The sequence below is a fragment of the Jannaschia rubra genome, from assembly GCF_001403735.1.
Lineage (GTDB): Bacteria > Pseudomonadota > Alphaproteobacteria > Rhodobacterales > Rhodobacteraceae > Jannaschia > Jannaschia rubra.
In genome coordinates, this window is record NZ_CXPG01000020.1 from 223,653 (window position 1) to 277,893 (window position 54,241).

Consider the following 54,241-nt stretch of genomic DNA (forward strand, 5'->3'; position numbering starts at 1 on the left):
AATGGACGTTCACGTCGGTGAACCGGCCGTAGTCCAGGTCCGCATGGGTGGTATCGACGAAATCCACCCGGTCCAGCGACTGCCCCCGGATCGTCTTGAAGTTGTTTCCGGTGACGGTCATCCCGTTGATCCAGTGATCCTTGCCGAAGGGCTTGATGTGCAACGGGCAATAGCTGCTGGGCACGTTGGACGAGAAGATGATGTTGCCGACGATCTGAAGCCCCCCGAAGGAAAACTCCGACAGGAAGTCCGGCGCGCCGTCATGCTCGTTCGTCCACTCCAGATAGCAGTTGTCGACATAGTTCGCGCTGAACACCGTCTTGGCCTGCGCCTCCGCGAACACGATGCCGGCGGTGCGCTGGCCCAGCGTGTCGTTGTCGCCCTGGAAGAAGTGGTTGCCCGTGATGATGTGGCCCGATCCACCCATCACCGCCCAGTGCTTGAACTTCACCGCACGGTTGTTGCGGATCTTCGTGTCGTTGGTGTTCACGTTGAACCCGATGGTGTGCCGCTCGGCCACGTCCTTCTGCTGCTCCGACGACAGGAACTGGCAGCGGTCGATCAGCATCCCCTGGCAGCCCGCCGCATGGCTGGTGATGCCCCGGTCCTTCGGTCCCGTGAAGTAGCAGTCCTTCACGTGGAAGATCAGGCCCGCCGGCGGCAGCAGGATGCCCGACGACCGGTCGGCCATCAGGAACTCGATGTCCTGCAGGGTGAACCGCAGCAACTGGTCGAACCCGCTGAAGTCGAGCGCGTATTTGAACCGGTCGAACGTATAGGTCTGCCGCGCCGGCGCCCCCCACAGCGCCACATTCAGCGTCAGCGTCTGGGTCGAGACGTTCTTCGCCGCCACATAGACCTCGCGCCCCACCCCCTTTGGGCCGCTGACGTGCGATCCCACCGCGATGCTCGCGATGTTGGCCACATTCGTCAGCTCGCGCGGGTTCGCCGGGTCGAAATCGCAGCTTCCCGTGACGCGGGTGGTGTCGAAGGCGGGCGTGTCGCGGATGTCGAGCTGGCCGTTCCGGATCGACCGCTGGTTGGCATAGGTGGTCTTGTCGTAGACCGCCGCCTGCACGTCGAGCGGCTCCGACAGCTCGACCCGGCGCCCCTTCAGGTCGAAGGTGTCGTGGTCGGTGAAGTTGAACAGCGCCTGGATGCCGCGCCGCAGCCCCTCCTCCTCGTTGCCGAAGGCCGCGGCATAGCTGTTGAGCTCGAAGTTCTTCACCAGGCTCAGACGCTTCGACCGCGGCATGACCACCCGGCCCTCGAAGCGCACCGGCGAATTGAAGGTGACGTGGTCGTCCAGCCGGAAGACCCCCTTCGATACCAGAACCGACCGTCCCTGCGCATCCGCGTCGGCCGCCGCAAAGGCCGCCGTGTCGTCGGTCGTCCCGTCGCCTTTGGCGCCATAGTCCCGCACGTCGACCCAGTCGAGCATGTCGCGCAGGAAGGCGCCGGTCACGTCCTCGACCTCGATGTCGTCGATGCGGACCACGCCGCCCTTCGGCCCCAGCAGGTCCAGACCCACGTGGGCATAGGCCGCCGACGCGTCCCAGGCCAGGTCCACGCCGCCCCGCTCCCCCGTCCCCAGGATCAGGCTGACCGTCTCGACCCGTCCATAGGCCGTAAGACCCGTCTCGGGCCCCGACGACCCCAGCCCGGAAATCACCGACCCGTCCGCGCGCACCGCTGTCGCCGCCGCCCGGACGCGCGGCAGGTTGCCCGACACCGCCTTGATCCGCACCGTCACGCGGTAATAGCAGCCGGGATAGATCGGCGTGTTGCCCATCCATCGGACCTTCTGCGTGCCGTCGGTCTTCGCCATCTCGACGCAGCTTCCGAAGTCCTGGTCCGCGGCCACGATGGCGGCGTTGCCCGATCCGGCGTAGGTGTCCGACCCGGCCAGACCGTCCTGTCGCGACCAGACGTTCAACCCGGCGGCGAACGCCGGGGGCGACAGGACCAGTCCTTCGGTGATTGCCTTGTTCATGTCTTGCCCTTCCGCAGTGTCCGAAACGAAAAGGACCGCCCCGCGGCGCTGGCCGGGACGGTCCTCGAAATGAAATCGCGAAGGTCATCCCTCGCTCATGGTCCCGACTCTCTGGTCGAGCAGTTAACGAATCGTAAATGGCGGAAAGGCGATCTTCAGGCTCCGAATTCGACCGCATCCAGCAGCCGGACACCCGCGATGCGCCAGCCGTCGGCCGTCTCGACCATCAGGTATTCCAGCCGGTGCAGGCGCCCCGCGGCGTCGGTGACGAGCACGTCCTGCCGCCAGTGCGGTCCCGCCTCGTCGGCGCCCAGGTACTCGACGCCCTCGGGCCGCCAGACCATCGGATAACCGCGCCGCACCATGGCGCCGAAGTCGTCGGACGTGCGGAACATCCGCCGGATGACCGGCGCGGCGAAGTCGAAGGCCGTCTCCACGTCGCCCGCCCGGAACGCCTCCATCTGTCCGCCGATCGCGCCCCGGATCGCGGCCGGATCGGCCCCCGCCGTCCCCGCCGCCATCATCGCCAGTGCCGCAAGCCAGCCCTTCATGCGCGTGCCTCCCTTGCGGGTCAGCTAGCGCGCCAGGAACGCCGATCAATCGGTGGCAAGATCTCCCGCCAGCGCCCGGTCGATCAGGTCGGCCGTCTCCTCCACGCCGTAGAGCGCGATGAACCCGCCGAAGCGCGGCCCCTGATCGGCGCCCAGCAGCACCTGGTAAAGCGCACGGAACCAGTCCCGCATCGGGTCGAACCGCTTGCGCCCCACGTCGTAGACCGCGCCCTGCAATGCCTCGTCGTCCGCCGGCCCCTCCCAGGCGCGCAGGCGGTCCCGCAGGTCCTCCAGGGCGTCGCGCTCGCCGGGTGTTGCCGAACGGTAAACCTTAACCGGTCTGACGAAATCTTCATAATACCGCACGGCCCCCTCCGCCGCGCGGTCCAGCTGCGGGTTTTCCTCGGGCGAAGCACCCGGCGCATAACGGTTGATGAACCCCCAGAGCTTGTCCTTGCTCTCCGCCCCCGACACCGAAGCGAGGTTCAGCAGCATGGAAAACGGCACCACCATGTCCGACGCCGGCACCTGCCCCGAATGGATGTGGAACACCGGGTTCGCCGCCTGCGCCGCCGCGTCCTGCTCGGGCCAGGCGCGCAACTGCTGGTGGTACTCGTCCACCGCCTTCGGGATCACGTCGAAATGCATCCGCTTGGCGGTCTTCGGCTTCTGATACATGAAATACGACAGCGATTCCGTCGCCGCATAGGTCAGCCATTCGTCGATCGACAGCCCGTTGCCCGACGACTTCGAGATCTTGTGCCCCTCCGCATCGAGGAACAGCTCATAGGTGAAATGCTCCGGCGGCCGCCTGCCCAGCACCTTGCAGATGCCGTCGTAGATCGGCGTGTTCGCCGCGTGGTCCTTGCCGTACATCTCGAAATCCACGCCCAACGCGGCCCAGCGGGCACCGAAGTCCGGCTTCCATTGCAGTTTCACCTGCCCGCCCGTCACCGGCAGGGTCCATTCCCGGCCGTCCGCATCGTCGAAGGTCACCGTGCCTTCGGCCGCATCCACATGCTTCATCGGCACGTAAAGGACGCGCCCCGTCTCCGGGTGGATCGGCAGGAAGATGGAATAGGTCTCGCGCCGCTCGTCGCGCAGCGATTTCAGCATGATCGCCATCAGGTCGTCATACCGCTCCGCCGCCAGCCGCAGCGTGTCGTCGAACCGGCCGGAGGCATAGAACTCGGTCGCCGAATAGAACTCGTACTCGAACCCGAAGGTATCGAGGAACCGCCGCAGCATCGCGTTGTTGTGCGCGCCGAAGCTCTCGTGCGTGCCGAAGGGATCGGGCACCGAGGTCAGCGGCTTTTGCAGATGCGCGCGCAGCCCCTCGGGGTCGGGCACGTTGTCGGGCACCTTCCGCATCCCGTCCAGATCGTCCGAGAAGCAGATCAGCCGCGTCGGTATGTCGCTGAGCACCTCGAACGCCCGCCGGATCATCGTCGTGCGCGCGACCTCGCCGAAGGTCCCGATGTGCGGCAGACCGCTCGGGCCATAGCCCGTTTCGAACAGGACATGGTCCTTGCCCTGTCCCTCCACCCGTTTCAGCAGGCGCCGGGCCTCCTCGAACGGCCAGGCCTTCGATGTCAGGGCGGCGTCGCGCAGGGTCGTCATGGCGGTGTCCTCGGGGGTTGAAGCGACCTTCCCCCTATTGCGGCGGCACCCCCCCGTCAATAAATCGGGCCCGACACAGGGGAGAGACGCATGACCGACGCCGCCTTCACCGCCCAGGACAGCCTCGTCGCCCTGATGATCACCGTCTCCGCCTCCGACGCGACCATCCGCACCTCCGAACTCCTGACGATCCAGGCAATCGTCAACCATCTGCCGATCTTCGCGGCCTTCGACCAGGACCGGCTGGAAGGCATCGCCCAGACCGTCTTCGACCTGCTGGAGGAGGAGGACGGCCTCGACGCCATCTTCGGCCTCGTCCGCGCCGCCCTTCCGGCCACGCACTACGAAACCGCCTATGCGCTCGCCTGCGACGTGGCCGCGGCCGACGGCAACGTGTTCCAGGCCGAACTCGAGCTTCTGCGCGAGATCCGCTACGAATTCGACATCGACCCCCTGCACGCCGCCGCCATCGAACGCGGCTCCCGCGCCCGTCACATGAAACTCTGACGCCCCCGGTTCCCGACGCCTGACCGCCGTGGCACTTTTGCTGCCGGCGCCATGGGGGTTCCGCACGCACCCGCCGCCGGGCAGCAACCGGAACCGCGTCGTCCTGCGCCGGTTGCCGCGGACCCACCCCAGCCTAGATCGACTGTTGGAACGGGGCCGGCGTCCGGGCCTCTGCCGCGGAAAGGTCCTGAATGCGCGTCTACCTTCACGGTCTCTCCACCGCGCTTCCCCCGCATATCCTCGACCAGTCCGACGTCCGCGCGCGGGCCGAGATGCTGTTCGGCGGCCGCTATCCGCAGTTCGACCGCCTTGCCCGGACGTTCGAGACGGCGGGCATCGTCAAACGCCACTCGGTCGTTCCCATCGACTGGTTCGCCCGGGATCACGGCTGGGCCGACCGCAACGCGGCCTTCCTCGACGGCGGCACGGCGCTTTTCATCGACGCCGCCCGGCGCGCGCTGGACGCTGCGGGCTGGACGGGCGCGGATGTGGATTGCGTCGTCACCGTCTGCTCCACCGGCATCGCCACCCCCTCGCTGGAGGCACGGGCCTTCACCGACATGGGGTTCCGCGACGACGTGATGCGCGTGCCCGTCTTCGGACTGGGCTGCGCCGGCGGCGTCTCGGGCCTGTCGCTCGCGCAGTCGCTGGCCGCGGCCCGGCCCGGCGCAAGGGTCCTCCTCGTGGTGGTCGAGACCTGCTCGCTGGCCTTCCGCACCGACCGGCTGCAAAAGGCCGACATCATTGCCACCGTCCTCTTCGGCGATGGCGCGGCGGCGGCCTGCCTGTCCACCGACCGGCCCGGCGGGAGCCCCGTGGTGACGCTCGGGCGGGGGCACCAGAAGATCTGGGCCGACACGCTCGACATCATGGGGTGGGAGGTGGACGGAACGGGTTTCGGCGTGATCTTCGACCGGGCCATCCCCGCCTTCGTCACCGCCGAATTCGCCGCCGCGACCGAAGGCGCGCTCAGGGCGGCGAACCTCGACCGGAACGAGGTCGCACGCTTCGTCTGTCACCCCGGTGGCGCCAAGGTGGTCGAGGCCATCGAATCCGCGCTGGACCTGACCGCCGGCGTGCTCGACGCCGAACGCGCGGTGCTGCGCGACGCGGGCAACATGTCGGCGCCCACGGTGATGTTCGTGATGAAGGCGGTGATCGACGCAGGCACCACGGGACAGATGGTCGGCTGCGCCCTCGGTCCGGGGTTCACTGCCGCCTTCCTGCCGTTCCACGTCGCGGCGGAGGCGCCGTGACCGCCGCTTTCCTTCTGTTCATCGTCCTGCAGCGTCTGGCCGAGCTTGCCCTCGCCCGTCGCAACACCGCCCGCCTTCTGGCCCGCGGTGCGCGGGAGGTGGGGGCCGCGCATTACCCCTTCATGGTGGCGATGCACGGCGCCTGGGTCGCCAGTCTCGTGATCTTCGGCCACGACGCCACAATCAGGCCCGGCTGGCTCGCCGTCTTCGCGCTGCTTCAGGTCCTGCGCGTCTGGATCATCGCCACCCTCGGCCCGCGCTGGACCACGCGCATCATCGTGGTGGATGAGCCGTTGGTCGTGCGCGGGCCCTTCCGCGTGGTGGCGCACCCGAACTATGCGCTGGTCGTGGCCGAGATCGCCGTCGCGCCGCTGGTCCTCGGGCTGACCTGGGTCGCGCTGGTGTTCTCGGCGCTCAACGCCGCGATGCTCTGGGTCCGCATCGGGGCGGAGAACGCGGCGCTGCGGCCGGGCGCGCGCTGAGGCACGTCGCTACCGCACCATGCCGACGATGTCGTAGGTCCGCTCCAGGATCGGCACGGTGATCTCCCGCGCCCGCTCGGCCCCGCGCGCCAGGATGCGGTCGATCTCGGCCGGGTCGCGCATCAGACGGGCCATCTCCGACGACACGGGCGACAGCTTCGCCACCGCGAGGTCGGCCAGATCCTGCTTGAAATGCCCGAACATCCGGCCCTCGTTCGCGGCCAGGACCTCGGCCACCGTGCGGTCCGACAGGCTGGCGCAGATGTTCACGAGGTTCCGCGCGTCCGGCCGCCCCTCCAGCCCCTCGGGCGTGCCGGGCAGGGGGTCGGGGTCGGTCTTGGCCTTGCGCAGCTTGCGCGCGATCGTGTCGGCGTCGTCGGTCAGGTTGATGCGCCCCGCGTCCACGGGGTCGGATTTCGACATCTTCCGCGTGCCGTCGCGCAGGCTCATCACCCGCGTCGCCGCGCCCTCGATCACCGGTTCGGTCATGGGGAAGAACTCCACGCCGTAGTCGTGGTTGAACTTGGCCGCGATGTCGCGCGTCAGTTCGATATGCTGCTTCTGGTCCTCGCCGACGGGCACATGCGTCGCGTGATAGATCAGGATGTCGGCGGCCATCAGGGCCGGATAGGCGAACAGGCCCAGCGACGCGCCCTCGGCATTGGCGCCCGACTTGTCCTTCCACTGCGTCATCCGCCCCATCCAGCCCATGCGCGCCACGCAGTTGAACACCCAGGCCAGTTGCGCGTGCTCCGGCACCTGGCTCTGGTTGATGAGGATGGATTTCTCCGGGTCGATCCCCGCGGCGATGAACCCCGCGCAAAGCTCCCGCGTGTTGCGGCGCAGGGCCGCCGGGTCCTGCGGCACGGTGATCGCGTGCAGGTCCACCATGCAGAACACCGTCTGATGCGTCCCCGCCTCCTGCATGTCGACGAAGCGGGTCATCGCGCCGAGATAGTTCCCCAGGTGCAGCCCCCCCGTCGGCTGGATGCCGGAAAACACGCGCGGGGCGAAGGCAGGCTGGGTCTGGGGCATCGGAAAGGCTCCGGCAGGGGTGGTCTTGGATCGGGCCATCGCTTAGCCACCGGGGCAATCCCCGTCAACGAGGCGCCCCATGATGGACCCCCGCAACCAGAGCCCCTTCAACACCCTGCCTCCCGTCGTGGTCTCGCTCGCCGTGGTCGTCATGGGGGTCGAGCTGATGTTCCAGGCCGGGTCCGCCGGCATCGTCGGGGGCGCGCAGGGCGTGGGCTGGCGTCTGACGGCGCTGCGCGACTGGGCGATCAGCGACGTGGTCTGGAACTGGATGGTCGCCAACCGGACGTTCCCGCCGATCGAAATGGCACGGTTCGTCGCCTATCCGCTGCTCCATGGCAGCATGACCCATGCGGTCTTCGTCGCGGTCTTCGTGCTGGCGCTGGGCAACGCCATCGCGCCGGTCTACCGCGGCGTGCGGGTGCTGGCGATCTTCTTCGGCGCGGCCGTCCTGGGCGCGCTCGGGTTCCTTCTGATGTTCGACACGCAGCAGCCGCTCTTCGGCGGCTATCCCGGCGCCTACGGCCTGATCGGGGCCTTCACCTACCTCACGCAGCGGGGGCTGACGCGTGCCGACCCGGCGCGGGCATTCCTCCTGATCGGGTTCCTGCTGGCGCTCCAGCCGATCTTCGCGGCGGCCACGCTGTTCGATCCGGGGCGGGGGTTCAGCCTTGCCTGGCTGCCCGACTGGATCGCCGACATGACGGGCGCGGCGGGCGGCTACGGCATCGCGGTGCTGCTGTTTCCGGGCATGATCGGCCACCTGCGCGACCGCCTGCGTCAGCGCTGACGCCGGACGGCCCCGCGGATCTCGGCCAGACGCACCGCGCCCAGCATCTGCGCCAGCCCGAAATAGACGGCCATCCCCGTCAGCACCAGGATCGCCAGCGCCAGCCCCCGCGACGGCCCGCCCAGCATCGGGCCCAGCACCTGTTCGGCCACCCACAGGACGCATCCCATCAGCACCGAGGCCACGGCGATGCGCCAGACACGGCCCCGCGCGCGGTCGTCGAGCAGCGCCACCTCACCCAGGCCGCGCACCCCGCGCGACAGAAGCCAGACCATCGCCCAGGCCGCCAGCGTCGTGCCGAGCGCCGCGGCAGGCCAGCCGATGAAGGGCGCAAGCCCCACCGCCGCGCCCGCGTTCACGATCAGCGACACCACCGCGTAGTTCAGCGGCCGGCGCGTATCCTCCCGCGCGAAATAGAGGGGTTGCAGCACCTTCTGCAGGACGAAGGCCGGCAGGCCCAGCGCATAGATCATCAGCGCCAGCGCCGTCGCCGCCGTGTCGTCGGCCTGAAAGGCGCCCCGCTGGAACAGCACCGACACCAGCGACTGCGGCACCGCCAGCAGCGCCACGGCCGACGGCAGCGTCAGGAGGAACGAGAACTCGAACGCGCGGGAATAGGCGTCGCGCTGGCCGGCGGTGTCGCCCGCGCGCACCCGGCGCGACAGGTCGGGCAGAAGCACCACGCCGATGGCGATGCCCACCACGCCCAGCGGCAGTTGATAGAGCCGGTCGGCATAGTTGAGCCAGCCGATCGCCCCCTCGAAATAGCTGGCGACCTGACGGCCCACCAGCAGGTTCACCTGCACCACGCCGCCGGCCAGCGCGGCAGGCGCCGCGATGACCAGCAGGCGCTTCAGGTCGGTCGTCATATGCGGCCGCCGCCGGGGCCAGAGCCTGTGCCCCGCCCGCGCCGCCGCCCACCAGACCAGCCCCAGCTGCGCCATGCCGCCCAGCGGCACCGACCAGACCAGCGCCCGCGCGACCGTCCGCGCCTCGGTCGGCGCGCCGAGCCAGTGCCAGAGGTCGGGACGCAGCCAGACCGCGACCATGCCGGTGATGAACACGATGTTGAGGAGCGCAGGCGCGGCGGCGGCGGCGAGGAAGCGGTGGTTGGAATTGAGCACCCCCGACACCAGTGCGGCCAGCGAGATGAGCAGGATGTAGGGAAAGGCGATGCGGCCGTAGATCACGGCAAGCCCGAACCGTTCGTCGTCCGCGAACCCGCTCGCCATGGCCAGCACGAGGCCGGGCATGAAGACGATGCCCGCCACGGTGAACAGGGTCAGGACAAGCACCATCCCCGCCACCGCATCGCGCGCGAAGGCGTCGGCCTCCTCCGCGTCGGCCTCCAGCTTTTTCGCGTAGAGCGGCACGAAGGCCATGTTGAACGCGCCTTCGGCGAAGAACCGGCGGAACATGTTGGGCAGCGAGAAGGCCACGAAGAACGCCTCCGCCGCCGCCCCGGTGCCGAGGAACCGCGCGATCAGGATGTCGCGCGCGAAACCCAGCACGCGCGACACCAGCGTCCAGCCACCGACGGTGAGAAAGCCCTTGATCAGACGAGGGGGCATGGGGCGTACCGATCTGGCAGAAGGAATGTCATTTCGTCTCGACGTCGGCGAGGTTGGTCGCGCGGTAGGACGGGAAGAACTTTACTCCCGCCTCTTTCAGCGCCGCGACAGAGGCGTCCGAGCCAAGACGGCTGCCTTCAAATCGAGCCTCCCGCCAGAAATGAATATCAGGGAAGAGGCGCTTGGTATCGACGACGACGTCTTTGGTGGTTGAGTTGACCCAGAACGAGCAGAGGGTGTCGGGAAAGTCATCGTTTGCGAGGACGCGCGACTTCTCGACGACGATGGAACTCTGCCGCACGGTCACGTTCACTATGAACCATGGCCCTTCGATCTCGACACCGCGCTTGGTGCGCAGAGGAACTTCGAAGAACTGATGAAGACCGGGGTCGAACCGCTCGATCACGTCCCTCGCGCGGCCGGAGACGACGAGGATGCCATGCCAGCCCGTGAACGCATCAGGCCAGGTCTTGCGCGGCTTGTCCGCGACGAGCACCTTGGGCAATTCCTCGGGTACCGATCTCCGAGCACCATCACGCCAGGCACTGACAGCCCGAACCCCCTCTTCGCCCCGGGCAGGGTTCATGAAGCGCTCGTTCCGTTCCGGCGTTTCGACCGGGATCTGCACCTTGCCAGGCTGCATGTCGAAGACGTGGACCATCGGACCCCTCACACTCCGGCCCGTTCCGCCGCGCGGGTGATCGCCGCGCGCAGCTTTTTCTCCAGCGCGTCCTGCTTGGCCTTGGACATCAGCTTCAGGCCGAACAGGTCCTTGACGTAGAAGCTGTCGACGACCTGCTCGCCGAAGGTCGCGATGACGGCCTGCGCGATCGAGATGTTGGATTGCGCCAGCGCCTGCGTCAGGTCGTAGAGCAGGCCGGGGCGGTCGCGGGTGTCGACCTCGATGATGGTGTAGATGTCCGACCCCTCGTTGTCGAAGCTGATGTTGGTGGGCACCTGGAACCGCCTCTCGCGCTTCTTGATCTCCTGGCCTTCCAGCGCGTCGTGGGTGGCGACCTCCCCGCGCAGGATGCGGTCGATCATCCGGCGCAGGCGCGGCAGGCGGTCGGGCGCATAGGGATGGCCCTCGGCGTCCTGCAGCCAGAAGGCGCTGGTCGCATGGCCGTCCTTGGTGGTGTAGGTCCGCGCGTCCACGATGTTGGCCCCCACCAGCGACAGCGCCCCCGCCAGCCGCGAGAAGATGCCCGGATGGTCCTGGCAGGTCATCAGCACGCGGGTGGCGTCGCGGTCGGGGTCGGCCTCCAGATCGACGCGGATCTCGCCTTCGGGCAGCCCTTCGAGCATCTGCGCGAACCGGACCTGCGCCGCCGTGGGGATGCCCTGCCAATAGGGGCCGTAGTGGCGCCCGATCTCGGCGCGCAGCCGCGCCTCGGGCCAGTCGGCCATGCGTTCGCGGAACAGCTTCTTGGCCTTGGCCTCGCGCGTCTCGCGGTTGACGTCCTCCAGCCCGTTCTCCAGCGCCGCGGCGGTGGCGCGGTGCAGGTCGCGCAGCAGTTGCGCCTTCCAGTTGTTCCACACGCCCGGCCCCACGCCGCGGATGTCGCAGACCGTCACCACCGTCAGCAGGTCGAGCCGTTCGCGCGTCTTCACCGCCTTGGCGAAATCGCGCACCGTGCGCGGGTCGGCGATGTCGCGCTTCTGCGCCATGTCGGACATCAGCAGGTGATGGCGCACCAGCCATTCCACCGTCTCGGCCTCGCGTGGCCTCAGCCCCAGGCGCGGCGCCACGGTGCGTGCGATGCGCGCCCCCAGGATCGAATGATCCTCCGGCCGGCCCTTGCCGATGTCATGGAGCAGCAGCGCCACATAGAGAACGCGCCGGTTCACCCCCTTCTGCAGGATGCCCGAACAGAGCGGCAGGCTCTCCTCCAGCTCCCCCCGCTCGATCTGGGCGAGGTTCGAGATCACCTGGATCGTGTGTTCGTCCACCGTGTAGGAATGATACATGTTGAACTGCATCATCGCGACGATCGGCCCGAATTCGGGGATGAAGGCCGACAGGACCTCCAGCTCGTTCATGCGGCGCAGCGCGCGCTCGGGGTTGCCGTATTTCAGCAGCAGGTTGAGAAACAGCTTCGCGGCCGCCGGATCCTCGCGCAGGTCGCGGTCGATCAGGTGCCTGTTGGCGGCCATCAGGCGCATCGCATGGGGGTGCAGGAACAGGCCCGTCCGCAGCGCCTCGCCGAAGATGCCGAGCTGGTTGATGGGCTGGGCGAGGAACGTCGCGTCGTCGGCCACGTCGAGCCTGCCCTGGCGCTCGACGTAGGGCGCGCGCACCCGACGCCGGCGCTTGAACAGGCCCAGGAGCGCGGGTTCCCGCTTGATGTTGTCGGCCTCCAGCGCGACCATCAGGATGCGCGTCAACTCGCCCACCCGCGTCGCGTGGCGGAAGTAGTCCTGCATGAAATGCTCGACCGCGCGCCGCCCGGCATGGTCGCGGTAGCCCATGGCGTTGGCCACATCGACCTGCATGTCGAAGGTCAGGTGATCGACGGCCCGCCCGGCGATCAGGTGCAGGTGGCAGCGCACGCACCAGAGGAACCGCTCCGCCGCCTCGAAGGCCTCGAACTCGGCACCGGTGAAGACGCCCAGCGGCACAAGCTCCGTGGTCTCCTGCACGCGGTAGCGGTACTTGGCGATCCAGTAGAGCGCCTGAAGGTCGCGCAGGCCGCCCTTGGCCTCCTTGACGTTGGGCTCCAGGATATAGCGCTGGCCGCCCTGCTTGATGTGCCGCTCGTCGCGCTCGGCCAGCTTGGCCTCGATGAAATCGGGCACGGTCTTGCGGAACAGGTCGGACCAGAGCCGGGTGTCGAGCGTTTCGGCAAGCCGCGCGTCGCCGCAGATGAGCCGCCGCTCCAGCAGCGCGGTGCGGATGGTGTAGTCCTCCGCCGCCAGCCGCAGGCAGTCCTTCACCGCGCGGGTCGAATGGCCCACCTTCAGCTTCAGGTCCCAGAGGATGTAGAGCATCGATTCGACGACCGACTCGACCCAGGGCGAGACCTTCCATGGCGTCAGGAACATCAGGTCGACGTCGGAGAACGGCGCCATCTCGCCCCGGCCATAGCCGCCGACGCCCATCACGGCCAGGTGCTCGGCCTCGGTGGGGATGGGGTTGGGGTGCAGCACCCGCGTCGCCACCAGCCAGGCGCATTGCACCAGACGGTCGGTCAGATGGGCATAGGAATGGGTGACGCGACGGGCGCGGGTGGGGTCGTCGGCGAAGCCCCGGCGGATCGCCTCGCGCCCCTGGGTGCGCGCCTCCGACAGGATCGCGACGGCGGCCCGCCGCCGGTCGGCCGGATCGGAGGTGGCGCAGGCCGTCGACAGCGCGGCCAGCACGGCCGCATCGTCGAAGATCGCGCCCGGGGGCGCGATCAGCGGATCGGCCGTCGCGGCCGGGAGGTCCTGTATCTGGAAGGTCGGGGCCGGCGTCTTACGACCCGGCGCCGCCGAAGCTGTTGGGGGCAGGGCTGACCACCTGTATCTGACGGTTCACGATCTGGGCTACCGCGAGCGCCCGGTCGTTCGTGCCGTCGCCGCGCAGCCGGAATACACCGCCCGTCCCGGCAAAGCCAGCGTTCGCCGTCAGCGTCCCGCGCCCCACGGTCCGGCCACCCTTGGAGATCGCCCCGATCGCGGCCATCCCGTCATAGGCGAGGTTCGCCAGCGGATGCGGCTGCGCGCCATAGGCCGCGGCGTAGCGCTGCCGGAACTGCGCCATCGGGCCGGGGCTGGGCAGGGTGAAATAGCCGCCCTGCAGGCCCGGAAGCTGCAACGCCTCCGACGGGATGTCCCAGCGGGTGAGGCCGAGATAGCGGAACTGCTCGCCGCCCACGCCCGCCTCGGTCAGGAACTGCGAGATGACGGGCAGGTCGCCCGAGGTGTTGCCGGTGAGGAAGATCGCGTTGGAATTGGTCTCCCGCGCCCGCGCGGCGATGCCGGGGGCGGCGGCCTGGATGCCCTGCTGGCTGAGCTCATAGGGCATGGAGCCGGTGATCTGCGCGCCCGTGCCGCGCGCGGCGCTGACGACGGCCTGGTTGGCGATCTGGCCGGTGCTGTCGTTGGAATGGGTCACGAGGACGCGGTTGCGCCCCTGCGTCGCGGCATAGCCCAGCACCCGGCGGGCCGTGTTCTCGAAGGTGTTGCCCAGCACCCAGACATTGCCGCCGGCCACCGATGTGTTGTTCGAGAAGCTCAGGACCGGCACGTTCGACCCGCTGGCCGCCACGCCCGCCGCCGCCGTGTTCTCGGCATAGAGCGGGCCGAGGATGACCTGCGCGCCCTCGGCCGCGGCCTTGGTGGCCGCCGCCGCGGCACCCGTGGTCGTGCCCTGCGTGGGATAGACCTCCAGCGTGACGACGCCTTCGCCAAGGTCGCTCGCCGCCAAGCGGGCCGCGTTCTCGAGGCTGCGCGCGACCTCGGCATCCGTGCCGCGCGACGAGCCGTAGGGCACCAGCAGGGCCACCTTGGTCGGGCCGCTGCCACCGACGCCCGACCCGCCGCTGCCGCCGGTCAGGGGGGCCGCGACGTTGCAGGCGGCCAGCGCCGCCGTGGCGACGGCCAGCGTCGCGACCTTGCGCAGCCTGCCGGTGAATGAGACGAAGGCTGTGCGAAGACGGCGCCTGGACATGGACTGGACTCCCCCGGATACGGCCCCGTTGCGGGCCCCTGATCTGGCGCGACGCTAATGCGGCGGTCGGGTCGAGTAAACGGCGGAACCGGAGGGGAGGAGAAATGGCGGAGATCGGCAGGATCGAGCCGGGCCTGCACCTGGTGGCCGTGCCCATCGGGACGGCCCGCGACATCACGCTGCGCGCGCTCGACATCCTGGGCGCCGCCGACGTCCTGGCCGCCGAGGACACGCGATCCCTGCGCCGCCTGATGGAGATCCACGGCATCGCGCTGGGCGACCGGCCGCTCGTTCCCTATCACGACCACAACGGCCCCGCCGCCCGGCCCCGCCTGATGGCCGCGCTGCGGGAGGGCCGGTCGGTCGCCTATTGCTCTGAGGCCGGCACGCCGCTGATCGCCGATCCGGGGTTCCAGCTCGGCGCCGAGGCGCGGGCGGCCGGCGTCCCGGTGCGCGCGGCGCCGGGTGCGAGCGCGGTGCTGGCGGCGCTTTGCGTGGGCGGGCTGCCGACGGACCGGTTCTTCTTCGCGGGCTTCCTGCCCCCGAAAAGCGCCGCCCGGGCGCAGGCCCTGCGCGATCTGGCGCAGGTGCCCGGCACGCTGGTCATCTACGAATCGCCCAAGCGGCTGGGCGCCATGCTGCGCGACGCGGCCGCCGTCCTGGGCCCGCGGAACGCCGCCGTTTGCCGCGAGCTGACCAAGAAGTTCGAGGAGGTGCGGCGCGGCACGCTCGACGCGCTGGCCGGGCAGTATGGCGACGAGACGCCGAAAGGCGAAATCGTCGTCCTGATCGACCGCGCCGCGCCCGCGGTCGCCGACGAAGCCACCCTGCGCGCGGCCCTCGGCGAGGCGCTGCAGAGCGAATCGGTAAAATCCGCGGTGAAACGCGTTAGCGAAATCCACGGCGTTCCGCGTAAGCTGGTCTACGACCTGGCACTGGCGATGAAGGACGGGGGATGAGCGGTTCGGTTTCCTATCATGCGGGTCTTGCCGCCGAGGACAGCGTGGCCCGCCACTACGGCGACACCGGGCGGGCTGTCGTCGCGCGGCGCTGGCGCGGCAAGGGGGGCGAGATCGACGTGATCGCCCGCGACGGCGACGACACCATCTTCGTCGAGGTCAAGAAAAGCGGCAGCCACGGCGCCGCCGCGCTGCGTCTGGGCCAGCGGCAGGTCCGGCGCCTGATGGATTGCGCGGGCGAATACATGGGCACGCTGCCAGGGGGGCTGCTCAGCCCCGTGCGCTTCGACGTGGCGCTGGTGGACGGGTCCGGCCGGATCGAGATCATCGAGAACGCCATCGCCTGCTGAGGGCGCGCGCATTGTCACCGCGCGGCGCCTGCGCCATCTAGGGTCTGACCGCAGTTGCCGAGGACCGCACCGATGCCTGCCATGAAATCCCTTCGGGTCGGGTTCCAGATGGACCCGGTCGACACCGTCGATATCGACGCCGACAGCACCTTCCGCATCGCGCTGGAGGCGCAGGACCGGGGCCATTCCCTCGTCTACTGGACGCCGGACCATCTCGCCTATGTCGAGGGGCGGGTCGTCGCACGCGGGCAGGCGATGACGCTGCGCCGGGAGCGGGGCAATCACGTCACCCTGGGCGAGATGCACGACATCGACCTGTCGGATCTGGACGTGGTCTGGCTGCGGCAGGACCCGCCGTTCGACATGGCCTATATAACCAATACGCATCTTCTGGACCGCGTGCACCCCGACACGCTGGTGGTCAACGACCCGACCTGGGTGCGCGGCTGGCCGGAAAAGCTGATGGTGCTGGATTTTCCCGACCTCACGCCGCCCACCGTCGTGTCGCGCGACCTGGAGCGGCTCAAGGCGTTCAAGGCGCGGCACGGCGACGTGATCCTGAAGCCGCTCTACGGCAACGGGGGCGCGGGGGTGTTCCGGCTGACGCCCGACGACCGCAACCTCAACTCGCTGCACGAGGTGTTTTCCGTCATCAACCGCGAGCCGCTGGTGATGCAGAAGTTCCTGCCCGCCGTGGCGAAGGGCGACAAGCGCGTCATCCTGATCGACGGGGAGCCGGTGGGCGCGATCAACCGCGTCCCGGCCGAGGGCGAGACGCGGTCGAACATGCACGTCGGTGGCCGCCCCGAGAAGGTGGCGCTGACCGACCGCGACCGCGAGATCTGCGCCGCCATCGGCCCCCGCCTGCGCGACGCGGGGCAGATCTTCGTGGGCATCGACGTGATCGGTGACTGGCTGACCGAGATCAACGTGACCTCGCCCACCGGCCTTCAGGAGCTGGAGCGGTTCGACGGCGTGGACGCCAGCGCGCTCATCTGGGAGGCGATCGAGAGGCGCCGGGGCTGACCGCCGCTCAGCAGTCCGACACCAGCCGGTAGGACAGCGCCTCCGCGATATGCGGGCGACGGACGAGGTCGGAGCCGTCGAGGTCGGCGATGGTGCGCGCGACCTTGAGCACGCGGTGATAGCCCCGCGCCGACAGGCGGAAGCGGTCGGTGGCGCGCAGCAGGATGTCCTGCCCCTCGGCGTCCGTGCCCGCCACCTCCATCAGCCGGTCGCCCGAGACGTCGGCGTTCACGGTCACGTCGGGCATGTCCGCATAGCGCGCCGACTGGATGTCGCGGGCGGCAGCGACGCGGGCGGCAACGACATCGGACGTATCGCCCGACGGCGGCAGGGCCAGGTCCGACACTTCCACCGCCGGAACCTCCAGCCGCAGGTCGAAGCGGTCCATCAGCGGCCCGCTGATCTTGCCCATGTAATCTTCGCCGCAAGCTGGCGCGCGGGTACAGGCGCGGTCGGCGTCGAACAGCATTCCGCAGCGGCACGGGTTCGCGGCCGCCACAAGAAGGAACCGGCAGGGATAGCGGACGTGGGCGTTTGCCCGCGCGATCGTGACCTCGCCCGTCTCGATGGGCTGGCGCAGGGTCTCGAGGACGGCGCGGGGGAACTCGGGAAACTCGTCCATGAACAGGACCCCGTTGTGCGCCAGGCTGATCTGCCCCGGCCCCGCCCGTTTGCCGCCCCCCGCGATGGCCGCGACCGAAGCCGTGTGATGGGGCTGCTGGAACGGGCGGCGGTGCAGGATGCCGCCTTCGTCGAGCGTGCCGGCAAGCGAGTGGATCATCGAGGTGTCGAGCGATTCGCGTGCCGAGAGCGGCGGCAGCAGCCCGGGCAGACGCGCGGCCAACATCGACTTGCCCGCGCCGGGCGGGCCGACCATGAACAGGTGGTGCCGGCCGGCCGCGGCAATTTCCAGTGCGCGTTTTGCCCGGTCCTGCCCCCGGACGTCGCGCAGGCAGGGGGCGGTCGCGTCGGCGGCGATGCGACCCGCGACGGCTTCGGGCAGGGGGCGGTTGCCGGTCAGGTGGTCCATCAGCGCCTTGAGCGACGGTGCCCCGTGGACCGAGGCCGCGCCGACCCAGGCGGCCTCCGCCCCGCAGGCTTCGGGGCAGAACAGCGTCGCGTCGAGTTCCGCCGCCGTCATCGCGGCAGGCAGCGCCCCCACGACCGCGACGAGCGCCCCGTCGAGCGACATCTCCCCGATGCTGACCGCGCGGGCGACCTTGTCGGCGGGAACGAGCTCCAGCGCGGCCAGAAGGGACAGTGCGATGGGCAGGTCGAAATGCGCGCCCTCCTTGGGCAAATCGGCAGGCGACAGGTTCACCGTCACCTTTCGGGCAGGCAGCGCGATGCCCAGTTCCGACAGGGCGGTGCGGATGCGGTCGCGCGCCTCGGACACGGCCTTGTCGGGCAGGCCCACGATGGAGAAGCCGGGCAGGCCGGGCGAGACCGCGCATTGCACGTCGACGGGCCGGGCCTCCAACCCCTCGAAGGCCACCGTGTAGGTGCGTGCCAGCATGTCCGTTCCCCGCGCGTTCGGGGATGGTTAACGGTCGAGTGGTTTAGGAAAGGTTAAGACCGTGAAGCCTCAATGGTCGTCCGGCGCAGGCATCGGGAAGGCCGAAGTCGGCAGCGCCCGGTCGTAGTTCGCGAGCGTCCGGTCCGTCGCCTCGCCCTCGGCCCGCCAGCGGCGCAGGGGCGCATGGTCCAGATGGGCGTCGACATAGGCGCGGCCCGCGTCCGACACCGGCAGGCCGTAGCCCGCGATCCGCATGGCGACCGGGGCGAAGAAGGCATCGACCGCGCCGTAGGGGCCGAACAGCCAGGGCCCGCCCGTGGCCATGTCCCGCGCCGCCGACCAGAGCGCATCGATCCGGGCCAGATCGGCCAGGACCGCCTCCGACGGCTCGAACCCTTCCCATTTCACGCGCAGGTTCATGGGGCAGTCGGTCCGCAGATCGCGGAAGGCGGAGTGCATCTCGCAGGCCATCGACCGGGCCAAGGCGCGGGCGCGGGGCGGCGCAGGCCAGTGTCCGGCCTCCGGGTGGCGCTCGGCCAGACCCTCGGCGATGGCCAGGCTGTCGTGCCACTGCGCGCCATCCGCCGCCCGCGCCGTGGGGACCGTGCGCGCCGGCGCCCAGTCGCGCAGCGTCCGCGCGAAGGCCGGGTCGCGCATCGGGTTCAGGTGGACGCGCACCGGGATGTCGAAGGCCGCGAACAGAAGCCAGCCGCGCAGGCTCCACGAAGAATAGGATCGGTCGCCGATCAGCAGGTCATAGGTCATGGCAGTGGGCTAACACTCCGCCCCGTCACGGCAAAGTGACATTCCGCGATGACGCCGTCACGGACGGCGATTGGCGAAGACGGGGACAGGGCCGTCCGCGGTCAGGTCGATGCGCGTCAGGCTGAGCGGGTCGATCCGCTGGGCCAGCGCGGCATGGGGGACCTGGCCGGTCGCGCGGGCCCATTGGGTCAGGATCACCCCCATATGCGCCACCACGATCAGGTCGCCGCCCCCGGCCAGCCGGTCCAGTGCCGCCCGCACCCGCGCCGCCACGTCGTTCCAGGATTCGCCGCCCGGCGCGCGTCGGTCGCCCGGGTCGTCGAAATAGAGCCTGAGCGCCGGGCTGTCGATCGCGTCGAAGGAGCGATTGTCCCAGTCGCCGTAGTCGAACTCCCGCAAGGCGCGCTCATGGGGCAGGCGGGTGCGGTCGCCGGCGATGGCCGTGGCGGTGTCGACCGCGCGGATCAGGTCGCTGCTGACCACCGGCGCATGCGGCAGCGCGGCCGACAGGCGCGACAGGGCGGCGGTGTCCGACAGGTCGGCGGGCAGGTCGGTGTGGCCCACCATGGCTTTCGCGTGCGTGGGGCCGTGCCGGACCAGCCAGAGGCGCGTCATTTCAGCCGCTGCGGCAGGCCCGCCGTCACCAGCACAACGCGGTCGGCGGCCGCCGCGAGCCGCTGGTTCAGCGTCCCCTGCGCCTGCTGGAAGGCCCGGGCCAGGGCGTTGTCGGGGGTCACGCCGCCGCCCACGTCGTTCGAGACGACGACGAAACGGCCCGGCGCGTCGGCCATGGCCCGCATCCAGGCGCCGGCGGCGGCGGACCAGTCGGCGTCGCGCAGCATCAGGTTGGTCAGCCACATCGTCGCGCAGTCGACCAGCACGCTGCCGGTGCGCCCGGCGCAGGCGCGGACCATGTCGAACGGCTCCTCCACCAGCGTCCATTCGGGGCCGCGCCGGGCGGCATGGGCCGCGATCCGGGCGTGCATCTCGCCGTCGCGCCCCTCCGCGGTGGCGACATAGGTGAGCGGCCCGCCGAGGCGTTCCGCCTCCCCCTCGGCCCAGAGCGACTTGCCCGAAGCGGCATGCCCGAGGACGAGCATGAGGGGGGTGGATTTCGACATGGCTCGGGAACCCTTTGTGATCCAGGGGCGTAGGATGCCCGTAACTGCTTTCAATGGCTCGAAGGCGAGTCAGACAGATGATCGTTGGGGAATGTTCGATATGGCTCTCGATTTCAACGCTGACATGTCTCTTTCCCGCCGGGCTATGAAGGCGGAACTTCTGGACGCGGAGACGGAACTGAAGCTCGCTTACGCTTGGCGGGACGAGCGGTGCGAGGAGAGCCTGCACCGGCTCATCACCGCCTATATGCGATTGGCGATTTCCATGGCCGCGAAGTTCCGGCGCTACGGCGCGCCCATGAACGACCTGATCCAGGAGGCCGGGCTGGGCCTGATGAAGGCCGCCGAGAAGTTCGATCCCGACCGGGGTGTGCGCTTCTCGACCTATGCCGTCTGGTGGATCAAGGCGTCGATCCAGGATTACGTCATGCGCAACTGGTCCATGGTCCGCACAGGGTCCACCAGCAGCCAGAAGTCGCTGTTCTTCAACCTGCGCCGCGTGCAGGCCCGGTTGGAGCGCGAGGCGGCCGCCAACGGCGAGATCCTCGACCGGCAGACCATGCGCGAGAAGATCGCCACCGAGGTCGGCGTGCCCCTGCGCGACGTCGAGATGATGGAGGGGCGGCTGTCGGGGTCTGATTTCAGTCTGAACGCCACGCAATCCTCGGACGAGGAGGGGCGCGAATGGATCGATGCCCTGCAGGACGACGGCGAGCAGGCCGAGGAACTCGTGACGCTGAAGCACGATGCCGCGATGATGCGCGAATGGTTGCTGTCGGCGCTGTCGTCGCTCAATGACCGGGAACGGTTCATCGTCCGCGAGCGCAAGCTGCGCGAAGACCCCCGGACGCTGGAGTCGCTGGGGACCGAACTGTCGCTGTCGAAGGAGCGGGTCCGGCAACTGGAAGCCGCCGCTTTCGCCAAGATGCGGAAATCGCTTGAGAAGCAGAGCGTCGAGGTGATGGGTTTCCTCGCTTGAGGCCTATCCTCGTCTGGCTTCTCCTGACCCTTCCGGCGGGCGCGCAGACATTGCCGCCCGCCGATGTCTATGTGCTGGGCGAGGTTCACGACAACCCCACCCACCACGCCGTGCAGGCGCGTCTGGTGGCCGGGATCGACCCCGCCGCCGTCGTCTTCGAGATGCTGACGCAGGATCAGGCGGGTCGCATCGCCCCCGACACCCCCCGCGACGCCGACACGCTGGATGCGCTGCTCGACTGGTCGGGCGGGGGCTGGCCGGACATGGCGATGTATGCGCCGATCATGGCGGCGAGCGACGCGCCGATCCTGGGTGCCGCGGGGCCTGCGGGCGAGCTGGGCGCCTACGGGTTGGAGGGGCCATTGCCCCCCGAACAGCAGGCCGGGCGCGAAGCCCTGCAACAGGCGGCCCATTGCGGCGCGCTGCCCGATGATGCCCTGCTTCGGTTCGTCGCGCGCCAGCGGGCGATGGACGCGCGATTCGCGGCCCACGTGCTGCGCGCCCTGAAAGACCATGGTCCGCCCGTCGTCCTGATCGCGGGCAACGGCCATGCGCGCGCCGACTGGGGCGTGCCGGCGGCCATCGCCCGCGTCCGGCCCGACCTGCGCGTCGTCTCGGTCGTGCAGGGCGAGGGGGAGGAGATGCCGCCGGCGGACGTGATCCTGCATGCGCCTGCCCCGGAACGGGGCGACCCCTGTGTGGCCTTCCGCTGAGGCGGCGGCTGACCTAAACAAGGGTGGATTGGGGGCGCGGCCATGCTGAGCGACAAGAAGATCCTGCTGATCGTGGGCGGCGGCATCGCCGCCTTCCGCGCGCTGGAACTGATCCGACGGCTGCGGGAGCGGGGGGCGTCGGTCACGCCCGTGCTGACGCGGGCGGCGGAGCAGTTCGTGACCCCCCTGTCGGTTTCCGCCCTGTCGGCGAGCAAGGTCTACCGCGATCTGTTCGACCTGACCGACGAGGCCGAGATGGGCCATATCGAGTTGAGCCGCGCTGCCGACCTGATCGTCGTGGCGCCTGCGACGGCGAACCTGATGGCGCGGATGGCGCAGGGGCAGGCGGACGATCTGGCGACGACGCTGCTTCTGGCCACGGACACGCCGGTGATGATCGCGCCCGCGATGAACGTGCGGATGTGGGAGCATCCGGCGACGCAGCGCAACCTTGCCGTGCTGCGCGGCGACGGCATCCTGATCGTCGGCCCGGAGGAGGGCGCGATGGCCTGCGGCGAGTTCGGACCCGGGCGGCTGACCGAGGTGCCGGACATCCTGGCGGCGATCGAGGCGCATTTCGCGGACGGTCCTCTGGCCGGGCGGCACATCCTGGTGACGTCGGGCCCCACGCATGAGCCCATCGACCCCGTCCGCCACATCGCCAACAAGTCGTCGGGCGCGCAGGGAACGGCCATCGCCGCCGCGTTGCGCGACCTGGGCGCGCGCGTCACCTTCGTCACCGGCCCGGCCGAGGTGCCGCCGCCCGCGGGGGTCGCGGTCGTCCGCGTGACCACGGCGCGGCAGATGGCGGATGCCGTGCAGACGGCATTGCCGGCCGATGCGGCCGTCATGGCCGCCGCCGTGGCCGACTGGCGCGTCGCCAATGCAAGTGCCACCAAGATGAAGAAGGACGGCAGCGGGGCGGCGCCCACGCTGGAGTTCGCGCTGAACCCCGACATCCTCGCCACCGTGTCGCAGGGGGCGGACCGCCCCGGCCTGGTCGTGGGCTTCGCGGCCGAGACCAATGACGTCGTGGCCCATGCGACCGCCAAGCGCACGCGCAAGGGCTGCGACTGGATCGTCGCGAACGACGTGTCGCCCGCCACAGGCATCATGGGGGGTGCCGAGAATGCCGTCACCCTCATCACCGGGGCGGGAGTCGAGGAATGGCCGCGCCTCAGCAAGGTCGAGACGGCCCGACGTCTCGCAGCCAAGATAGCGGAGACCCTCGCATGAGCGTCCTTATCCACGTCAACCGTACCCACGATGCCGATCCCGACCTGCCGCTGCCGTCCTACAAGACGCCGGGCGCGGCGGGTGCCGACCTGCGCGCCGACACCGGGGGGCGGACGGTCACGATCCGGCCGGGGCACCGGGCGCTGATCTCGACGGGGCTGCGGATCGCGCTGCCCGACGGCTACGAGATGCAGATCCGGCCGCGGTCGGGGCTGGCATTGAAGCACGGCCTCACGTTGGCCAATTCGCCCGGCACCATCGACAGCGATTATCGCGGGCCGGTGCAGGTGCTGCTGCTCAACCTGGGCGACGCGCCCTTCGACGTGACCCACGGCATGCGGATCGCGCAGGGCGTCGTCGCCCCCGTGGTGCAGGCCCGCTGGGAGATCGCGGAGGAGTTGTCGGGGACGGACCGGGGCGGCAACGGGTTCGGATCGACCGGCGCATGATCCTCGTCCTGATCCTCGCGGCCGGGATCTGGGGGTTGGGGATCTGGCTGAAGGCACCGATACAGGCGCGGCTGCTGATGCTGGCGCTGCTCTATGTGGCTGTGCTGTTCGCGCTGATCGCGTTGCCGGCGGGCCATCCCCTGCGCGAGAGCCTCGGCGGCGGGCCGGGCGAATGGCTGGTGCTGGGCGGTCTCGTCGCGCTGGTCCTGGCCTACCGCGAGGGGCTGCTGCGGGTGCGAGACCGGGCGCGGCGGGTCGAGGCGGAGCGCAAGGCCGATACCGCGCCCGCGGGCCCGTTCTCGCAGGTGGAGCTGGAGCGTTACGCCCGCCATATCGTCCTGCGCGAGGTGGGGGGTGCGGGGCAGAAGCGTCTCAAGGATGCGAAGGTGCTGGTGATCGGGGCCGGGGGCCTCGGCTCTCCGGTCCTGCTTTACCTCGCGGCCGCCGGGGTGGGGACGCTGGGCGTGATCGACGACGACACGGTGTCGCTGTCGAACCTTCAGCGGCAGATCGTGCACACCGACGCGCGGGGCGACCGGCCCAAGGTGTTCTCGGCCGAAGCCGCCGTCCACGACCTGAACCCCCATGTCGCCTTCCGCCCCTACAACCGCCGCCTCACGCCGAAGATCGCGCCGGAGCTGTTCGGCGACTACGACCTGATCGTCGACGGATCGGACAGCTTTTCCACCCGCGCCATGGTCAACGCCGCCGCGGTGGCCACGGGCAAGCCCCTGATCGCCGGCGCGATCACCCAGTGGGAGGGGCAGGTGACGATCTACGACCCCGCGGGCGGCGCGCCCTGCATGGCCTGCCTGTTTCCCGAGGCCCCGGCGGAGGGTCTGGCGCCGAGTTGCGCGGAGGCGGGCGTCATCGGCGCGCTTCCCGGCATCGTCGGCAGCATCATGGCGCTGGAGGCGATCAAGGAGATCACCGGCGCGGGCACGGTGCTGCGCGGGACGATGCTGCTTTGGGACGGGCTGGATGCCGACGCGCGTCGGGTGCGCGTGGCACGGCGGCCCGACTGCCCCGTCTGCAGCGACGTCTGACGGGTTGCGCCGGGCGCCGCTCCGGTGCTTGATCGACGCACCAACAGGAGGGTTCCGCCCATGAAGCTGCTTGCCGTCACCCTGGCGCTGTTCGCCGCCCCCGCCCTGGCCGCCGACCTGCCCGACTTGGGCGGCCGAACCGTCACCATCGCCACCGAGGACGCCTATCCGCCCCTTCAGTTCAAGGAGACGGGAACGGGCAAGTCCATCGGCTGGGAATACGATGCCGTGGCCGAGATGGCCGAGCGCCTGAACTTTGTCCCCGAGTACGAGAGCATCAGTTGGGACGCGATGATGCCTGCCGTGTCCGAGGGCCAGATGGACATGGGCATGACCGGCATCACCATCCGCGACGACCGGCGCGAAGCGGTGGATTTCTCAGACCCCTACATGCGGTCCGAGATGGTCATGCTGGTGCGCGGCGACGAGGCGGGGTTCTCCGACGCCGCGAGCTTCGCCGCCGACGAAGACCTGCTGATGGCGGCGCAGCCGGGCACGACGCCCTTCTACGTCGGCGTCTATGAGGTGCTGGACGGCGACGAGGCCAACCCCCGCATCAAGCTGTTCGAGACGTTCGGCGCGACGGTGCAGGCGCTGCGGGCCGGCGACGTCGACATGGTGCTGACGGACGGGACGGCGGGGCAGGGCTATGTCGATGCCTCGGACGGCGCGCTCAAGATCATCGGGGAGCCCTTGGGGTCGGAGGATTTCGGCTTCATCTTTCCCAAGGGGTCAGACCTGGTCGGCCCCGTGAATGCCGCCATCGCCGGGATGCGCGCCGACGGCACGCTGGAGGCGCTGAACACCAAGTGGTTCCTCGACTTCAAGGTCGGCGGCTGACCGGCCCGGCGGGATGACGGAGGGGCAGGAGGATTTTCCCTGGTGGCTGCTGGCCATCGGCGTCCTTCTGACCGGGGCCTATGTCGCCGTCCTGTCGGACGAGGCGACGCGGCAGGTCCTCGCGACCCTGCGGCAGGGGATCTGGATCACCGTCCTCGTGACCGTGGTGAGCTTCGCGGCGGCCTGCGTCGTCGGGCTGGGTCTCGCCCTCATGTCGCTGTCGGGGTCGGTGATGCTGCGGCAGGTGGCGCGGTTCTATGTCGAGATCATCCGCGGCATCCCGATCCTCGTCCTGCTTCTCTACGTGGCCTTCGTCTTCGCGCCGGGCCTCGTGCATTTCTGGAACTGGCTCGGCCTGCCCGAAGTGCGGACCCGCGATTTCAGCCTGCTCTGGCGGGCCGTGCTGGCGCTGGTGATCGCCTATTCGGCCTTCATCGCCGAGGTTTTCCGCGCGGGCCTGCAATCTGTCGGCACAGGCCAGATCGAGGCGGCCAAGGCGCTGGGCCTGAAGCCATACCACAGGTTCCGCCATATCGTGCTGCCGCAGGCCGTTCGCACCATCCTTCCGCCGCTGGGCAACGACTTCGTGGCCATGGTCAAGGACAGCTCGCTCGTCTCGGTCGTGGGCGTTCTCGATATCGCGCAGCTGGGCAAGCTGACGGCGGCGGGGAACTTCCGCTATTTCGAGACCTACAACGTCGTCGCGCTGATCTACCTGACGATGACGGTGCTTCTGTCGCTGGCCCTGCGGCGGCTGGAGCGGCGGCTGGGCCGCACCGGCCGGAGCTGAGGCGCCGCGCCCTCAGGCGACGCGGCGCGCGGGATCCGCGGCTTCGACGGGGACCAGCGCGCGCACCAGGTCGCGCATGTGCAAAAGCCCCACCTGCCGGCCGTCCCGCATCACGCGGTAGTGCAGGTTGGTGTCGCCTTCGGAGAGGGCGATCACGGATTCGAGGTTCTGCCCCGCATCCACCTCGCCCGCGAGGCCCGAGCCTTCGCGCGTCGTCTTCTCCATCACCGAGGCCACGCGCAGCACGCGGGCGCGGTTGATGTCGGCGATGAAGTCGATGATGTAGGGGTCGTTCGGATGGAGCAGGATCTCCTGCGGCTCACCCTGCTGGACGATGGCGCCGTCCTTGAGGATGACCAGGTGATCCGCCAGCTTGAGCGCCTCGTCGAGGTCGTGGGTGATGAACACGATGGTTTTCTGCAACTCCCGCTGCAATTCGATCAGCAAGTCCTGCATGTCGGTGCGGATCAGGGGGTCGAGCGCGCTGAACGCCTCGTCCATCAGCATGATCTCGGAATCGGACGACAGGGCGCGGGCGATGCCCACGCGCTGCTGCATGCCGCCGGACAGCTGGCCGGGGTAATAGTCCTCGTAGCCGGCGAGCCCGACCCGTTCGAGCCACTTCTGCCCCTCGCGGTCGGCCACGTTGGCCGACTCGCCCCGGATCCGCCGTGACATGCCCGCGTTGCGCAGGACGGTGTGATGGGGGAACAGGGCGAACTTCTGGAACACCATCGACATGGTGTTCTGGCGCAGCTGCGCCAGACGCGCGCCGTTGTAGGCCAGCACGTCCTCGCCGTTGACGATGACCTCGCCCGCGGTGGGATCGATCAGCCGGTTCAGGTGGCGGATCAGGGTGGACTTGCCCGAGCCGGACAGGCCCATGATGACGGTGATCCGGCCCGCGCGCACATCGACGTTGATGTCCTGCAGGCCGAGGACGTGATTGTGTTCCTCCAGCAGCTCAGCCTTGCCCATGCCGTCGCGGACATAAGCCATCATCGCCTCGGCCTCGGGGCCGAAGATCTTGTAGAGGTTGCGGATCGAGACCTTGACCTCGGGTGTATCGGTATCGGTCATCAGCGGGCACTCGCGTCGATGCGGCTCAGGGCGGCCTTTGTGGAACGGTCGAGAAGGACCGCGAGAAGCACGATGCAGAAGCCCGCGACAAGGCCCACGCCCAGTTCCAGGTTGCGGATGCCGGCGAGCACCTTGACCCCCAGACCCGGCGCCGAGACCAGCGAGGCGATGACGACCATGGCGAGCGACATCATGATGGTCTGGTTGATGCCCGCCATGATGTTGGGCAGGGCCAGTGGAACCTGCACTCCCCAGAGTTTCTGGCGCGAGGACATGCCGAAGGCATCGGCCGCCTCGATCACGTCGCGGTCGACGAGCCGGATGCCGAGATCGGTCAGCCGGATGACGGGCACGATGGCATAGAGGATGATGGCGATGCCGTAGAGCTTGGATTCCGTGACCGAGAACAGGAAGATGAGCGGGATGAGGTAGACGAAGGTCGGCAGCGTCTGGAGCATGTCGAGAACCGGGATCATCCCGCGTTGCAGCGCGTTCGACCGCGACATGGCGATGCCGATGGGCACCCCCAGCACGACGCAGATGATGGTGCAGACGAAGACGATCGACAGCGTCTGGATCGCGTCGTCGTAATAGTCGATGAACCCCATGAAGGCGAAGGCGAGCCCGACGAACAGCGTCACGCCCGGCTTGCGCGTGGCGAACCACGTCAGGATCATCAGAAGCGGGATCATCAGGAACCACGGCGTCGCCTCGAAGGCTTCGAGCGAGAAGTCGAGCATCCAGCTCAGCGGCTGGGTCAGCGGGTCGAGCACGACCTTGAGCGGGTTCTTGATGTCGAGGAAGCCCTGCTCCACCGCCTCGGTCATGTCGCGCGACCGGGGGATCGCACCGCAGGCCTTGTGCAGCGCGTCGAGCGACGGGAACGGCGTCTCCATCAGCGGGGGGCGGGGGGCCGGGGCGCCCTCCACGACGGTGCCGTTCGCGCGGGCGATCATCTCCGCCATGGTCAGCGGTCCGCCGGTCGCGCCGTCGCTGCACCAGTTCTCAAGGCCGAGAGCCCTGAAAATTCCGTCATAGGTGGCCATGGATTTCCCCGTATTGTCTTTATCGCCGGCTGCGGTCTGTCGCCGTTCGCCCGAAATGGCGCAGGCCCCGGAGGGCCCGCGCCGGATGTCATGTCACTGGATGAAGGCGGCCAGCTTCTCGCGGGCGGCGTCGTTCACCCATTCCGACCAGACGTCGGAGTAGTTGGTGAGGAAATAGACCGCCGTCTCGTCGTTGGAAGCCTTGTTCTCCTCCTGCCAGGCCAGGATGTCGTTCATCTGGTCGACGGTGAAGGTGACGTTGGACATCAGCTCCGAGATTTCGGGGTATTTCTCCTCGAAATCGGTGGTCACGACCGTCTTGACCGGGCCGACCGGATAGGACGACATGCCCACGTCGAGACAGTCGGGATCGGCGTTGCAGAGGTGCGCTTCCTCGTTGTAGGGGCCCAGGTCCACCTTGGTCATGTCGTATTTGCCCAGCACGCTGGTCGGCCCCCAGTAGTAGCCCAGCCAGGGCTTCCCGTCCTCGACCGCCGAGGCGATCGACGTGGCCATCGTCTCGCCCGAGCCGTGCTGGAACACCTCGAACCCATGGCTCTCGAGGTCGAGCGCACGGATGATCCCGGCGTTGGTGTTCTTGCAGCCCCAGCCTTCCGGACACTGGTTGAACAGGCCGCCGACCAGTTCGGGGTTGGCCAGCAGCCCCTCGATGGTGGTCAGTTCGGGGTGTTCCTCGGCCAGGTAGGTAGGGATCCACCAGCCTTCGACGCCGCCGGGGGTCAGCACGTCGGTCAGCGTGGTGATCGTCCCGGCCTCCGACAGCTCCTCGTAGGCGGGCGTGCCGTTGATCCAGAGTTCGGTCACGATGTCGGGCTTGCCCGTCTCGGAGACCGAGGCCAGCGACGGCGTGGTCGAGGACGGGATCTTCTTCACGTTGCAGCCGTATCCCTGTTCCATCAGGAAGCTGGCGACGCCCGTCACGACGGCGGCGGAGGCCCAGTTCATCTCGGTGATCACGATTTCGCCGGTGCAGGCGTCCTGCGCCATCGCGGTGCCGGCCGTCAGCCCGGTGGCCAGCGCGGCGCAGGCGGCCGTCTTCATCATCTTGGTCTTCATGTGGCGGTTTCCCTGTTCGTTGTCGTTCTTGCCTTCGCAATCTGTCGCGAAGGAGCCGCCAGACAGGCGGCATTCATGCAAACACGCTTTATTGCAAAGCGAGTCTCCCCTAAGGGTTGCAAGCGTCGGGTCCGAGGTCAACCCACCGGGCAGGTGCCGTTCAGAAGGCCATTTCCACGCCCGACAGGTTCAGCGACCGGATCAGGTCGCGCACCTCCTGCCGGGCGGCGACGTTCGAGAGGTTCAGGTTCGCGATCCCGATGTCCTTGAGGTCGAGCAGCGTCATGCCGCGCGGGAACAACTCGCGGAAGATCACGCGCTCGGAAAAGCCGGGGGCCACGCGGAAGCCGATCCGCTTGGCCAGGTCTTCCAGCGCCTGCCCCATCTTGCGCTTGTTGTGCATCTCCTGCGCGCCCAGACGGTTGCGCAGGACGATCCAGTCGATCGGCTTCTGGCCCGCCTTGGCGCGCAGTTGACGCGCATGCCAGACCATCTCGGAATAGACCGACGGGCCCAGGATGCGCCCGGTGTCCGGATCGATCCGGGCCAGCAGGTCGAAATCGACGAAACTGTCGTTCAAGGGCGTGACCAGCGTGTCCGCGAGGCTGTGGGCGATCTGGCTGAGCCGGGTATGGCTGCCGGGGCAATCGATGATGATATAGTCGCAGCTTTGCCGAAGCTGCGCCACGGCAAGGGCCAGCGACTTGTCGAAGGGGTTCTCGCCCTCGGCCAGTTCGGACCGGTCGACCTTGGGCAGGCCCATGACCTGCGGGGTCGGCAGCGTGGTGCCGTGGCGGGCGCCGTATTCTGCCCGGTTTTCGAGATAGCGCGTGAAGGTCCGTTGCCGCAGGTCGAGGTCGAGCGCGCCGACCCGCATTCCCGAACGCACCAGCGCCGTGGCGGTGTGCATGCAGGACGTGGACTTGCCCGAGCCGCCCTTTTCGTTCCCGAACACGATGATATGCGACATTTCCGTCCCCAAGCCTATGTCCACGGCGTTCTTAGGGTGCAAAGCCGCGATTGCCCAGCAACCGCGAATCGTCGCGGGAACGAAAAGCGTCCGATTCGGCAGAAACGACGCGGATTCCGTTACGTCAAACGCAGAACGCCGCCCCCGAGGGCGGCGTTCGCGGGTCGCAGGGGGCGGGCAGGTTCAGAAGCCCAGGCCCGCGTACTTGTTCTTGAACTTCGACACCCGGCCGCCGGTATCCATCAGGCGCGAGGTGCCGCCCGTCCAGGCAGGGTGGACCGAAGGGTCGACGTCGAGCGACAGTTGCGCGCCCTCGGTACCCCAGGTCGACCGCATCTGGACGACGGTGCCATCGACGAGCTTGACGTCGATCGTGTGATAGTCGGGATGCAGATCCTTCTTCATCTCGGTCGCTCCTTACTTGTCCGACGGTGCGCGGTAGTTGGTCTGTTCCACGATCCGGGCCGATTTGCCGCGGCGCGAGCGCAGGTAATACAGCTTGGACCGGCGAACCCGACCGCGACGCACGACCTCGATCGTGTCGATGTTGGTCGAGTGCAGCGGGAACACCCGCTCGACGCCCTCGCCGAAGCTGATCTTACGGACGGTGAACGACCCGGCGATGCCGCGGCCGTTCTTGCGGCTGATGCAGACGCCTTCGTAGTTCTGCACGCGGGTGCGCGTGCCTTCGGTGACCTTGAAGCCGACGCGGATGGTGTCGCCGGCCTTGAAGTCGGGAATGTCGTGGCCGAGTGCGGCGATCTGTTCCGCCTCGATCGTTGCAAGCAGGTCCATCGGACCCTCCTATGATAGCGCGCGGTTTGCCCGCGGATGATGTCCTGCGCCTTTGCGGCACGGCTTTTCTTTGTTGCAACGCAGAGCGCCCCGGCGGGCCGGGGCGATACGTCTGGCGTGCTCCTACGCGCAACGCGCGGGCGGATCAAGGGCGCGTCGTCAGTCCCCGGTGTCCCGCGCGGCCCAGAGGTCGGGACGGCGTTTGCGGGTCAGATCCTCGGCCTGCTTCCGGCGCCAGGCGGCGATGCGTCCATGGTCGCCCGACAGCAGCACCTCGGGGATGGCCCGCCCCTCCCACTCGGCCGGACGGGTGTATTGCGGATGCTCCAGCAGGCCGTCCGAGAAACTCTCCTCCTCGGTCGAGGCCATGTTGCCCAGCACCCCCGGCAGCAGGCGCACCGTCGCGTCGAGCAGGGCCTGCGCCGCGATCTCGCCCCCGGTCAGGACGAAATCGCCCAGCGAGACCTCGGACATGTCGAAGTGCTCCAGCACGCGCTCGTCCACCCCCTCGAACCGCCCGCAAAGAAGCGTGACACCCGGCCCGGCGGCCAGATCGCGCGCCATGGCCTGCGTGAAGGGCCTGCCCCGCGGGCTGAGATAGATGTTCGGTCCCGGCCCTGCCGCGGCCTGCATCGCGGCGGCCACCACGTCGGGCCGCAGCACGAGCCCCGCGCCCCCGCCGGCCGGCGTATCGTCCACCTTGCGGTGCCGGCCCCGCCCGAAGTCGCGCAGGTTCACGGTCGCGAGGGACCACAGCCCGTCGCGGAGCGCCGTCCCCGTCAGGGACTGGCCGAGGACACCGGGGAAGGCTTCGGGAAAGAGGGTAACGACGCGGGCCGCGAAGGCCGCATCCGGCGCATCGCCGGCCATCAGGTCGCGGGGCATGGCGGAGGGCTGCGCCCGCCGGGTGCCATGGGATCGGGTCGGATCGGACATGGGCCGCCCTTATCGCAAGGACGGCCCATGGGAAAGCGTCGGTCGTCCGGCTCAGGCGATTGCGAAGATCCCGAGAGCCATCAGCACGAGGATGACCAGCGCGATGACGATCAGGATCTTGGCGCCGGAGAGGGCGACGCCGGAGACGCTGTTCATGCCGAACAGGGCGGCGATGGCCGCGATGGCGAGGAGGGCGATGATCCAGCCGAGCATGTGGTTTCCTTTGCGGTTGCTACGCGCAGTCAACCCTCGGTCCCGTCGTCGGGTTCCTCCCCCGCATCGAACAGGCCGCCCGGCGGGTCGATCACCAGCCTGCGCGCCGTCAGATCGACCGTCGGCACGATGGTCCGGGTAAAGGGAACCAGAACCGCGGGACCGGCCTCGGGCCGCAGTTCCAGCAGGTCGCCGGCCCCGTGGTCGTGGATGGCGTGGACCCGGCCCAGGGGGGCGCCGCCGGTATCGACGGCCTCCATCCCGATGAGGTCGGAGTGGTAGTATTCCTCCTCCCCCGGATCGGGCAGGGCCGAGCGCGGCGCCCAGAGCCGCTGGCCCTTCAGCGCATCGGCGGCTTCCTTGTGCGGGACGCCCGACAGGCGCACGGCATAGCCGCCCTTGACCGGCCGGACGACGGTCAGGGCGTAGGTCCGCCCCATGTCGTCGGTCAGCGGGCCGTAGTCGCCGATGGCGGAAGGCTCCGCGCAGAAGCTCTTGACGCGGGCTTCGCCGCGCACGCCGTAGCTGCCGGTGACGGCGCCGAGGCAGACGTGGTCTTTCATGTCGATGTCCCGAATTGCGCGAGAGGTGCGGGCAGAAAAAGGGGGCGCGGACCGCGCCCCCCGAAGACCGGTCACTCGGACGCGGTCTCGTCCTTCTTGTCGTCGTCGCCGGAGACCACGTCGGCCACCGTCTCGACCACCGACTCGGCGGCGGCGGCCACGGCGGCGGCGGCCTTCTCGGCCCGCTCCTTCACGCGGTCCAGCGCCTTCTTGCCGGGCTCGCCCTTCTTGGTGTTGGCACGCTCCTTCTTGGGCGAGACGCCGGCGGCTTCGAGGAAGCGCGATACCCGGTCCGTGGGCTGCGCGCCCTGGCCCAGCCAATGCTTCACGCGGTCCAGGTCCATCTTGACGCGGTCCTCGGAATCTTTGGGCAGCAGCGGATTGTAGGTGCCCAGCTTCTCGATGAAGCGGCCGTCGCGGGCCATGCGGCTGTCGGCGGCGACGATGGAGTAATGCGGGCGCTTCTTGGAGCCGCCGCGGGCGAGCCGGATCTTCATTGCCATGTGTTCGTTCCTTCTTTCGTCTCTTACGATTGCTGTTTCCGGTGATGTCGGATGACTTCCTCGATGATGAAGCCGAGGAATTTCTTGGCGAAGCCGGGGTCGAGCCCGGCCTCCTTCGCCATGGCTTCGAGCCGGGCGATCTGGACGGCCTCCCGCTCCGGGTCGGAGGGGGGGAGGTCGTGTTCGGCCTTCAGCCTGCCCACGGCCTGCGTGTGCGAAAACCGTTCGGCGAGCGTATAGACCAGCACCGCATCCAGACGGTCGATGCTGGCACGGTGGTGTTTCAGGATCTCGGTGGCGCGGGTTGCGGGGTCGGTCATGCGATCTCCTCCGGGGCGGGGTGGCGCCAGACGGGGATGTCGCCCAGACGGTTGTGCTGCCACGTCCCGTCGCGGGTGCAGCCCATCCGCCGGGCCAGCGCCTGCGACCTGCGGTTGTCGTCGGCGACCAGGCTGATGGCCGTCGTCCACCCCAGCGTGCCATAGGCATGGTCCCGGGCCGCGCGTGCCGCCTCCTGCGCGATGCCGCGCCCTTCGGCGCCATCGAACAGCGACCAGGCGATCTCGGGCTCCGGCCAGTCGTCGGGATGGAACAGGCCCACGACGCCCAGGGGTGCGTCGTCGCCGGTCAGCGTGACGATCCAGCGGCCATAGCCCCGCAGGATCCATTGCCCCCCGAGGGCGCAGAACTGATGCCAGGCCGTCGGGCGGTCGACCGGGCCGCCCAGATGCGCCATCCGGTCGCTGGCGCGGAAGGCGGCATAGGCGTCGAAATCCGACAGGCGCGGCCCGCGCAGGGTCAGGCGTTCGGTGGTGAGGACGGGGATCGTCATGCCGCCTCCTTCCAGTGCCGCCAGACAGTGACCCGGCCGTCGAACAGCGTGCCGTCGGGCCGCGCGCCCAGCCGCGCCGCCAGCCGTTCCGACCGGGTGTTTCCGCGCGCGACATAGCTGACGAGCGACGGCAGGCGCAGGACCGACCGGGCGTGGTCGCGGGCGGCGGTTGCCGCCTCCAGCGCAAGACCGCGCCCTTCGTGTTCTGGGGTCAGCAGAAAGCCCAACTCATGCTCCCGGTCGCCCGGCTCGGTCCCGATCAGGACGAAGCCCGCGATGTCATCCGCATGTTCGACGGTCCACATGCCATGACCGCGCAACATCCAGGTGGCCGTCATCGAGCAGAAATCGGCCCAGCTTTCGGCCGGGGTCGAGGGGCCGGTCAGGCCGATCCGCTCGCTGCCGGTGATCGCATGCAGCGCGTCGAAATCCGTCAGGCGCGGCGCGCGGAGGACGCAGCGCGCCGTCCGCAGGACCGGCACGATCTGCTCCAGCGACGCGGCGCGCGCCGCGGCGGGGGGCGTCACGGGGATGGTCCGGGGGGCGATCACGAGCGTGCCCCGTGACGGTAGACCGCTGTTTCCTGCGTCGTTTCGCCCCTGGGCAGCGCGGCCTGCGGGTCGTGGCGCGCGCCCAGCCGTTCGGCCAGCGCGACCGAGCGGCTGTTGGCGGGCGTGATGTAGCTGACGACGGTGTCGCGGCCCATGGGACCGAACGCATGGTCGCGCGCGGCGGAGGCCGCCTCGAACGCAAGGCCCTGGCCCTGTGCTTCGGCCGTCAGCATCCAGCCCAGCTCGAGTTCGGGAAAACGCGGCGGCTGCGTCAGCGCGACCTGGCCGATGCAGACCCCGTCGGCGCGCCGCTCGATGGCCCAGCCGCCCCAGCCGTAGATGCCCCACGCCCCGGCCTCGGCGGTCACGCCGTACCAGACGCCGTCGTCGCTGTCGGGCGCATGCAGGAACCGGCCGTGATCGGACCGGACGATGCCGAGCAGGACGGGAAAGTCCGCGGCCCGGTGGGCACGCAGGCGCAGGCGCTCCGTCTCGATGATCGGGGCGTCCGTCACTTCTTCTTGCCGATGCCCGACAGGCCCGGAAGGCCGCCGCCGCCAAAGGGGTTCTGGCCCGGCATGCCCTTCATCTGGCCCAGCTGGCGGCTCGCCGCCTCCAGCGCGGCGGGGTCCATCTGCGAGGGGTCGGGCATGCCGCCGCCCTTGCCGCCCATCATCGCCATGGCCTTCTTGAGCATCCCGCCCTTGCCGAGCTTCTTCATCATGTCGGCCATCTGGCGGTGCATCTTGAGAAGCTGGTTCAACTCCTGCACCTCGAGCCCCGCGCCCGCCGCGATGCGCTTCTTGCGGCTGGCCTGGAGGATCGCGGGGTTGGCGCGTTCCTTCTTGGTCATCGAGTCGATCAGGGCGATCTGGCGCTTGAGGACCGAGTCGTCGATACCGGCGGCGGCCATCTGCTTCGACGCCTTGCCCATGCCCGGCATCATGCCCATCAGGCCTTCCATGCCGCCCATCTTCTGCATCTGCTGCAACTGGCCCTTGAGGTCGTTCATGTTGAACAGGCCCTTCTGGAAGCGCTTCATCATGCGCTCCTGGGCCTCGACCTCCATGACCTCCTGCGCCTTCTCGACCAGGGCCACGATGTCGCCCATGCCGAGGATGCGGCCCGCGATGCGCTGCGGCTCGAAGGTCTCGAGCGCGTCCATCCTCTCGCCCAGGCCCACGAAGCGGATGGGCTTGCCGGTCACGGCCCGCATGGACAGGGCGGCCCCGCCGCGCCCGTCGCCGTCCATCCGCGTGAGCACGACGCCGGTGACGCCGACCTTGGCGTCGAACTCCTCGGCCACCTCGACGGCGACTTGCCCGGTCAGGCCGTCGACCACCAGAAGCGTCTCGCGCGGCTGGACGGCGGCGTGGACGGCTGCGACCTCGTCCATCAGCACCTGGTCGATCTGGAGCCGCCCGGCGGTGTCGAGCAGGTAGACGTCATAGCCGCCCAAGCTGGCCTGCTGCTTCGCGCGCTTGGCGATGTCGACCGGCCGCTGCCCGGCCACGATGGGCAGGGTGTCGACGCCGATCTGGGTGCCCAGGATCGCCAGCTGCTCCATCGCCGCGGGCCGGTTCACGTCGAGCGAGGCCATCAGCACGCGCTTGCCCTCACGCTCGGTCAGCCGCTTGGCGAGCTTGCCGGTCGTCGTCGTCTTGCCCGACCCCTGAAGACCCACCATCAGGATGGGCGCGGGCGGGTTGTCGATCTTCAGCGGCGGAATGCCCTCGTCACCCGCCAGCATCTGCACCAGTTCGTCGTGGACGATCTTGATGACCTGCTGGCCCGGCGTGATCGACTTGGTGACGGCCGCGCCCGTGGCCTTCTGCGTGACGCGCTTGACGAAATCCCGCGCGACCGGCAGCGAGACGTCGGCTTCCAGCAGGGCGACGCGGACCTCGCGCATGGCGGTGCGGACGTCGTCCTCGGACAGGGCGCCCTGCTTGGTCAGGCGGTCGAAGACGCCGCCCAGGCGGTCTGACAGGCTCTCGAACATGGCGTCTCACTCTCCAGTCGGTGCCGGCCGGAACGGCGGCTCAATGCGCGAACGCCCCCGCGGGCGTGAAACGCTGGCGGAGGGCGATCCCCGGATCGTCGGGGACCGGAGGCACGGGGCATCCGGAGTCGGCGGCTCTGTTACGCCCCCCGGCCCGCCGCGTCAAGCCGGGGGGCCAGGGGGCGGCATCAGGCGGCCAGCGCGGCGATCTGCATCCTTGCCTCGCGGGGGGCGTCGTCGCCCCGCGCCATGTGCCGGTCGGTCGCCACGACGGTCGTGTCGGTGATGCCGACGAATGCCAGGACGTGACGCATGTAGGCGGTGGCGAAATCGGCCTCCGACCCCACCTCCGTGCCGCCCGAGGCCACGGCCAGGATCGCGCTCTTGCCGCGCAGCAGCCCCTCGGGGCCGGCCACGTCATAGCGGAAGGTGACGCCGGGGCGGCAGATCAGGTCGACCCAGATCTTGAGCGCGCCGGGAACGCCGAAGTTGTAGATGGGGACCCCGATCAGGAGAAGGTCCGCGGCCTCGATCTCGGCGATCAGCGCGTCCGACAGGGCGAGCGCGGCGCGATGGTCCGCAGTGCGCTCGGCTTCGGGGGCCCGGCTCGCCGCGACCCAGCAGCGGTCGATCTGGGGCAGGGCATCTTCGCCGAGGTCGCGGCGGAGGTCTGCCTGCCCCACCCGCGCCTCGATCCGGTCGAGCATGGTTCGGGTGATGGAGCCTTCGGCCTGGGCCGAGCTGTCGATACGCAGGATACGGGTCATCCGGGTGTCCTTTCAGAGCGTTGCCATCTGAAACCTAAAGACCCGTTTTCCGCACCGATATCCCGGCGGGCGCAGGTCTCCTGTGCATTCCCGCGTGGTTGCGCCTTTCTGCCCGCACGCACGGATGTTAGGGTCCTTGCAATGCAGCCGTGGAGAATCGCACAGATGGCAGTCAATGGCTGGGACGAGGTCCGCACCGCCTATCACGTCGCGCGGCTGGGGACCGTTTCGGGCGCGGCGCAGGCGCTGGGCGTGCATCATGCGACCGTGATCCGCCATGTCGACAACCTTGAGGCCTCGCTGGGCACCAAGCTGTTCCAGCGTCATGCGCGCGGCTACACGCCGACCGAGGCGGGGCAGGACCTGTTCAAGGTCGCACGGGCGGCCGACGACCAGTTCGCACAGCTTGCCAACCGCATCCGCGGTCGCGGGAACGAGGTGACGGGCGAGCTCATCATCACCTCGCTCGCCATTCTCGCCCCCCTCCTGTCGCCCGCGCTCGCCGCCTTCCGCGAGGAACACCCCGACGTCACCGTCAGGTTCCTGACCGACGAACGGGTGTTCCGCCTGGAATACGGCGAGGCGCATGTGGCCATCCGCGCAGGCTCGCCCCCCGATCAGCCCGACAACGTGGTGCAGAAGTTCTACGATCAGGGCTTCGGGCTCTATGCGTCGAAGGACTATATCGCGCGGCACGGGCGGCTCGACGATCTTGACGACGTGGGCAGCCACACCTTCATCGGATCGGCGGAGGATGTCCCCCGCGCGTCGTTCTTCGCCTGGATGCGGGCGAACATCCCGCAGGCCAACGTGGTCTACCGGGTGAACGAGATCACGGCCGCGCGTCCCGCCATCCTGGCCGGGCTGGGGATCGGGTTCTCGACCACCTGGGCCGAAGCCAACTGCGAGGAGACCGAGCTTCTGTTCCCGCCGCGCCCGGAATGGAACAGCCAGCTCTGGCTCGTCACCCACGTCGACCTGCACCGCACCGCCAAGGTGCAGACCTTCGTGACCTTCCTCAAGGACTGGTCCCGCCGCTGGCCCGTGGATGGGGGCTGACGCGTTCCCACAGCTTGAAGGCGACGTAGAGCAGGGCCCAGAGGGCGATGTAGAGTTCCGTGATCTCGGTGGTCCAGCGCACGCCCCGTTCGATCATCGGGGCCAGGTCGAACAGCCGGTCGGCGATCTTGAGGATCGTCATGGCAAGGACGCAGTGCAGGATCGGCAGCAGAAAGGGATGCGCGCGGACGTCCGCCCAGATCGCGCGCGGCAGCACGCGGACACGTGGCAGATGCAGCGCATATGCGGCGACGCAGAAGACGAGGTAGAAGTACTCCGGGCGGCCGTGAAGCTCACCGATGTTGTGGAAGGTGAACTCCTGCTGTGCGTTGGCGTCGAGCATCCATTCGGGAATGTCGTAGCCGAGCAGAGGCTGGAAATACTGCACCTCCTCCAGGCAGGCGAAGGCGGCGACCCCGGCAAAGACCAGGAAGGCCGCGGCCTGCAACCAGGCGCCCCCGCAACGGGCATGGCCGATCCCGAGCCCGAGACCCAGGACGAAGGCGCCGAGGAAGGCGGCTGCCGTGGCCATCTCGGTGAAGGTATATTCCCGACCCGTCCTGAACCCGAGGGCCGCGAGGTCGTGCGTCAGGGGGTTGAAGATCAGCGCGCACCAGACCGCCAGGGCCAGGACGCACAAGGCGGACAGCACATTGCCGAACAGCCGCATCCGGCCATCTAACTCGTGACGCATTTCAGTTCCGGGGGCTCCGCGTGTTTCGATGATTGGATCATCTCCCCGGCCATCTTTCCGGTCGAGATGTCGAATGCGGTCCAATCGCAGGCGATTGTTCCCGGATGGGTTCTCAGCCGCCCCAGGTCCGCCGCAGCATGTCGATCCAGTTGCCCCAGGCGATCCGGCCGATCAGCTCCTCGCCCCAGCCCGCATCGCGCATCGCCTGAACCAGCGCGGGCAGACCGGCCGCGTCGCCGATGGCCGCGGGCATGACGGCGCCGTCGAAGTCGGAGCCGAGCGCCACGCCGCCCTCGCCCAGCTTGCCCAGCAGGTGGTCGAGATGGCGCAGCATCACGTCGAGGTCCATGTCCGGGTCGCGCCCCCCGTCGGGCCGCAGGAACCCCACCGCGAAGTTCAGGCCCACGAGACCGCCCGAGGCGGCGATGGTGTCGAGTTGCCGGTCGGTCAGGTTGCGGCTGGAGGGCGAGATGGCGTGGACGCCCGAATGGGTCGCCACCAGCGGCGCATCCGACAGCGCGGCCACGTCGTCGAGACCCTTTGCGTTCAGGTGCGACAGGTCCAGCATGATCCGCAGCGCGTTGCATTCGCGCACGAGGTCGCGCCCGGCGGGCGTCAGGCCCGGCCCTGTGTCGCCGTCGGAGGGAAACCGGAACGGCACGCCGTGGCCGAAGGCGGTGGGCCGCGACCAGACGGGGCCGAGCGTCCGCAGCCCCATCGCGTGGAAGGCGTGCAGCGCGTCGAGGTCGGTCCCGATGGCCTCCGCCCCCTCCATGTGCATCACGGCGGCGACGGCGCCGGCCGTGCGTGCCGCCTCGATCTCGGCGGCGGTGCGGCAGACGCGGAGCGCGCCCTTCGACACCCGCTCCAGCCGAAGCAGGATGCCCGCCATGTCGAGCGCTATGGCCTGCGACGCGGCGCGGGGCATACGCTCGGGCAGGGGAAGGTCGTAGGGCACGCGGCCCATGGCGACGTCATGGTCGACGCCGTCGTCGGGCGAAGGGATGTAGATCGCGAACATGCCGCCCGCGAAGCTGCCCGCCTGTATCCTGGGCAGGTCCAGTTGCCCCTTGCCGTCGCCCCGCAGGAAGGCGTCGTCGCGCCGGTCTTCCGGCAGGTTCAGCAGGCGCAGCAGAAGGTCGTTATGTCCGTCGAAGATGGGCTGGATCATGTTACGGGGTCCGCACGGGTGAAACCGCGCGAGGCGGCGAGAAGGCGTTGGGTGTAGGGCTGCGTCGCACGCAGCGCCCGCAGGTCGGCGCGGGTCAGCGTCTCGACCACGCGGCCCTGTTCCATCACGGACAGGCGTTCGCACATGTGCGCCACGACGCCCAGATCGTGGCTGACCATGACGTAGGTCAGGCCGCGCTCGACCCGCAGCCGGTCCAGGAGATTCAGCACCTCGGCCTGGATCGACGCGTCGAGCGCCGAGGTCGGCTCATCCAGCAGCATGATCTCCGGCTCCAGGATCAGGGCGCGGGCGATGGCCACCCGCTGCCGCTGGCCGCCCGACAGCTGATGCGGAAAGCGAAAGCGGAAGCCCTGGCCCAGCCCCACCTCGTCGAGCGCGCGGGCGATGCGCTTCTCGGCGTCGCCCATCCGGTGGATCGCCAGCGGCTCGGACAGCACGCGGTCGACCGTGTGGCGGGGGTGCAGGCTGCCGTAGGGGTCCTGGAACACCATCTGCACGCGGCGATAGAAGGCGCGGTCGCGCTTGCGGCCAAGGGTCTGCCCGTCGAGGGTGATGGTGCCCTCGCTGACGGGGGCCAGCCCCGCGACGGCGCGCAGGACGGTGGACTTGCCCGACCCGCTTTCGCCCACAAGGCCGTAGCTTTCGCCGCGCGTCACGTCGATCGATACGCCCCGGACGGCGTGGACCGGGCCGGACTTGCCCGGGAAGACGACGTTGAGATCCTGGATCGACAGCAGGGTCACAGGGCCCATTCCTCCTGCCGGTCGAGGGTGGGGAGGGGGCCCGGTTCGCGGTCGAGACGCGGCAGGCAGTTCAGGAGGCCGCGGGTATAGGGATGTTTCGCACGATCCAGATCCGCGGCGGCCAGTTCCTCCACCACCTTGCCGGCATACATCACCAGCACCCGGTCGCAGAAGGTCGAGACCAGCCGCAGGTCATGGCTGATGAAGACGAGGCCCATCCCCCTGTCGCGCACCAGATCATCGAGGATGCGCAGCACTTCGACCTGAACGGTGACGTCGAGCGCGCTCGTCGGCTCATCGGCGATCAACACTTCCGGTTCGGCCATCAGCATCATGGCGATCATCGCGCGCTGTCCCATGCCGCCCGACAGCTCATGCGGATAGGCGCCCAGCACGCGGTCCGCATCGCGGATCTGCACCGCCTCCAGCGTGCGGTGCGCGGTGGAGGCGGGGTCGGCCACGCCTGCGATGCGCCCGGCCTCGCGCATCTGGGCGCCGATGGTCATGACGGGGTTCAGCGAATATTTCGGGTCCTGCATCACCATGGCGATGCGCCGGCCCCGGATCGCGCGCCAGTCGCGGGCCGTCGCACGGCGCAGGTCCTGTCCGTCGAAATCCAGCCGTTCGGCCCGCGCCCGCCCTGGCGGCGGCGTCAGCCCCAGCAGGGCGCGGCCCGTCTGCGATTTGCCCGATCCGCTCTCGCCCACGATGCCGAGGCGCTCGCGCCCCAGGTCGAAGGACACGTCGCGGACCACGTCGACCCAGCCGTCGCGGGTGGGAAAGCTGACGGTCAGGTCGCGGACCGAGATCAGGCTCATGTCCGCGCCTTCGGGTCGAGGATGTCGCGCAACCCGTCACCCAGCAGGTTGAAGCCCAGCGAGACGACGAAGATGGCGATGCCCGGCATCGTGGCGACCCACCAGTAGTCGATGATGTAGCCCCGCCCCGCGGCGATCATGGCACCCCATTCGGGCTGCGGCGGCTGCGCGCCGAGCCCCAGGAACCCGAGGCCTGCCGCCGTCAGGATGATGCCCGCCATGTCGAGCGTCACGCGCACGATCACCGACGACAGGCAGAGCGGCGTGACATGCCCCCAGAGGATGCGCGCCGACGACGCCCCCTGCAGCCGGATCGCGGCGATGTGGTCGGTGTCGCGGATCGTCAGGGTCTCGGCCCGCGCGAGGCGCGCATAGGGCGGCCAGGAGGTGATGGCGATGGCGATGATCGCGTTCTCGATGCCCGGCCCGAGGGCCGCGACGAAGGCCAGCGCAAGGATCAGGCGGGGAAACGCCAGGAACACGTCGGTGATGCGCATCAGCACGGTATCGACCCAGCCGCCGAAATAGCCCGCGCAGGTGCCCACCAGCAGGCCGATGGGCGTGGCGATCACCGCGACCAGCGCCACCACCATCAGGGTGATGCGGCTGCCGTGGACGATGCGGCTGAAGATGTCGCGGGCCTGGTCGTCGGTGCCCATCAGGTGCTCCGCGCTGGGCGGAAGCAGGCGCGCGGTTCGCAGGCCGCCGCCCCGCAGCGGGTCGTAGGGCGCGATGACGTCGGCGAAGATCGCCATGGCCACCAGCGCCAGGACGATGCCCAGCCCCACCATCGCCAGCCTGTTGCGGCTGAACGCCATCCAAAGGCGATAGCTCTGCCCCAGCCGCGCCTGACGGCGCGAGGCCGGCGCCTCGGTCAGCAGCCAGTCGCGGCGCGCGGCCCCGATCATGACCGCCGCACCCGCGGGTCGAGCACCGCATAGAGAAGGTCCGACAGAAGGTTCAGCCCCACGAAGATCGCCCCGATCACCAGCGTGCACCCCAGCACGGCGTTCATGTCCGCGTTCTGGAGCGAATTGGTCAGATACATTCCCAGCCCCGGCCAGGCGAAGACCGTCTCGGTGAGCACCGACCCTTCGAGCAGGGAGGCATAGCTGAGCGCGATCACCGTCACCAGCGGCACTGCCGCGTTCCGCAAGGCGTGGCCCCAAATGATCCGCGCCTCGGACACGCCCTTGACGCGGGCGGTGGTGACGTATTCCTGCGCGAGTTCGGCCAGCATGAAGCTGCGGGTCATGCGGCTGATGTAGGCCATCGAGAAATAGCCCAGCAGCGTCGCGGGCAGTGCCAGGTGCGACACGACGTTGCCGAATGCGGCCCATTCGCCCGCGATTGCCGTGTCGATCAGCAGGATGCCCGTAACCTTGGTGAAGTTGTATTCATAGGCGATGTCGATGCGCCCCGGCCCGGCGACCCAGCCGAGGTTGGCGTAGAACACCAGAAGGCCCAGAAGCCCCAGCCAGAAGATCGGCGCCGAATACCCCACGAGGCCCAGCACGCGCACGATCTGGTCGGTCAGGCGCCCCTGGCGCACGGCCGCCAGAACGCCCACGGGCACTCCGATCAGCGTGCCCAGCAGGATGGCGACGGTCGCAAGCTCCAGCGTGGCGGGAAAGACGCGGGCGATGTCCTCGACGATGGGGCGCTTGGTCAGGAAGGACTGGCCGAAGTCGCCTTGCAGGACGCGGACGGTATAGAGGTAGAACTGCTCCCAAAGCGGCTTGTCGAGGCCGAGCGCGATGTAGGCCGCGTCATAGGTCGACTGGCTGGCGCGGTCGCCCACGACGGCCAGCACCGGATCGACCGGCACGACCCGTCCGATCAGGAAGGTCGCCAGCAGCAGGCCGAAGAAGGTGAAGGTGATCTGCCCCGCGAAGCGCAGCACCGCCCACCCCCTGCGCCGCAGATGGAAGAGGGCGTGCGATTGCACGCCCCCCCGGTCGATGAAGGACATGGTCCCGACCCCTTCAGCCCTTGGTGACGAACTCGAATGAGTTGTCGTTGAACGACGGCCCGATGATGAAGTTCTCGACCTCGTCGCGCATGGCCAGGACCTCGATCTCCTGGAACATGATGACGAAGGGCGAGACCTGCTGATGCTCGCGCTGCAACTCGCGGTACATCTCGGCGCGCTTCTCGGTGTCGGGCTCCAGCACGGCGGCGTCGGCCATCGCGGTCATTTCCGGAATGTCCCAGCTGTTGCGCCAGGCGAGCGGCTTCGCGGAGGCGTCGTCGGAGTTGTCGGGGTTGCGCGCGAAGGTGTCGGCGTTCGTGTGCGGGTCCTGATAGTCCGGGCCCCAGCGGCCGATGTAGATGTCGTGGTTGCGCGCGCGGTACTTGGTCAGCGTCTGCTGCCCGTCGCCCGGAATGATCTCGATGGTGATGCCCGCTCGCGCCATCGTCTGCTGGATGGCCTGTGCCATTCCGGTGATGTCGGGCGTGTTGCGCGTGTCCATCGTCACGGTGAACCCGTCGGGATACCCCGCCTCCTCCAGCAGCGCTTTGGCCTTGTCGACGTCGAGGGAATAAGGCGTCTCCTCCAGCACGCCGAGGAAGCCCTTGGGCAGGAACGACTGGTGCACCTCGACGAGGCCCTCCATCACGGTGTCCGCGATGGCCCCATAGTCGACGAGATACTTCATCGCCTCGCGCACCTTCGGATGCGACAGGTATTCGTTCTTCTGGTTCAGGCCGAGGTAGTAGATCGAGCCCTTGACCCCCTCCTGCACCTTGATGCCGTCGGCCCCGCGAAGCGCCTGGATGTCCTGCGGCGACAGCTTGCGGGCGATGTCGATGTCGCCTTCCTGCAGGAGCAGCCGTTCGGTCGCGGATTCGGGAATGTGGCGGTAGATCGAGCGCTCCAGCGCCGGCGGCTCGCCCCAGTAGTTCTGGTTGCGCTCCATCACCACGGCTTCGTTGGCGCGCCAGTCGCGGATGACGAAGGGGCCGGAGCCCGCGTAGTTGGTCTTGAGCCATTCGTAGCCGAAATCGCCGTCGGCCTCGTGCTCCAGCACCAGCGCCTTGTCGACGATGAAGCCCACCGTCGCCGTCAGGCAATAGAGCACGAGGGTCGGCGCATAGGCCTGATCCATCTCGAACTCGAAGGTCATGTCGCCGGTCTGGCGGATCGTCTCCTCGACGTTGTCGGGGGTGAAGCCGAACTGCGACAGGATGAAGGCCGGCGACTTGTCGAGCTTGATGACCCGCACGAAGCTGAACACCGGGTCTGCGGCCGTGATCGGGTTGCCGGAGGCGAACTGAAGGTCGGGCTTCATGGTGAAGGTGAAGGTCTTGCCGTCCTCCGACACCTCCCAGCTTTCGGCCAGCACGCCCGAGATGTCGGTCACGTCATCCACGTCGTAGCCCACGAGGCCGTCGTAGGTGTTGCCCAGGATCTCGGAGGCGGTGAACTCGAACACCTCGGCGGGGTCGAGGCTGATGATGTCGTCTATGGCCCAGGCCTGGATCAGGGTGTCGGGCGGCGTCGCGGCCCATGCAAGGGGCGCCTTGAGCAGGGCCGCCGCTGCCACGGAGGAAGCGAGGAGGGTGCGTCGGGAGATGTTCATGGGATGGACTCCGCTGTCGGATGGGTCGGCCTCTGATGGACCTTTCATGCGACAACAGGGCCCGTCGCGGCCGATCTTGTCAAGGGCGGCAGGCCGCCCCGGCCTCAGCCTCCTCCGCGACGGACCGCGGTGGCGGCGGCGAAGATCAGCGCCGCGATGCAGACGATCGTGGGCCCCGTGGGCGTGTCCCATGCCCATGACGCCCAGACCCCGCCAAGTGCCGCGACCCCGCCCAGCCCCGCCGCCGCCAGCGCCATCGTCTCGGGCGTGCGGACGAACCGCCGGGCGGCCGCCGCGGGGATGAGGAGGAGCGCGGCGATCAGCAGCACGCCCACCACCTTGATGGCCACCGCCACCACCACGGCCAGCGACAGCGTCAGGATCAGCTGCTCGCGCCGCGGGTCGATGCCCGCCGCATGGGCCAGGTCCGCCCCCAGGGTCGAGGTCAGCAACCGTTGCCACCGCCACGCCAGAAGCGCCGTGACCAGCGCCGCGCCGCCCCAGATCACCAGAAGGTCGATGCGTCCGACCGACAGGATGTCGCCGAACAGATAGGCCATGAGGTCGATGCGGACCCCGGGCAGGAACGCCACCGCCACCAGCCCGAAGGCCAGCGCCGAATGGGCCATGACGCCCAGCAGGGTGTCCGTCGCCTCGCCCCGCCCGCTCAGCCACCAGATCGCCAGCGCCATGGCCAGCGCCACGACCAGCGCGCCCGCCAGGATCGGCACCTCCAGCGCCAGCGCCAGCGCCACGCCGAGGATCGTGGCATGGGCCGTCGCGTCGCCGAAATAGGCCATCCGCCGCCAGACGACGAAGCAGCCGAGCGGCCCCGCGGCCAGCGCCACGCCCAGCCCCGCCAACGCCGCGCGGATCAGGAAGCTGTCGAGGAGGATCAAGCGGCGGGTCCGTGGTCGTGGCGATGCGTGTGCTCGTGGCGATAGAGCGCGAGCGCCCCCTGCGTGCCCGTCCCGAACAGCGCGCGATATTCGGGGGCGGAGGCCACCTGTTCGGGGTGCCCCTCGCAGCAGACGTGACCGTTGAGGCAGATCACCCGGTCGGAGGCGGCCATGACGACATGCAGTTCGTGGCTGACCATCAGGACGGCGCAGCCCGTCTCGGTGCGGATCGCCTCGATCTGGCGATAGAAGGCAGCCGATCCGGGCTGGTCCAGTCCCTGCGTCGGCTCATCGAGGATCAGAAGCTCCGGATCGCCCAGCAGAGCGCGCGCCAGCAGGACGCGCTGCAACTGCCCCCCCGACAGGGCGCCGACCTGTGCGGGCGCCACCTGCGGCACGCCCGCGCGTTCCAGCGCAACCCGTGCCTCGGCATCGCTGACGGGCCGCGGCAGGCTCAGGAACCGCCGGACGGTCATCGGCAGGCTCGCGTCGAGCGTCAGGCGCTGGGGGACGTAGCCGATCCGCAGGCCGGGGCGGCGGACGACGCGGCCGCGCGCGGGGCGGATCGCGCCGATCATCGCGCGCAGCAGGCTGGACTTGCCGGAGCCGTTGGGCCCCACGATGGTGACGATCTCGCCCGGGCGAAGGGTCAGGGTGACGTCGTGCAGCACCCGACGCGCGCCGTGCCGGATCTCCAACCCCTCGACGGCGATGAGGGTCATGCCAGGTCGATCTGGCATCTGGGACACAGCCCCTCGGCTTCCAGCACGGTGCTTTCGACGGCGAACCCGACACCGCTCGCGGCCTGGCCGAGGGCGTGGGTCGTGTCGACCTGCGTCTCGGCCACGGCCTCGCACCCCCGGCAGATCAGAAGGACCGGCGCGTGCCGCTGGCCCGGCGCGGTGCACGCCACGAAGGCGTTCAGACGTTCGACCCGATGCGCGAAGCCATGCGCCACCAGAAAGTCGAGCGCGCGATACGCCGTTGGCGGCTGCGGGTTCAGACCGTCGGCGCGCAGGATATCCATGATGTCATAGGCGCCCATCGCCTTGTGGCCGGTCAGCAGGATCTCGAGCACTCGCCGCCGCACCGGCGTCAACTGCAATCCGTCGGCCACGCAATGCGCGCGCACCGCCGCGATCCCCGCGTCGATGCAATCGGAATGGTCGTGGGTTTCGAAGCCGATCGGGGTCATTTTGGGTTGATATGTTATAACATCCGCCATAATCAAGCCGCGTCACCCTGATGAGAAGTTTCATGCCGATCCGCCTTGCCCTGCTGCTGTCTGTCGTCGCGTTCCCGGCCGGGGCCGAAGTGCCGAAGGTGGTGGCCGATGTGGGGCCGATTCATTCGATGGTCGCGCGGGTCATGGACGGGTTGGGCGCGCCGACCCTGATCGTGCCGCCCGGCCTGTCGCCCCACGGTCATGCCCTGCGCCCGTCGGAGGCGTCGGCCCTTCAGGATGCCGACGTGGTGGTGCGCGTGGGCGGCACGCTGGCCCCCTGGCTCGACGATGCCGTAGGCACGCTCGCGCCGAAGGCCCGATCGCTGGTCCTGCTCGACGTCCCGGAGACGCGGCTGCGGACCTTCGACGAGGACCATGGCCATGGTGACGACGACGACCCGCACAAGGATCACGACGCCGACGCGGTCGCCATCGATCCGCACGCCTGGCTCGACCCCGACAACGGCAAGCTCTGGCTCGACGCGATCGCCGACACCCTGTCGGAGGCAGACCCGGAGAACGCGATCATCTATGCCGCCAATGCCGAAGCCGGGCGCGCCGAGCTCGACGGGTTGAAGATCGAGATCGAGGGGACGCTCGCACCCGTGCGGGACCGGGGGTTCATCGTGTTCCACGATGCCTATGGATATTTCGAGGAGAAGTTCTCGATCCCTTCGGCAGGCGCGATCAACGTGAGCGATGCGGCGCCGCCGTCGGCCGCACGGGTCGCCGCGTTGCGCGATGCGGTGGTGGATGCGGATGCCGTTTGCGTGTTTTCGGAGCCGCAGTTCAACACGGGTCTGGTGACGACCCTGACCGAAGGCACCGGCGCCCGCTCGGGCGTGCTGGACCCTTTGGGTGCTGCGCTTCAGCCCGGCCCCGCGCTCTATCCGGCGCTGTTGCGCGGGCTGGCGACGTCCCTGTCGGAATGCCTCGCGGAGTGAAATCTGCGCCGGGGGGACTCGACAAGCCCGGCCCGAAGCTGGAACATTAGGGGAACATCATAGCGATTCTCCCGGTGTTCCATTCATGACGGACCCCGATCTTCCGACCTTTACCGAAGCCTTCTCGAACACGCGGGACGGTGCCGGGACAGGTTTGGTCCTGGCGCAGATCGACGCCTGGCTGGGGGCGGACGGGGCGCGGGACGGGCCGATCCTGTGGGTGCAGGACAGGACCGCCGCGCGCGAGGGCGGGCTGCCCTGCCTTCGGGGAATCGCCGGAACGGGTTTGCAGATGCCCATCCTGCGGGTCGGCGCGCGCAACGCGGCCGATGCGCTCTGGGCAATGGAGGAGGGGTTGGAATGCGCCGCATTGTCCGCCGTCGTGGGCGAGGTCTGGGGAAACCCCCGGTCGCTGGACTTCACTGCGACCAAGCGGCTGGCTCTGCGGTCGCGACGATCGGGCGTGCCGGTCTGGCTTCTCAGGCCCGACGGGGTGGCCGACCTGTCGGTGGCGCCCGACCGCTGGCGTGTCGATCCGGCACCTTCCGCGGACAACCCGTGGGACGCGCGGGCGCCGGGACAGGCGCGCTGGTGGGCCGATCTGTTCCGCACGCGGCGGGGCGCGCCCACGCGCTGGGTGGCCGGTCATGACCGCGCGGCGCATCGTGTCGATCTGGCTGCCGCGCTTTCCGATGGCACGCTGGGAACGGGCGGAGGCGACGACGCCGCGACCGGACCCCGCGCCGTGGGATGACCCGGCGCCCGGCCCCGATGCCGACGCGCCCCTGGTGCTGGCCGCCGAAGGACCCCACGGGCCGGTGATTCACGCCGCGAACGTCGCCGCCATGCAGGCCGGGGCGGTGCGGGGCGGGCGGGTGACGGATGCGCGCGCGCTCTGCCCCGACCTGCAGGTGATCCCCGCCGATCTGGCGGGCGATGCGGCGGCGCTGGAGCGGCTGGTCCTCTGGGCCCGGCGCTGGTGCCCCTGGTCGGCGGTGGACGGGGCCGACGGGATGGTGCTGGACACCACCGGATCGGACCACCTGTGGGGGGGCGAGGCCGCGATGCTGGCGGACATGGAGACACGGCTGGAAGCGCTGGGCCAGTCCGTCCGCATCGCTCTGGCCCCCACCCATGGCGCGGCCTGGGCGCTGGCGCGATACGGCGACGCGCGCGAGATCTGCGGAGGCCCGGCGCTGAAGGCGCGGGTGGCGATGCTGCCCGTTGCGGCGCTGCGGCTGGACGGGACGACGCTGCTGACGTTGCGGCGGCTGGGGCTGAAGCGGGCAGGCGACCTCATGGCCATTCCCCGCGCCACGCTGGAACGGCGGTTCGGCAGGGACGGCAAGGCCCTGGCCACGCCGCTGCGGCGGCTGGACCAGATGACCGGCGCGCTGCCCGAGCCGGTCGTCAGCGCCGCCCCGCCCCGCCGGTTCCGCGTCGTCCGCCGCCTGCCCGAGCCGGTGATGGACCCGCAATCCCTGCTGGAGGAGCCGATGACGGACCTCTGCGCCGACTTGGCACAGGCGGGATGCGGCCTGCGCGGCCTGCGGCTGGAGCTTTACCGGACCGATGGCACCGCGACGCGGCTGGAGTCGGGCTGCGCGCGGGCCAACCGCGACGCGGCCCACCTGATCCGCCTGCTGTCGCGTCATTTCGAGAGCCTGGACGCCGGGTTCGGCTTCGACACCCTGAGCCTGGAGGCGCTGCGGGTCGAGGACATGGCCGCGGCGCAGGTCCGGCTCGACGGCGGCATCGACAGCGAACTGGCCGTCGCCACGCTCATCGACCGGCTGTCGGCGCGGCTGGGCGGGCAGGCGGTGCAGATGCCCGACCCCCGCGCCAGCCACCTGCCCGAACGGGCCGAGGGCTGGGCCCCCGCGCTGCGGGGCGGGCGCGCCGACCTGCTGGCGCCCGGCGGTCTGGGCGGCGGCGGCATGGTCGCGCCCGCCCGCGACCGGCCCGTCCGTCTGCTGCAGGTGCCCGAGCGGATCGAGGTTCTCTATGCGGTGCCCGAAGGGCCGCCGGTGCGGTTCAAATGGCGGCGCAAGCCCTATCTTATTCGGCGCCATCAGGGACCGGAACGCATCGCCCCCGAATGGTGGCGCGCGCGCCCCGGCACTCGGCTGCGCGACTACTACAAGGTCGAGGTGGCGGAAGGTGCGCGCTACTGGCTGTTCCGCGAAGGCATGGCGGGCGACGGCCGGGGCGATGAGCCTGACTGGTTCCTGCACGGGATGTTCGCCTGATGCCCGACGCCCCGCCGACCCCCGACCGGCGGCAGCTCGACCCCGATGCGCCGCTGCCGCCGAACCCGCCCGCGCCCTTCGTCGAGCTTGGGCTGACCACGGCATTCTCGTTCCTGCACGGCGCGTCCGAGCCGGTGGACCTGGTGCTGCGCGCGCATGAGCTGGGTTATGACCGGCTGGGCGTGGCCGATCGCAATTCGATGGCGGGCATCGTGCGCCTGCACGTCGAGGCGCGGACGGCGCGGATCCGGCCCCTGATCGGCGCGCGGATCGTGCTGAACGACGGGTCCGAGTTCCTTGCCTATCCGCGCGACCGCGATGCCTATGGCAACCTCTGTGCGCTGATCTCCAAGGGGCGGATGACGGGGCTGGAGGGGGAATGGCAGGCCAAGGGGCGATGCGACCTGTCGCTGAACGATCTGGCCGCGCACCAGAAGGGCATCACGCTGATCGCCGTTCCGCCCGAGGACGACGTGGCCTTCGCCGCGCGCCTCGCCGCCCATGTGCGGCGCTTGCCCGAGCTGTCGCATGTGGCCGTGGCCCACCTTTATCGCGGGGACGATCATGCGCGGATCGAACGGCTGGACCGGCTGGCGCGGTTCCATGGCCTGCGGATCGTGGCGACGAACGAGGTGCATTACCACCGCCCCGACCGGCGTCCGCTTCAGGACGTGATGACCTGCATCCGCCTGAAGCTGAAGCTGCACGAGGCGGGGTTCGACTTGCATGCCAATGCCGAGCGTCACCTGAAGTCGCCCGACGAGATGATCCGCCTGTTCGCGCGCTGGCCCCATGCCATCCGCGAGAGCCTGGCCATCGCCGGGCGGCTGGATTTCTCGTTGGACGAGTTGCGTTACGAATACCCCCGCGATCACGTGCCCGAAGGCCGCACCCCCGACGAGCATCTGCGCGCGCTGACCGAGGAGGGCGCCGCACGGCGCTATCCCGACGGCGTGCCGGCGCCCGTGCGCGCGACCATCGAGAAGGAGCTGATCTTCATCGGGCGCAAGGAACTGGCCCGCTATTTCATCACGATCCATGAAATCGTGGCCTATGGCCGGTCGCGCGGCATCCTGTGTCAGGGGCGGGGGTCGGCGGCCAATTCGGCGGTCTGCTTCTGCCTGGGCATCACCTCGGTCGACCCCGCGCATCACGAGGTCCTGTTCGAGAGGTTCCTGTCGGAAGAACGCAACGAACCCCCCGACATCGACGTCGATTTCGAGCATGAGCGCCGCGAGGAGGTCATCCAGCACATCTACGACCGCTATGGCCGCGCCCATGCGGGGCTGGCAGCGACGGTCATCCATTATCGCCCCCGCATGGCGATCCGCGAGGTGGGCAAGGTGCTGGGCCTGACCGAGGACGTGACCACCGCGATGGCCAAAACCGTCTGGGGGTCGTGGGGGACATCGGTTGATGACATGCACCTGCAGGATTCGGGCGTGAACCTGAACGACCCGCGCATCCGGCAGGCCATTGCCCTGACCGATCAGCTGATCGGGATGCCGCGGCATCTGGGGCAGCATGTGGGCGGCTTCATCCTGACCGAACAGCCGCTGACGCGGACCGTGCCCATCGGCAACGGCGCCATGCCGGACCGCACGTTCATCGAATGGGACAAGGATGACATCGACGCGCTGGGCATCTTCAAGATGGACGTGCTGGCGCTGGGGATGCTGACCTGCATCGCCAAGTGCTTCGGCCTGCTGCGCGATCATTACGGCCGGGACATGACCCTGGCCGATGTCGAGCCGGACGACGAGCCGACCTACGATATGCTGTGCCGGGGCGACTCGCTCGGGGTGTTCCAGGTGGAAAGCCGGGCGCAGATGGCGATGCTGCCCAAGCTGAAGCCGCGAGTGTTCTACGATCTGGTGATCCAGGTCGCCATCGTGCGTCCCGGCCCGATCCAGGGCGACATGGTGCATCCCTATCTGAAACGCAGGCGGGGGGCGGAAGTCGTGGAATACCCCACGCCCGGCCCCGAACATGACCCCGACGAATTGAAGAACATCCTCAAGCGCACCCTGGGCGTCCCGATCTTTCAGGAGCAGGCGATGAAGATCGCCATCGTCGCGGCCGAATTTTCCGGTGCGGAGGCCAACGGGCTGCGCCGCGCCATGGCGACGTTCCGGTCGAAGGAATCGATCACCAACCACAAGGCGCGCATGATCGACCGCATGATCGCGCGCGGCTATGATGCCGAATTCGCCACCCGCTGCTTCAGCCAGATCGAGGGGTTCGGGGAATACGGCTTTCCCGAAAGCCACGCGGCGAGCTTCGCGCATCTGGTCTATGTGTCGAGCTGGCTGAAATGCCACCACCCCCATGTCTTCGCCTGCGCGCTGCTCAATTCGCAGCCGATGGGATTCTATGCCCCCGCCCAGATCGTCGAGATGGCGCGGCGGGCGGGGGTCACGGTCCTGCCGGTGGACGTGAACTACAGCGGTTGGGACAACCTGCTGGAGCCTGCGGGGCGCGACGGCTTCGCGCTGCGCTTGGGGTTCCGGCAGCTGTCGGGTCTGAAGGAGGAGGAATTGGCCCGCCTGACGCGGGCGCGCACCGCGCCCTTTGCCGGGGTGGAGGATCTGCGCCGCCGCAGCGGGTTGTCGCGGCGCGCGATCGAAGTGCTCGCCTCGGCCGATGCCTTCCGGTCCTGCGGGCAGGATCGGCGTGCCGCGCTCTGGGATGCCAAGGCGATCCGGCAAGGGCCCGACCTGCCGCTGTTCGCCCATGCGGAAACGGCCGATACGGGCGCCGAGCCGGTGCATGACCTGCCCGAAATGCCCCTGCGCGAACATGTGGTGGCCGATTACCAGACCGCGCGCCTGTCGCTCAAGGCGCATCCACTGGCCTTCCTGCGGAGCGGCATGCGGAGGGCGGGCTATACCCGCGCGGCCGACCTGCGGACCCTGCGCTTCAACCAGAAGGTCTCGGTCGCGGGGCTGGTCCTTGTCCGGCAGAAGCCCGGCAGCGCGAAGGGCGTCTGCTTCGTCACGCTGGAGGACGAGACCGGCGTGGTCAACGTGGTCATCTGGCCCGACCTGTTCGCCCGGTTCCGCAAGGCCATCATGACCTCGCGCCTGATGGCGGTGCGTGGACACGTCCAGTTCGACGACGCCGTCATCCACGTCGTCGCGCATGAGATCATCGACCGCAACGATGCTCTGACCCGGCTGTCGGAGGACGAGCTCTCGCCTGCCTTAGCCCGCGGGGACGAGATGGCGCGGGGCGTACCCGAACGCCTGTCGCC

Annotated in this window: 57 protein-coding genes (2 of these 57 only partly in view); 19 read left to right on the forward strand and 38 right to left on the reverse strand. The window is 69.1% G+C overall.

The features are described 5' to 3' along the window. From JAN5088_RS10730 to JAN5088_RS10740, 3 genes are all read right to left on the reverse strand, one after another. Positions 1-1,993, reverse strand: the 5' portion of a protein-coding gene (locus JAN5088_RS10730) for a glycosyl hydrolase family 28-related protein (protein ID WP_055682811.1). It extends 305 nt beyond the left edge of the window; 1,993 of the gene's 2,298 nt are visible here — the first part of the coding sequence; its start codon is at positions 1,991-1,993; its stop codon lies off the left edge, out of view. Between the two features lie 155 nt (positions 1,994-2,148). Continuing rightward, entirely contained in the window at positions 2,149-2,544 is a 396-nt protein-coding gene (locus JAN5088_RS10735; RefSeq protein WP_055682812.1) for a DUF4864 domain-containing protein, read from the reverse strand. 45 nt (positions 2,545-2,589) lie between these two features. Beyond that, the gene (locus tag JAN5088_RS10740) at positions 2,590-4,164 is read right to left on the reverse strand and encodes a lysine--tRNA ligase (protein ID WP_055682813.1); all 1,575 of its coding nucleotides are present in this window, start codon (positions 4,162-4,164) and stop codon (positions 2,590-2,592) included. Positions 4,165-4,254: 90 nt separating this feature from the next. Here JAN5088_RS10740 and JAN5088_RS10745 point away from each other — a divergent pair, with 90 nt between their 5' ends. From JAN5088_RS10745 to JAN5088_RS10755, 3 genes are all read left to right on the forward strand, one after another. After that, entirely contained in the window at positions 4,255-4,671 is a 417-nt protein-coding gene (locus tag JAN5088_RS10745; protein ID WP_055682814.1) for a tellurite resistance TerB family protein, read from the forward strand. Between the two features lie 191 nt (positions 4,672-4,862). Beyond that, on the forward strand, positions 4,863-5,927 hold the full coding sequence (locus tag JAN5088_RS10750) for a type III polyketide synthase (protein ID WP_055682815.1): 1,065 nt from the start codon (positions 4,863-4,865) through the stop codon (positions 5,925-5,927). Beyond that, a complete protein-coding gene (locus tag JAN5088_RS10755; RefSeq protein ID WP_055682816.1) occupies positions 5,924-6,409 on the forward strand; it encodes an isoprenylcysteine carboxyl methyltransferase family protein in 486 nt (161 codons plus the stop codon). The genes JAN5088_RS10750 and JAN5088_RS10755 overlap by 4 nt, the downstream gene beginning before the upstream one ends. A gap of 9 nt (positions 6,410-6,418) precedes the next feature. On the opposite strand, the gene trpS is transcribed toward JAN5088_RS10755, so the two are convergent. After that, entirely contained in the window at positions 6,419-7,444 is a 1,026-nt protein-coding gene (gene trpS, locus JAN5088_RS10760; RefSeq protein ID WP_055682817.1) for a tryptophan--tRNA ligase, read from the reverse strand. Between the two features lie 79 nt (positions 7,445-7,523). Between trpS and JAN5088_RS10765 the strand changes: the two genes are divergently transcribed. Further along, on the forward strand, positions 7,524-8,234 hold the full coding sequence (locus JAN5088_RS10765) for a rhomboid family intramembrane serine protease (RefSeq protein ID WP_055682818.1): 711 nt from the start codon (positions 7,524-7,526) through the stop codon (positions 8,232-8,234). On the opposite strand, the gene murJ is transcribed toward JAN5088_RS10765, so the two are convergent. From murJ to JAN5088_RS10785, 4 genes are read right to left on the reverse strand one after another with little or no spacing between them, the layout of a single operon-like run. Then, entirely contained in the window at positions 8,225-9,805 is a 1,581-nt protein-coding gene (gene murJ / locus JAN5088_RS10770) for a murein biosynthesis integral membrane protein MurJ (protein WP_055682819.1), read from the reverse strand. The genes JAN5088_RS10765 and murJ overlap by 10 nt on opposite strands. A 28-nt stretch (positions 9,806-9,833) precedes the next feature. Beyond that, positions 9,834-10,466 carry an imm11 family protein gene (locus JAN5088_RS10775; protein WP_055682820.1) on the reverse strand — a complete coding sequence of 211 codons (633 nt, stop codon included), beginning with the start codon at positions 10,464-10,466 and terminating at the stop codon, positions 9,834-9,836. An 8-nt stretch (positions 10,467-10,474) separates the two neighbouring features. Continuing rightward, positions 10,475-13,237: a [protein-PII] uridylyltransferase gene (locus tag JAN5088_RS10780; protein ID WP_055682821.1), complete on the reverse strand. Its 2,763-nt coding sequence runs from the start codon at positions 13,235-13,237 to the stop codon at positions 10,475-10,477. Between the two features lie 22 nt (positions 13,238-13,259). Further along, the gene (locus JAN5088_RS10785; protein ID WP_055682822.1) at positions 13,260-14,456 is read right to left on the reverse strand and encodes a penicillin-binding protein activator; all 1,197 of its coding nucleotides are present in this window, start codon (positions 14,454-14,456) and stop codon (positions 13,260-13,262) included. A gap of 104 nt (positions 14,457-14,560) precedes the next feature. Between JAN5088_RS10785 and rsmI the strand changes: the two genes are divergently transcribed. The 3 genes from rsmI to gshB all read left to right on the forward strand — a co-directional run bounded on the left by rsmI (position 14,561) and on the right by gshB (position 16,791). Beyond that, on the forward strand, positions 14,561-15,415 hold the full coding sequence (gene rsmI, locus JAN5088_RS10790; protein WP_055682823.1) for a 16S rRNA (cytidine(1402)-2'-O)-methyltransferase: 855 nt from the start codon (positions 14,561-14,563) through the stop codon (positions 15,413-15,415). Then, the gene (locus JAN5088_RS10795; protein WP_055682824.1) at positions 15,412-15,765 is read left to right on the forward strand and encodes a YraN family protein; all 354 of its coding nucleotides are present in this window, start codon (positions 15,412-15,414) and stop codon (positions 15,763-15,765) included. The genes rsmI and JAN5088_RS10795 overlap by 4 nt, the downstream gene beginning before the upstream one ends. Before the next feature lie 72 nt (positions 15,766-15,837). Then, positions 15,838-16,791: a glutathione synthase gene (gene gshB, locus JAN5088_RS10800; RefSeq protein ID WP_082429948.1), complete on the forward strand. Its 954-nt coding sequence runs from the start codon at positions 15,838-15,840 to the stop codon at positions 16,789-16,791. Between the two features lie 7 nt (positions 16,792-16,798). Here the strand turns inward: gshB and JAN5088_RS10805 are convergent, their stop codons facing one another. From JAN5088_RS10805 to JAN5088_RS10820, 4 genes are all read right to left on the reverse strand, one after another. Continuing rightward, on the reverse strand, positions 16,799-18,307 hold the full coding sequence (locus tag JAN5088_RS10805) for a YifB family Mg chelatase-like AAA ATPase (protein ID WP_055682825.1): 1,509 nt from the start codon (positions 18,305-18,307) through the stop codon (positions 16,799-16,801). A gap of 69 nt (positions 18,308-18,376) precedes the next feature. Further along, entirely contained in the window at positions 18,377-19,072 is a 696-nt protein-coding gene (locus tag JAN5088_RS10810; RefSeq protein ID WP_074962459.1) for a glutathione S-transferase, read from the reverse strand. 57 nt (positions 19,073-19,129) lie between these two features. Continuing rightward, positions 19,130-19,687 (reverse strand): histidine phosphatase family protein, encoded by a 558-nt coding sequence (locus tag JAN5088_RS10815; RefSeq protein ID WP_055682826.1) that lies wholly within the window; start codon positions 19,685-19,687, stop codon positions 19,130-19,132. Further along, entirely contained in the window at positions 19,684-20,193 is a 510-nt protein-coding gene (locus tag JAN5088_RS10820) for a bifunctional adenosylcobinamide kinase/adenosylcobinamide-phosphate guanylyltransferase (RefSeq protein ID WP_055682827.1), read from the reverse strand. The genes JAN5088_RS10815 and JAN5088_RS10820 overlap by 4 nt, the downstream gene beginning before the upstream one ends. 100 nt (positions 20,194-20,293) lie before the next feature. On the opposite strand from JAN5088_RS10820, the gene JAN5088_RS10825 reads away from it, so the two are divergent. From JAN5088_RS10825 to JAN5088_RS10855, 7 genes are read left to right on the forward strand one after another with little or no spacing between them, the layout of a single operon-like run. Beyond that, positions 20,294-21,172 (forward strand): RNA polymerase factor sigma-32, encoded by an 879-nt coding sequence (locus JAN5088_RS10825; RefSeq protein WP_055683322.1) that lies wholly within the window; start codon positions 20,294-20,296, stop codon positions 21,170-21,172. Beyond that, positions 21,169-21,885, forward strand: coding sequence for a ChaN family lipoprotein (locus tag JAN5088_RS10830; protein ID WP_233489765.1), 717 nt, complete (start codon positions 21,169-21,171; stop codon positions 21,883-21,885). The genes JAN5088_RS10825 and JAN5088_RS10830 overlap by 4 nt, the downstream gene beginning before the upstream one ends. Positions 21,886-21,927: 42 nt before the next feature. Beyond that, complete coding sequence (gene coaBC / locus JAN5088_RS10835) at positions 21,928-23,121, forward strand: bifunctional phosphopantothenoylcysteine decarboxylase/phosphopantothenate--cysteine ligase CoaBC (RefSeq protein WP_055682828.1); 1,194 nt, start codon at positions 21,928-21,930, stop codon at positions 23,119-23,121. Beyond that, positions 23,118-23,570, forward strand: a complete 453-nt coding sequence (dut, locus tag JAN5088_RS10840) for a dUTP diphosphatase (protein ID WP_055682829.1) — start codon at positions 23,118-23,120, stop codon at positions 23,568-23,570. Before coaBC ends, dut begins: the two co-directional genes overlap by 4 nt. Next, positions 23,567-24,616 (forward strand): HesA/MoeB/ThiF family protein, encoded by a 1,050-nt coding sequence (locus tag JAN5088_RS10845; protein ID WP_055682830.1) that lies wholly within the window; start codon positions 23,567-23,569, stop codon positions 24,614-24,616. Before dut ends, JAN5088_RS10845 begins: the two co-directional genes overlap by 4 nt. 60 nt (positions 24,617-24,676) lie before the next feature. After that, on the forward strand, positions 24,677-25,456 hold the full coding sequence (locus JAN5088_RS10850; protein ID WP_055682831.1) for a transporter substrate-binding domain-containing protein: 780 nt from the start codon (positions 24,677-24,679) through the stop codon (positions 25,454-25,456). A 13-nt stretch (positions 25,457-25,469) separates the two neighbouring features. Further along, the gene (locus JAN5088_RS10855) at positions 25,470-26,246 is read left to right on the forward strand and encodes an amino acid ABC transporter permease (RefSeq protein ID WP_055682832.1); all 777 of its coding nucleotides are present in this window, start codon (positions 25,470-25,472) and stop codon (positions 26,244-26,246) included. Between the two features lie 12 nt (positions 26,247-26,258). Here the strand turns inward: JAN5088_RS10855 and JAN5088_RS10860 are convergent, their stop codons facing one another. From JAN5088_RS10860 to JAN5088_RS10930, 16 genes are all read right to left on the reverse strand, one after another. Then, positions 26,259-27,326: a quaternary amine ABC transporter ATP-binding protein gene (locus JAN5088_RS10860; protein WP_055682833.1), complete on the reverse strand. Its 1,068-nt coding sequence runs from the start codon at positions 27,324-27,326 to the stop codon at positions 26,259-26,261. Beyond that, a complete protein-coding gene (locus JAN5088_RS10865; RefSeq protein ID WP_055682834.1) occupies positions 27,326-28,372 on the reverse strand; it encodes an ABC transporter permease in 1,047 nt (348 codons plus the stop codon). Before JAN5088_RS10865 ends, JAN5088_RS10860 begins: the two co-directional genes overlap by 1 nt. 93 nt (positions 28,373-28,465) lie before the next feature. Next, entirely contained in the window at positions 28,466-29,449 is a 984-nt protein-coding gene (locus tag JAN5088_RS10870; protein ID WP_055683324.1) for an ABC transporter substrate-binding protein, read from the reverse strand. Positions 29,450-29,609: 160 nt separating this feature from the next. Then, positions 29,610-30,419 carry a division plane positioning ATPase MipZ gene (locus JAN5088_RS10875; RefSeq protein WP_055682835.1) on the reverse strand — a complete coding sequence of 270 codons (810 nt, stop codon included), beginning with the start codon at positions 30,417-30,419 and terminating at the stop codon, positions 29,610-29,612. Between the two features lie 183 nt (positions 30,420-30,602). Then, positions 30,603-30,824: a 50S ribosomal protein L31 gene (gene rpmE / locus JAN5088_RS10880; RefSeq protein ID WP_055682836.1), complete on the reverse strand. Its 222-nt coding sequence runs from the start codon at positions 30,822-30,824 to the stop codon at positions 30,603-30,605. A 12-nt stretch (positions 30,825-30,836) separates the two neighbouring features. Then, entirely contained in the window at positions 30,837-31,214 is a 378-nt protein-coding gene (gene rplS, locus JAN5088_RS10885; protein WP_055682837.1) for a 50S ribosomal protein L19, read from the reverse strand. Positions 31,215-31,373: 159 nt separating this feature from the next. Then, positions 31,374-32,150 (reverse strand): tRNA (guanosine(37)-N1)-methyltransferase TrmD, encoded by a 777-nt coding sequence (trmD, locus tag JAN5088_RS10890; protein ID WP_055682838.1) that lies wholly within the window; start codon positions 32,148-32,150, stop codon positions 31,374-31,376. Positions 32,151-32,201: 51 nt separating this feature from the next. Next, positions 32,202-32,363, reverse strand: a complete 162-nt coding sequence (locus tag JAN5088_RS18325) for a DUF1328 family protein (RefSeq protein WP_074962460.1) — start codon at positions 32,361-32,363, stop codon at positions 32,202-32,204. A 29-nt stretch (positions 32,364-32,392) separates the two neighbouring features. After that, positions 32,393-32,926, reverse strand: a complete 534-nt coding sequence (gene rimM, locus JAN5088_RS10895) for a ribosome maturation factor RimM (protein ID WP_055682839.1) — start codon at positions 32,924-32,926, stop codon at positions 32,393-32,395. 71 nt (positions 32,927-32,997) lie between these two features. Continuing rightward, positions 32,998-33,429 (reverse strand): 30S ribosomal protein S16, encoded by a 432-nt coding sequence (gene rpsP / locus JAN5088_RS10900; RefSeq protein ID WP_055682840.1) that lies wholly within the window; start codon positions 33,427-33,429, stop codon positions 32,998-33,000. Positions 33,430-33,452: 23 nt separating this feature from the next. Next, on the reverse strand, positions 33,453-33,749 hold the full coding sequence (locus tag JAN5088_RS10905) for a chorismate mutase (protein WP_055682841.1): 297 nt from the start codon (positions 33,747-33,749) through the stop codon (positions 33,453-33,455). Then, the gene (locus tag JAN5088_RS10910) at positions 33,746-34,261 is read right to left on the reverse strand and encodes a GNAT family N-acetyltransferase (protein ID WP_055682842.1); all 516 of its coding nucleotides are present in this window, start codon (positions 34,259-34,261) and stop codon (positions 33,746-33,748) included. Before JAN5088_RS10910 ends, JAN5088_RS10905 begins: the two co-directional genes overlap by 4 nt. Beyond that, entirely contained in the window at positions 34,258-34,788 is a 531-nt protein-coding gene (locus tag JAN5088_RS10915) for a GNAT family N-acetyltransferase (protein WP_233489766.1), read from the reverse strand. The genes JAN5088_RS10910 and JAN5088_RS10915 overlap by 4 nt, the downstream gene beginning before the upstream one ends. 20 nt (positions 34,789-34,808) lie before the next feature. Beyond that, positions 34,809-35,327, reverse strand: a complete 519-nt coding sequence (locus JAN5088_RS10920; protein WP_055682844.1) for a GNAT family N-acetyltransferase — start codon at positions 35,325-35,327, stop codon at positions 34,809-34,811. Then, positions 35,324-36,814 carry a signal recognition particle protein gene (gene ffh, locus JAN5088_RS10925; protein WP_055682845.1) on the reverse strand — a complete coding sequence of 497 codons (1,491 nt, stop codon included), beginning with the start codon at positions 36,812-36,814 and terminating at the stop codon, positions 35,324-35,326. The genes JAN5088_RS10920 and ffh overlap by 4 nt, the downstream gene beginning before the upstream one ends. A 188-nt stretch (positions 36,815-37,002) precedes the next feature. Next, entirely contained in the window at positions 37,003-37,581 is a 579-nt protein-coding gene (locus tag JAN5088_RS10930; protein ID WP_055682846.1) for an FMN-dependent NADH-azoreductase, read from the reverse strand. A gap of 165 nt (positions 37,582-37,746) precedes the next feature. Between JAN5088_RS10930 and JAN5088_RS10935 the strand changes: the two genes are divergently transcribed. After that, entirely contained in the window at positions 37,747-38,640 is an 894-nt protein-coding gene (locus JAN5088_RS10935; protein ID WP_055682847.1) for a LysR family transcriptional regulator, read from the forward strand. Here JAN5088_RS10935 and JAN5088_RS10940 read toward each other — a convergent pair. From JAN5088_RS10940 to JAN5088_RS10985, 10 genes are all read right to left on the reverse strand, one after another. Then, positions 38,600-39,334, reverse strand: a complete 735-nt coding sequence (locus JAN5088_RS10940; RefSeq protein WP_143114640.1) for a hypothetical protein — start codon at positions 39,332-39,334, stop codon at positions 38,600-38,602. The genes JAN5088_RS10935 and JAN5088_RS10940 overlap by 41 nt on opposite strands. 112 nt (positions 39,335-39,446) lie before the next feature. After that, complete coding sequence (locus JAN5088_RS10945; RefSeq protein ID WP_143114642.1) at positions 39,447-40,505, reverse strand: dipeptidase; 1,059 nt, start codon at positions 40,503-40,505, stop codon at positions 39,447-39,449. Beyond that, a complete protein-coding gene (locus JAN5088_RS10950; RefSeq protein ID WP_082429950.1) occupies positions 40,502-41,278 on the reverse strand; it encodes an ABC transporter ATP-binding protein in 777 nt (258 codons plus the stop codon). Before JAN5088_RS10950 ends, JAN5088_RS10945 begins: the two co-directional genes overlap by 4 nt. Beyond that, positions 41,266-42,087 (reverse strand): ABC transporter ATP-binding protein, encoded by an 822-nt coding sequence (locus JAN5088_RS10955; protein ID WP_055682849.1) that lies wholly within the window; start codon positions 42,085-42,087, stop codon positions 41,266-41,268. The genes JAN5088_RS10950 and JAN5088_RS10955 overlap by 13 nt, the downstream gene beginning before the upstream one ends. Then, on the reverse strand, positions 42,084-42,995 hold the full coding sequence (locus JAN5088_RS10960) for an ABC transporter permease (RefSeq protein ID WP_055682850.1): 912 nt from the start codon (positions 42,993-42,995) through the stop codon (positions 42,084-42,086). Before JAN5088_RS10960 ends, JAN5088_RS10955 begins: the two co-directional genes overlap by 4 nt. Next, complete coding sequence (locus tag JAN5088_RS10965) at positions 42,992-44,059, reverse strand: ABC transporter permease (protein ID WP_082429952.1); 1,068 nt, start codon at positions 44,057-44,059, stop codon at positions 42,992-42,994. The genes JAN5088_RS10960 and JAN5088_RS10965 overlap by 4 nt, the downstream gene beginning before the upstream one ends. A gap of 13 nt (positions 44,060-44,072) precedes the next feature. After that, complete coding sequence (locus tag JAN5088_RS10970; RefSeq protein WP_055682851.1) at positions 44,073-45,671, reverse strand: ABC transporter substrate-binding protein; 1,599 nt, start codon at positions 45,669-45,671, stop codon at positions 44,073-44,075. A 104-nt stretch (positions 45,672-45,775) separates the two neighbouring features. Continuing rightward, positions 45,776-46,567, reverse strand: a complete 792-nt coding sequence (locus JAN5088_RS10975; RefSeq protein WP_055683328.1) for a metal ABC transporter permease — start codon at positions 46,565-46,567, stop codon at positions 45,776-45,778. Next, the gene (locus tag JAN5088_RS10980; protein WP_055682852.1) at positions 46,567-47,292 is read right to left on the reverse strand and encodes an ATP-binding cassette domain-containing protein; all 726 of its coding nucleotides are present in this window, start codon (positions 47,290-47,292) and stop codon (positions 46,567-46,569) included. The genes JAN5088_RS10975 and JAN5088_RS10980 overlap by 1 nt, the downstream gene beginning before the upstream one ends. Further along, positions 47,289-47,765, reverse strand: a complete 477-nt coding sequence (locus JAN5088_RS10985) for a transcriptional repressor (RefSeq protein WP_055682853.1) — start codon at positions 47,763-47,765, stop codon at positions 47,289-47,291. The genes JAN5088_RS10980 and JAN5088_RS10985 overlap by 4 nt, the downstream gene beginning before the upstream one ends. A gap of 62 nt (positions 47,766-47,827) precedes the next feature. Here JAN5088_RS10985 and JAN5088_RS10990 point away from each other — a divergent pair, with 62 nt between their 5' ends. From JAN5088_RS10990 to JAN5088_RS11005, 4 genes are all read left to right on the forward strand, one after another. Then, positions 47,828-48,739 carry a zinc ABC transporter substrate-binding protein gene (locus JAN5088_RS10990; RefSeq protein ID WP_055682854.1) on the forward strand — a complete coding sequence of 304 codons (912 nt, stop codon included), beginning with the start codon at positions 47,828-47,830 and terminating at the stop codon, positions 48,737-48,739. A gap of 85 nt (positions 48,740-48,824) precedes the next feature. After that, entirely contained in the window at positions 48,825-49,493 is a 669-nt protein-coding gene (locus tag JAN5088_RS10995; RefSeq protein ID WP_055682855.1) for a hypothetical protein, read from the forward strand. Beyond that, complete coding sequence (locus JAN5088_RS11000) at positions 49,387-50,988, forward strand: Y-family DNA polymerase (RefSeq protein ID WP_074962462.1); 1,602 nt, start codon at positions 49,387-49,389, stop codon at positions 50,986-50,988. Before JAN5088_RS10995 ends, JAN5088_RS11000 begins: the two co-directional genes overlap by 107 nt. Continuing rightward, on the forward strand, positions 50,988-54,241 hold the 5' portion of the coding sequence (locus JAN5088_RS11005; protein WP_055682856.1) for an error-prone DNA polymerase. Its footprint extends 64 nt past the window's final position; the window shows 3,254 of its 3,318 coding nt (coding positions 1-3,254); the start codon lies at positions 50,988-50,990; the stop codon falls past the right edge of the window. Before JAN5088_RS11000 ends, JAN5088_RS11005 begins: the two co-directional genes overlap by 1 nt.

Excerpts from the sequence above, each read along its gene's own strand:
- JAN5088_RS10855 (WP_055682832.1), top strand. The coding sequence starts at position 25,470 with ATGACGGAGGGGCAGGAGGATTTTCCCTGGTGGCTGCTGGCCATCGGC.
- JAN5088_RS10810 (WP_074962459.1), bottom strand. The coding sequence starts at position 19,072 with ATGACCTATGACCTGCTGATCGGCGACCGATCCTATTCTTCGTGGAGC.
- JAN5088_RS10775 (WP_055682820.1), bottom strand. The coding sequence starts at position 10,466 with ATGGTCCACGTCTTCGACATGCAGCCTGGCAAGGTGCAGATCCCGGTC.
- JAN5088_RS10970 (WP_055682851.1), bottom strand. The coding sequence starts at position 45,671 with ATGAACATCTCCCGACGCACCCTCCTCGCTTCCTCCGTGGCAGCGGCG.
- trmD (WP_055682838.1), bottom strand. The coding sequence starts at position 32,150 with ATGTCCGATCCGACCCGATCCCATGGCACCCGGCGGGCGCAGCCCTCC.
- JAN5088_RS10945 (WP_143114642.1), bottom strand. The coding sequence starts at position 40,505 with ATGATCCAGCCCATCTTCGACGGACATAACGACCTTCTGCTGCGCCTG.
- coaBC (WP_055682828.1), top strand. The coding sequence starts at position 21,928 with ATGCTGAGCGACAAGAAGATCCTGCTGATCGTGGGCGGCGGCATCGCC.
- JAN5088_RS10785 (WP_055682822.1), bottom strand. The coding sequence starts at position 14,456 with ATGTCCAGGCGCCGTCTTCGCACAGCCTTCGTCTCATTCACCGGCAGG.
- JAN5088_RS10910 (WP_055682842.1), bottom strand. The coding sequence starts at position 34,261 with ATGACGATCCCCGTCCTCACCACCGAACGCCTGACCCTGCGCGGGCCG.
- JAN5088_RS10990 (WP_055682854.1), top strand. The coding sequence starts at position 47,828 with ATGCCGATCCGCCTTGCCCTGCTGCTGTCTGTCGTCGCGTTCCCGGCC.
- JAN5088_RS10965 (WP_082429952.1), bottom strand. The coding sequence starts at position 44,059 with ATGTCCTTCATCGACCGGGGGGGCGTGCAATCGCACGCCCTCTTCCAT.
- JAN5088_RS10740 (WP_055682813.1), bottom strand. The coding sequence starts at position 4,164 with ATGACGACCCTGCGCGACGCCGCCCTGACATCGAAGGCCTGGCCGTTC.
- JAN5088_RS10985 (WP_055682853.1), bottom strand. The coding sequence starts at position 47,765 with ATGACCCCGATCGGCTTCGAAACCCACGACCATTCCGATTGCATCGAC.
- trpS (WP_055682817.1), bottom strand. The coding sequence starts at position 7,444 with ATGCCCCAGACCCAGCCTGCCTTCGCCCCGCGCGTGTTTTCCGGCATC.
- JAN5088_RS10795 (WP_055682824.1), top strand. The coding sequence starts at position 15,412 with ATGAGCGGTTCGGTTTCCTATCATGCGGGTCTTGCCGCCGAGGACAGC.
- JAN5088_RS10870 (WP_055683324.1), bottom strand. The coding sequence starts at position 29,449 with ATGAAGACCAAGATGATGAAGACGGCCGCCTGCGCCGCGCTGGCCACC.
- JAN5088_RS10745 (WP_055682814.1), top strand. The coding sequence starts at position 4,255 with ATGACCGACGCCGCCTTCACCGCCCAGGACAGCCTCGTCGCCCTGATG.
- JAN5088_RS18325 (WP_074962460.1), bottom strand. The coding sequence starts at position 32,363 with ATGCTCGGCTGGATCATCGCCCTCCTCGCCATCGCGGCCATCGCCGCC.
- JAN5088_RS10815 (WP_055682826.1), bottom strand. The coding sequence starts at position 19,687 with ATGACGCGCCTCTGGCTGGTCCGGCACGGCCCCACGCACGCGAAAGCC.
- rimM (WP_055682839.1), bottom strand. The coding sequence starts at position 32,926 with ATGAAAGACCACGTCTGCCTCGGCGCCGTCACCGGCAGCTACGGCGTG.
- JAN5088_RS10805 (WP_055682825.1), bottom strand. The coding sequence starts at position 18,307 with ATGCTGGCACGCACCTACACGGTGGCCTTCGAGGGGTTGGAGGCCCGG.
- JAN5088_RS10875 (WP_055682835.1), bottom strand. The coding sequence starts at position 30,419 with ATGTCGCATATCATCGTGTTCGGGAACGAAAAGGGCGGCTCGGGCAAG.
- JAN5088_RS10935 (WP_055682847.1), top strand. The coding sequence starts at position 37,747 with ATGGCAGTCAATGGCTGGGACGAGGTCCGCACCGCCTATCACGTCGCG.
- rplS (WP_055682837.1), bottom strand. The coding sequence starts at position 31,214 with ATGGACCTGCTTGCAACGATCGAGGCGGAACAGATCGCCGCACTCGGC.
- rsmI (WP_055682823.1), top strand. The coding sequence starts at position 14,561 with ATGGCGGAGATCGGCAGGATCGAGCCGGGCCTGCACCTGGTGGCCGTG.
- JAN5088_RS11000 (WP_074962462.1), top strand. The coding sequence starts at position 49,387 with ATGACCGCGCGGCGCATCGTGTCGATCTGGCTGCCGCGCTTTCCGATG.
- JAN5088_RS10850 (WP_055682831.1), top strand. The coding sequence starts at position 24,677 with ATGAAGCTGCTTGCCGTCACCCTGGCGCTGTTCGCCGCCCCCGCCCTG.
- JAN5088_RS10865 (WP_055682834.1), bottom strand. The coding sequence starts at position 28,372 with ATGGCCACCTATGACGGAATTTTCAGGGCTCTCGGCCTTGAGAACTGG.
- JAN5088_RS10820 (WP_055682827.1), bottom strand. The coding sequence starts at position 20,193 with ATGTCGAAATCCACCCCCCTCATGCTCGTCCTCGGGCATGCCGCTTCG.
- rpmE (WP_055682836.1), bottom strand. The coding sequence starts at position 30,824 with ATGAAGAAGGATCTGCATCCCGACTATCACACGATCGACGTCAAGCTC.
- JAN5088_RS10905 (WP_055682841.1), bottom strand. The coding sequence starts at position 33,749 with ATGACCGACCCCGCAACCCGCGCCACCGAGATCCTGAAACACCACCGT.
- JAN5088_RS10860 (WP_055682833.1), bottom strand. The coding sequence starts at position 27,326 with ATGACCGATACCGATACACCCGAGGTCAAGGTCTCGATCCGCAACCTC.
- JAN5088_RS10930 (WP_055682846.1), bottom strand. The coding sequence starts at position 37,581 with ATGACCCGTATCCTGCGTATCGACAGCTCGGCCCAGGCCGAAGGCTCC.
- ffh (WP_055682845.1), bottom strand. The coding sequence starts at position 36,814 with ATGTTCGAGAGCCTGTCAGACCGCCTGGGCGGCGTCTTCGACCGCCTG.
- JAN5088_RS10950 (WP_082429950.1), bottom strand. The coding sequence starts at position 41,278 with ATGGGCCCTGTGACCCTGCTGTCGATCCAGGATCTCAACGTCGTCTTC.
- JAN5088_RS10955 (WP_055682849.1), bottom strand. The coding sequence starts at position 42,087 with ATGAGCCTGATCTCGGTCCGCGACCTGACCGTCAGCTTTCCCACCCGC.
- JAN5088_RS10940 (WP_143114640.1), bottom strand. The coding sequence starts at position 39,334 with ATGCGTCACGAGTTAGATGGCCGGATGCGGCTGTTCGGCAATGTGCTG.
- JAN5088_RS10825 (WP_055683322.1), top strand. The coding sequence starts at position 20,294 with ATGGCTCTCGATTTCAACGCTGACATGTCTCTTTCCCGCCGGGCTATG.
- JAN5088_RS10960 (WP_055682850.1), bottom strand. The coding sequence starts at position 42,995 with ATGATCGGGGCCGCGCGCCGCGACTGGCTGCTGACCGAGGCGCCGGCC.
- JAN5088_RS10765 (WP_055682818.1), top strand. The coding sequence starts at position 7,524 with ATGATGGACCCCCGCAACCAGAGCCCCTTCAACACCCTGCCTCCCGTC.
- JAN5088_RS10735 (WP_055682812.1), bottom strand. The coding sequence starts at position 2,544 with ATGAAGGGCTGGCTTGCGGCACTGGCGATGATGGCGGCGGGGACGGCG.
- JAN5088_RS10845 (WP_055682830.1), top strand. The coding sequence starts at position 23,567 with ATGATCCTCGTCCTGATCCTCGCGGCCGGGATCTGGGGGTTGGGGATC.
- murJ (WP_055682819.1), bottom strand. The coding sequence starts at position 9,805 with ATGCCCCCTCGTCTGATCAAGGGCTTTCTCACCGTCGGTGGCTGGACG.
- dut (WP_055682829.1), top strand. The coding sequence starts at position 23,118 with ATGAGCGTCCTTATCCACGTCAACCGTACCCACGATGCCGATCCCGAC.
- rpsP (WP_055682840.1), bottom strand. The coding sequence starts at position 33,429 with ATGGCAATGAAGATCCGGCTCGCCCGCGGCGGCTCCAAGAAGCGCCCG.
- JAN5088_RS10750 (WP_055682815.1), top strand. The coding sequence starts at position 4,863 with ATGCGCGTCTACCTTCACGGTCTCTCCACCGCGCTTCCCCCGCATATC.
- JAN5088_RS10980 (WP_055682852.1), bottom strand. The coding sequence starts at position 47,292 with ATGACCCTCATCGCCGTCGAGGGGTTGGAGATCCGGCACGGCGCGCGT.
- JAN5088_RS10995 (WP_055682855.1), top strand. The coding sequence starts at position 48,825 with ATGACGGACCCCGATCTTCCGACCTTTACCGAAGCCTTCTCGAACACG.
- gshB (WP_082429948.1), top strand. The coding sequence starts at position 15,838 with ATGCCTGCCATGAAATCCCTTCGGGTCGGGTTCCAGATGGACCCGGTC.